This is a genomic window from Pelobium manganitolerans (assembly GCF_003609575.1).
GTDB classification, from domain to species: Bacteria; Bacteroidota; Bacteroidia; order Sphingobacteriales; family Sphingobacteriaceae; genus Pseudopedobacter; species Pseudopedobacter manganitolerans.
Genome location: NZ_MBTA01000025.1, coordinates 115,343 through 172,808 on the forward strand (window position 1 = coordinate 115,343; position 57,466 = coordinate 172,808).

General features: G+C 41.1%; 59 protein-coding genes (2 of these 59 cut by a window edge). 17 read left to right on the forward strand and 42 right to left on the reverse strand.

Translation table 11 applies throughout. The annotated features are described in order from the left end of the window. The 4 genes from BCY91_RS10785 to BCY91_RS10800 form a co-directional block, all read right to left on the reverse strand. Positions 1-142, reverse strand: the 5' end (the start) of a protein-coding gene (locus BCY91_RS10785; protein WP_120181968.1) for a helicase-related protein. The gene continues 5,399 nt to the left of window position 1, outside the view; only the first 142 of its 5,541 coding nucleotides appear in the window; the start codon lies at positions 140-142; the stop codon falls past the left edge of the window. Positions 143-177: 35 nt separating this feature from the next. Further along, complete coding sequence (locus tag BCY91_RS10790) at positions 178-606, reverse strand: DUF1896 family protein (RefSeq protein ID WP_120181969.1); 429 nt, start codon at positions 604-606, stop codon at positions 178-180. Positions 607-619: 13 nt separating this feature from the next. Beyond that, on the reverse strand, positions 620-907 hold the full coding sequence (locus BCY91_RS10795) for a DUF4134 domain-containing protein (RefSeq protein ID WP_245989110.1): 288 nt from the start codon (positions 905-907) through the stop codon (positions 620-622). A 184-nt stretch (positions 908-1,091) separates the two neighbouring features. Next, on the reverse strand, positions 1,092-1,703 hold the full coding sequence (locus tag BCY91_RS10800) for a hypothetical protein (protein ID WP_147387937.1): 612 nt from the start codon (positions 1,701-1,703) through the stop codon (positions 1,092-1,094). Between the two features lie 114 nt (positions 1,704-1,817). Between BCY91_RS10800 and BCY91_RS10805 the strand changes: the two genes are divergently transcribed. After that, positions 1,818-2,339 carry a hypothetical protein gene (locus tag BCY91_RS10805; protein WP_120181972.1) on the forward strand — a complete coding sequence of 174 codons (522 nt, stop codon included), beginning with the start codon at positions 1,818-1,820 and terminating at the stop codon, positions 2,337-2,339. Between the two features lie 4 nt (positions 2,340-2,343). On the opposite strand, the gene BCY91_RS10810 is transcribed toward BCY91_RS10805, so the two are convergent. From BCY91_RS10810 to BCY91_RS10885, 18 genes are all read right to left on the reverse strand, one after another. Beyond that, a complete protein-coding gene (locus tag BCY91_RS10810; RefSeq protein WP_120181973.1) occupies positions 2,344-3,537 on the reverse strand; it encodes a hypothetical protein in 1,194 nt (397 codons plus the stop codon). A gap of 123 nt (positions 3,538-3,660) precedes the next feature. Further along, complete coding sequence (locus BCY91_RS10815) at positions 3,661-5,865, reverse strand: ATP-binding response regulator (protein ID WP_120181974.1); 2,205 nt, start codon at positions 5,863-5,865, stop codon at positions 3,661-3,663. A gap of 7 nt (positions 5,866-5,872) precedes the next feature. After that, positions 5,873-6,448 carry a GNAT family N-acetyltransferase gene (locus tag BCY91_RS10820; protein WP_120181975.1) on the reverse strand — a complete coding sequence of 192 codons (576 nt, stop codon included), beginning with the start codon at positions 6,446-6,448 and terminating at the stop codon, positions 5,873-5,875. A 244-nt stretch (positions 6,449-6,692) separates the two neighbouring features. After that, positions 6,693-7,937 (reverse strand): MFS transporter, encoded by a 1,245-nt coding sequence (locus BCY91_RS10825; RefSeq protein ID WP_120181976.1) that lies wholly within the window; start codon positions 7,935-7,937, stop codon positions 6,693-6,695. Positions 7,938-8,012: 75 nt separating this feature from the next. Beyond that, complete coding sequence (locus tag BCY91_RS10830) at positions 8,013-9,212, reverse strand: efflux RND transporter periplasmic adaptor subunit (protein ID WP_120181977.1); 1,200 nt, start codon at positions 9,210-9,212, stop codon at positions 8,013-8,015. Positions 9,213-9,236: 24 nt separating this feature from the next. Beyond that, positions 9,237-13,637: a CusA/CzcA family heavy metal efflux RND transporter gene (locus BCY91_RS10835; protein WP_120181978.1), complete on the reverse strand. Its 4,401-nt coding sequence runs from the start codon at positions 13,635-13,637 to the stop codon at positions 9,237-9,239. Positions 13,638-13,854: 217 nt separating this feature from the next. Then, complete coding sequence (locus BCY91_RS10840; RefSeq protein ID WP_120181979.1) at positions 13,855-14,250, reverse strand: hypothetical protein; 396 nt, start codon at positions 14,248-14,250, stop codon at positions 13,855-13,857. 136 nt (positions 14,251-14,386) lie between these two features. After that, the gene (locus BCY91_RS10845; protein ID WP_120181980.1) at positions 14,387-16,444 is read right to left on the reverse strand and encodes a heavy metal translocating P-type ATPase; all 2,058 of its coding nucleotides are present in this window, start codon (positions 16,442-16,444) and stop codon (positions 14,387-14,389) included. Between the two features lie 15 nt (positions 16,445-16,459). After that, positions 16,460-16,636: a hypothetical protein gene (locus BCY91_RS17615; protein WP_182995360.1), complete on the reverse strand. Its 177-nt coding sequence runs from the start codon at positions 16,634-16,636 to the stop codon at positions 16,460-16,462. A gap of 46 nt (positions 16,637-16,682) precedes the next feature. Then, the gene (locus tag BCY91_RS10850) at positions 16,683-17,903 is read right to left on the reverse strand and encodes an efflux RND transporter periplasmic adaptor subunit (protein ID WP_120181981.1); all 1,221 of its coding nucleotides are present in this window, start codon (positions 17,901-17,903) and stop codon (positions 16,683-16,685) included. A 13-nt stretch (positions 17,904-17,916) separates the two neighbouring features. Next, positions 17,917-22,299 (reverse strand): CusA/CzcA family heavy metal efflux RND transporter, encoded by a 4,383-nt coding sequence (locus BCY91_RS10855; protein ID WP_120181982.1) that lies wholly within the window; start codon positions 22,297-22,299, stop codon positions 17,917-17,919. A 254-nt stretch (positions 22,300-22,553) separates the two neighbouring features. Further along, complete coding sequence (locus BCY91_RS18080) at positions 22,554-22,874, reverse strand: DUF6660 family protein (RefSeq protein WP_394341550.1); 321 nt, start codon at positions 22,872-22,874, stop codon at positions 22,554-22,556. Positions 22,875-22,914: 40 nt separating this feature from the next. Beyond that, the gene (locus BCY91_RS10860; RefSeq protein WP_120181983.1) at positions 22,915-23,805 is read right to left on the reverse strand and encodes a cation diffusion facilitator family transporter; all 891 of its coding nucleotides are present in this window, start codon (positions 23,803-23,805) and stop codon (positions 22,915-22,917) included. A 3-nt stretch (positions 23,806-23,808) separates the two neighbouring features. Beyond that, positions 23,809-24,306: a DUF2231 domain-containing protein gene (locus tag BCY91_RS10865; RefSeq protein ID WP_220699470.1), complete on the reverse strand. Its 498-nt coding sequence runs from the start codon at positions 24,304-24,306 to the stop codon at positions 23,809-23,811. After that, a complete protein-coding gene (locus BCY91_RS10870; protein WP_182995361.1) occupies positions 24,307-24,657 on the reverse strand; it encodes a hypothetical protein in 351 nt (116 codons plus the stop codon). It abuts the gene before it with no gap. Then, positions 24,654-25,292, reverse strand: coding sequence for a nitroreductase family protein (locus BCY91_RS10875; protein ID WP_120181984.1), 639 nt, complete (start codon positions 25,290-25,292; stop codon positions 24,654-24,656). The genes BCY91_RS10870 and BCY91_RS10875 overlap by 4 nt, the downstream gene beginning before the upstream one ends. 2 nt (positions 25,293-25,294) lie before the next feature. Next, positions 25,295-27,205 (reverse strand): heavy metal translocating P-type ATPase, encoded by a 1,911-nt coding sequence (locus BCY91_RS10880; RefSeq protein ID WP_120181985.1) that lies wholly within the window; start codon positions 27,203-27,205, stop codon positions 25,295-25,297. A 2-nt stretch (positions 27,206-27,207) separates the two neighbouring features. After that, positions 27,208-27,462: a (2Fe-2S) ferredoxin domain-containing protein gene (locus BCY91_RS10885; RefSeq protein WP_220699471.1), complete on the reverse strand. Its 255-nt coding sequence runs from the start codon at positions 27,460-27,462 to the stop codon at positions 27,208-27,210. 81 nt (positions 27,463-27,543) lie between these two features. On the opposite strand from BCY91_RS10885, the gene BCY91_RS10890 reads away from it, so the two are divergent. Then, positions 27,544-28,407, forward strand: a complete 864-nt coding sequence (locus BCY91_RS10890; RefSeq protein WP_120181987.1) for an AraC family transcriptional regulator — start codon at positions 27,544-27,546, stop codon at positions 28,405-28,407. An 84-nt stretch (positions 28,408-28,491) separates the two neighbouring features. On the opposite strand, the gene BCY91_RS10895 is transcribed toward BCY91_RS10890, so the two are convergent. From BCY91_RS10895 to BCY91_RS10960, 14 genes are all read right to left on the reverse strand, one after another. Then, positions 28,492-29,082, reverse strand: a complete 591-nt coding sequence (locus BCY91_RS10895; RefSeq protein ID WP_120181988.1) for a TlpA family protein disulfide reductase — start codon at positions 29,080-29,082, stop codon at positions 28,492-28,494. A gap of 14 nt (positions 29,083-29,096) precedes the next feature. Then, a complete protein-coding gene (locus BCY91_RS10900) occupies positions 29,097-29,792 on the reverse strand; it encodes a ferric reductase-like transmembrane domain-containing protein (RefSeq protein WP_120181989.1) in 696 nt (231 codons plus the stop codon). Positions 29,793-29,799: 7 nt separating this feature from the next. Beyond that, positions 29,800-30,294 (reverse strand): DUF305 domain-containing protein, encoded by a 495-nt coding sequence (locus BCY91_RS10905; protein ID WP_120181990.1) that lies wholly within the window; start codon positions 30,292-30,294, stop codon positions 29,800-29,802. Positions 30,295-30,343: 49 nt separating this feature from the next. Then, complete coding sequence (locus BCY91_RS10910; protein WP_120181991.1) at positions 30,344-30,580, reverse strand: hypothetical protein; 237 nt, start codon at positions 30,578-30,580, stop codon at positions 30,344-30,346. Positions 30,581-30,592: 12 nt separating this feature from the next. Further along, on the reverse strand, positions 30,593-33,148 hold the full coding sequence (locus tag BCY91_RS10915) for a heavy metal translocating P-type ATPase (protein ID WP_120181992.1): 2,556 nt from the start codon (positions 33,146-33,148) through the stop codon (positions 30,593-30,595). 10 nt (positions 33,149-33,158) lie between these two features. After that, positions 33,159-35,933: a multicopper oxidase domain-containing protein gene (locus BCY91_RS10920; RefSeq protein ID WP_120181993.1), complete on the reverse strand. Its 2,775-nt coding sequence runs from the start codon at positions 35,931-35,933 to the stop codon at positions 33,159-33,161. A gap of 2 nt (positions 35,934-35,935) precedes the next feature. After that, entirely contained in the window at positions 35,936-36,400 is a 465-nt protein-coding gene (locus BCY91_RS10925) for a heme-binding domain-containing protein (RefSeq protein WP_120181994.1), read from the reverse strand. Positions 36,401-36,405: 5 nt separating this feature from the next. Further along, positions 36,406-36,972, reverse strand: coding sequence for a DUF3347 domain-containing protein (locus BCY91_RS10930; RefSeq protein WP_120181995.1), 567 nt, complete (start codon positions 36,970-36,972; stop codon positions 36,406-36,408). Between the two features lie 169 nt (positions 36,973-37,141). Continuing rightward, positions 37,142-37,621 (reverse strand): DUF3347 domain-containing protein, encoded by a 480-nt coding sequence (locus tag BCY91_RS10935; RefSeq protein ID WP_120181996.1) that lies wholly within the window; start codon positions 37,619-37,621, stop codon positions 37,142-37,144. 79 nt (positions 37,622-37,700) lie between these two features. Then, a complete protein-coding gene (locus tag BCY91_RS10940) occupies positions 37,701-38,159 on the reverse strand; it encodes an HYC_CC_PP family protein (RefSeq protein ID WP_120181997.1) in 459 nt (152 codons plus the stop codon). A gap of 142 nt (positions 38,160-38,301) precedes the next feature. After that, positions 38,302-38,646 (reverse strand): four-helix bundle copper-binding protein, encoded by a 345-nt coding sequence (locus BCY91_RS10945; protein ID WP_120181998.1) that lies wholly within the window; start codon positions 38,644-38,646, stop codon positions 38,302-38,304. 34 nt (positions 38,647-38,680) lie between these two features. Next, the gene (locus BCY91_RS10950; RefSeq protein WP_120181999.1) at positions 38,681-39,295 is read right to left on the reverse strand and encodes a DUF305 domain-containing protein; all 615 of its coding nucleotides are present in this window, start codon (positions 39,293-39,295) and stop codon (positions 38,681-38,683) included. A gap of 27 nt (positions 39,296-39,322) precedes the next feature. Continuing rightward, positions 39,323-40,672, reverse strand: a complete 1,350-nt coding sequence (locus tag BCY91_RS10955) for a hypothetical protein (RefSeq protein WP_120182000.1) — start codon at positions 40,670-40,672, stop codon at positions 39,323-39,325. Between the two features lie 150 nt (positions 40,673-40,822). Beyond that, positions 40,823-41,254, reverse strand: a complete 432-nt coding sequence (locus BCY91_RS10960) for a hypothetical protein (RefSeq protein WP_147387939.1) — start codon at positions 41,252-41,254, stop codon at positions 40,823-40,825. Between the two features lie 402 nt (positions 41,255-41,656). On the opposite strand from BCY91_RS10960, the gene BCY91_RS10965 reads away from it, so the two are divergent. Further along, complete coding sequence (locus BCY91_RS10965) at positions 41,657-41,872, forward strand: hypothetical protein (protein ID WP_120182002.1); 216 nt, start codon at positions 41,657-41,659, stop codon at positions 41,870-41,872. A gap of 155 nt (positions 41,873-42,027) precedes the next feature. Here the strand turns inward: BCY91_RS10965 and BCY91_RS10970 are convergent, their stop codons facing one another. Continuing rightward, positions 42,028-42,315, reverse strand: a complete 288-nt coding sequence (locus BCY91_RS10970) for a hypothetical protein (protein WP_120182003.1) — start codon at positions 42,313-42,315, stop codon at positions 42,028-42,030. 157 nt (positions 42,316-42,472) lie between these two features. Here BCY91_RS10970 and BCY91_RS10975 point away from each other — a divergent pair, with 157 nt between their 5' ends. The 4 genes from BCY91_RS10975 (at position 42,473) to mobC (ending at position 47,304) form a co-directional block, all read left to right on the forward strand. Then, on the forward strand, positions 42,473-43,375 hold the full coding sequence (locus BCY91_RS10975; protein ID WP_120182004.1) for a toprim domain-containing protein: 903 nt from the start codon (positions 42,473-42,475) through the stop codon (positions 43,373-43,375). 235 nt (positions 43,376-43,610) lie between these two features. Next, complete coding sequence (locus BCY91_RS10980; RefSeq protein WP_116876207.1) at positions 43,611-44,000, forward strand: plasmid mobilization protein; 390 nt, start codon at positions 43,611-43,613, stop codon at positions 43,998-44,000. Continuing rightward, positions 43,988-45,295: a relaxase/mobilization nuclease domain-containing protein gene (locus BCY91_RS10985; RefSeq protein ID WP_116876206.1), complete on the forward strand. Its 1,308-nt coding sequence runs from the start codon at positions 43,988-43,990 to the stop codon at positions 45,293-45,295. The genes BCY91_RS10980 and BCY91_RS10985 overlap by 13 nt, the downstream gene beginning before the upstream one ends. An 11-nt stretch (positions 45,296-45,306) precedes the next feature. After that, a complete protein-coding gene (mobC, locus tag BCY91_RS10990) occupies positions 45,307-47,304 on the forward strand; it encodes a conjugal transfer protein MobC (protein WP_116876205.1) in 1,998 nt (665 codons plus the stop codon). A 61-nt stretch (positions 47,305-47,365) separates the two neighbouring features. Here the strand turns inward: mobC and BCY91_RS18015 are convergent, their stop codons facing one another. From BCY91_RS18015 to BCY91_RS11005, 3 genes are read right to left on the reverse strand one after another with little or no spacing between them, the layout of a single operon-like run. After that, positions 47,366-47,578 (reverse strand): GDCCVxC domain-containing (seleno)protein, encoded by a 213-nt coding sequence (locus BCY91_RS18015; protein WP_072188924.1) that lies wholly within the window; start codon positions 47,576-47,578, stop codon positions 47,366-47,368. Between the two features lies 1 nt (position 47,579). Further along, the gene (merTP, locus tag BCY91_RS11000) at positions 47,580-48,194 is read right to left on the reverse strand and encodes a mercuric transport protein MerTP (protein WP_054282573.1); all 615 of its coding nucleotides are present in this window, start codon (positions 48,192-48,194) and stop codon (positions 47,580-47,582) included. Positions 48,195-48,196: 2 nt separating this feature from the next. Next, positions 48,197-48,565, reverse strand: a complete 369-nt coding sequence (locus BCY91_RS11005) for an ArsR/SmtB family transcription factor (RefSeq protein ID WP_054282574.1) — start codon at positions 48,563-48,565, stop codon at positions 48,197-48,199. Positions 48,566-49,058: 493 nt separating this feature from the next. Between BCY91_RS11005 and BCY91_RS11010 the strand changes: the two genes are divergently transcribed. From BCY91_RS11010 to BCY91_RS11050, 9 genes are all read left to right on the forward strand, one after another. After that, entirely contained in the window at positions 49,059-49,469 is a 411-nt protein-coding gene (locus BCY91_RS11010; RefSeq protein ID WP_449421216.1) for a single-stranded DNA-binding protein, read from the forward strand. A gap of 39 nt (positions 49,470-49,508) precedes the next feature. Further along, a complete protein-coding gene (locus BCY91_RS11015) occupies positions 49,509-50,582 on the forward strand; it encodes a DUF932 domain-containing protein (RefSeq protein WP_120182005.1) in 1,074 nt (357 codons plus the stop codon). Positions 50,583-50,643: 61 nt separating this feature from the next. Further along, positions 50,644-51,021: a hypothetical protein gene (locus BCY91_RS11020; RefSeq protein ID WP_120182006.1), complete on the forward strand. Its 378-nt coding sequence runs from the start codon at positions 50,644-50,646 to the stop codon at positions 51,019-51,021. A gap of 10 nt (positions 51,022-51,031) precedes the next feature. Continuing rightward, entirely contained in the window at positions 51,032-51,265 is a 234-nt protein-coding gene (locus tag BCY91_RS11025; RefSeq protein ID WP_120182007.1) for a hypothetical protein, read from the forward strand. Positions 51,266-51,311: 46 nt separating this feature from the next. Next, positions 51,312-51,935 (forward strand): prtrc system protein e, encoded by a 624-nt coding sequence (locus BCY91_RS11030; protein ID WP_120182008.1) that lies wholly within the window; start codon positions 51,312-51,314, stop codon positions 51,933-51,935. A 30-nt stretch (positions 51,936-51,965) separates the two neighbouring features. Beyond that, entirely contained in the window at positions 51,966-52,184 is a 219-nt protein-coding gene (locus BCY91_RS11035) for a PRTRC system protein C (RefSeq protein ID WP_120182009.1), read from the forward strand. A 17-nt stretch (positions 52,185-52,201) separates the two neighbouring features. Next, complete coding sequence (locus BCY91_RS11040) at positions 52,202-53,359, forward strand: hypothetical protein (protein WP_120182011.1); 1,158 nt, start codon at positions 52,202-52,204, stop codon at positions 53,357-53,359. A gap of 10 nt (positions 53,360-53,369) precedes the next feature. Beyond that, on the forward strand, positions 53,370-54,086 hold the full coding sequence (locus BCY91_RS11045; protein WP_120182013.1) for a PRTRC system protein B: 717 nt from the start codon (positions 53,370-53,372) through the stop codon (positions 54,084-54,086). After that, on the forward strand, positions 54,083-54,889 hold the full coding sequence (locus BCY91_RS11050; RefSeq protein WP_120182015.1) for a PRTRC system ThiF family protein: 807 nt from the start codon (positions 54,083-54,085) through the stop codon (positions 54,887-54,889). The genes BCY91_RS11045 and BCY91_RS11050 overlap by 4 nt, the downstream gene beginning before the upstream one ends. Before the next feature lie 501 nt (positions 54,890-55,390). On the opposite strand, the gene BCY91_RS11055 is transcribed toward BCY91_RS11050, so the two are convergent. After that, a complete protein-coding gene (locus BCY91_RS11055; protein ID WP_220699472.1) occupies positions 55,391-55,636 on the reverse strand; it encodes a hypothetical protein in 246 nt (81 codons plus the stop codon). Further along, on the reverse strand, positions 55,590-57,056 hold the full coding sequence (locus BCY91_RS11060) for a recombinase family protein (protein WP_120182017.1): 1,467 nt from the start codon (positions 57,054-57,056) through the stop codon (positions 55,590-55,592). Before BCY91_RS11060 ends, BCY91_RS11055 begins: the two co-directional genes overlap by 47 nt. Before the next feature lie 306 nt (positions 57,057-57,362). On the opposite strand from BCY91_RS11060, the gene BCY91_RS11065 reads away from it, so the two are divergent. Beyond that, positions 57,363-57,466: the 5' portion of an AAA family ATPase gene (locus BCY91_RS11065; RefSeq protein ID WP_120182019.1), read on the forward strand. The gene runs 1,189 nt beyond the window's last position; only the first 104 of its 1,293 coding nucleotides appear in the window; its start codon is at positions 57,363-57,365; the stop codon falls past the right edge of the window.

Genomic DNA, 57,466 nt, shown 5'->3' on the forward strand with positions numbered 1-57,466 from the left:
CGGCCTTGATGCCGCCAAACCCTGCGTATTTTTTCAGGCTGGCGACATCCTCCGCAGTAAGCGGGTGACCATTCTGATAATCCAACGCTATTCGGATAGCATCAAGATTATCTTGCAGCTTTTGAGAAACATTGTAAGCCATAACCACACATTTTCTTTCTTCACTTTTCTTTTGGCTTAGGCGAGATAGTCATGCAGCTGTCCGATGATGGCATATCTCAAATGCCTGTTTGCTTCATTTTCACTGTTAAAATCAAAATCACTGAAGATGCTCTTGCAAGCTTCAATGAGGTTGACTACTTCATAGGTGAGTGTTCCGTTTTCTTTCATCCGCAGGTAGTCATCATTAAATTCTTCCTCGATAACTGAGCGGATAAACTGGTAGCGGGACGGCTTCAAATCCTCCGTCATAGCTTGCAGGCACAATTCCTCAATAATGTATTGCGGCTTTTCTTCGCTAAGAAACTGGGTTGCCATTGGCATAACCGCGGCTACCTTTTCTTCCAGATAGCGCGTAACTGAATAGTCCTCCTGCAAGCTGAGCATAAGGTCAGGGTTGTTGTGGACGATATACGCCCACAACTTTTCCGTTAGCATACTTTGCATACGTCCTGATTTTTTAAACTCCGAAGAAGGATTGAATAACGGTGGCTACCACTACCAGAAAAATACAACTGCCAAACCAGGCGGCTGCAACCTTTCCGGTGTCCTGATCACCTGCATTCCATTTCTGATACACCTTAACCGCACCAATTAAACCAAGCAATGCGCCTACTGCATACATCAGGTTTGTACCTGCTGCAAAATAGCTTCGCACCTTAGTGTTGGCTTCGTTGATGCCCTGTATGCCATCCTGAGCGAACGCTCCATAATGAATGGCTAATAGTGCCAGAGCGGCACAGATCATAATAACCCTTTTTCGGTTATCCGCTTTTGTTTTCCTGCTGCACATTTCCATAACACACGTTTATTAAAATTTAAAATCAATTCTTAAAAAAGGAGCGGCTTCGCCGTCACACATCCCGCTTATTCCTACCACACTTTGCCCTTACGCACCGGGGAGGACAGGGAAGCACACTCCGTCAGGACTGTCACACTGCTTCCTTCCACAACAGTTCCACTTCATCCTCATTAAGTGTAACAGCACCATATTTTTGACACTCAGATACAATCAGTTCATTAATAGATGAGCGAATGGGTGAGTATCTCACAGAAGGGTATTCTTTCAGCACCATGCTGAGAAATTGCTTAAATTCCTGGGGAATGAGTTTTCTACGGGAGGCATCTGCTATTACCGCTTTCAGGCGTTCGATAAGATGCTCCACTTCTGAAAATTCATCATCTGTGGTTTCCTCAAAACCACTGGTTTCCTGAAGGCTTTCTTCATTGTCCGGATTGTATGCAGCATGATCGTTAGAGACGGCTGCTCTGAACTTCAGTTTTCTTTTCCCGGATAATAGATCCTTGATCTCACCTGAGAAATACTTCATACCTACAAAGAGGTAGTAGATGGCTAATAGTATGGCAACTGCAATAATGTAGTCTGACCATGAAATGTTTTTTAACATACGCTTGCTTTTTTCGTTTACACTTTTCTTCCCGACTTTGAAAGCCGTTGTCTTCTGTTGTTTCTGATAGCAAAAAAACGAAGACGAACAAGGCGTTTCAAGTCCAACATTTCTTGTACTGAAAGTTGTACCCATTGTACCCCTATGATTATCAGCCATTTTAGATCGCTGAGAACCGATTATTTTTTTTAAATTAGTAGTCGGAAATTTGATTGACCGTTATTGTTGAATAGCTAAAAAGCCATTGGTATGAAAACAGTAAGTGTATTCGGACTTGCCATATTATTTCTGACATCTTGTAGTCAGCTTAAACTGGAAAAAGAAGAAGCGGCTTCGGTAATCCGTGCCGAGAAGAATTACCCCAAAGTGTACGAGTATGAAATCAACATGACTGATCCGGCAAGCGCCAGAAAGTTATTGGATGCAGGACTGGAAGCGGAGGGACTGGTAACTATAGATAAAACGCAGAAGCTAAAAGATGCGGGGCAGCCTATCGTCCATTTTACAGAGAAAGCAAAGCCTTACCTCGTTCGCATAAATGAGAAGTACGATAACGTGCAGGTAGTAAAGGTTGCAGATATGGATTTGGCAGAAGTTACAGGCATTCAATTGCAGGAAGACAATAAAGGTGCTACAGTTGAATATACAGTTGCCTATAAGAACATCACGCCTTTTGCGAAGCTGATGAAACGCGATTTATCCGAAAAGAAAACGGAACGTGCCGACCTATCCCATTTTGATACTGGTTGGAAAGTGGATAAGCAACGATAAGACATCAGTATTCGTTTATCCTTTTAATCATCTGCTGAAGCGTTTCTATTACGATCTCCTTATCTCTCATCTCTGCGGAATAGGACTTGCTCCTCATGCTATCATAGGATATGTTTTCCTGATAGGGAGTAGATAGATATGGAACAATATTTTTGAAAACGCTGTTCAGGGAGCGTGCCATAACAACTTTGAGGTCATCTGCTGCTCTTAATATCAATGCCATTTGATCAACGGAAAGTATAGATAAGAGCTTTGTCTTTTCCTTTTGCACAACTTTTTTGGGTGTTTCAACTCCTTTTAACGGAACTATTGAATAATGTATCTGCTTTTCCAAATAAAATACTTCCTGTGTAAACCAATTGGAGACTTGCTTATGCAGATCAGCATCTTTTCGATTAAAAATTATCCCCGGCTTTTTGTGATATTGTTTTAACAGTTTAAGGTAAAAAAGCAGCCTATCCATTTTTTCACCTGGTTGCTCCAGATCGTTAGTGCTGGCAGCTAATCTTTGTGTCAGGCGGTAAATGTAAGGTTTGCTATTAAAATTCATATTGATGAGTAATTCATCAAGTCTGGAATAAACAGCAGCTTCATCTACAGGTTCAAGGCGTTCTAATTCTAAAACGAGGTCTTTTATGTAAAGTATTTCCTGAAAGATATATGTGTGTTTATCGGGAGGCTGAGTTAGAAACTTCTCCAATTCCTGTTTTAATGTTTGAAAAGTCGGATGGTAAGCCTCATAATCGAGCAACCTCTTATCAACCGCCGATAGCCGCTTAACCAATTCTTTTTTAAGAACGGCCAGATAAGTAGCCGGCACTCTTTCCTCTACGCTAAGGTAACTTATAAATCGGTGCTCAATTAATGTGAGTAACTCATCAATACATGCTATTATAGTATCTAACACTTGCCGTACAGGAAGGCTTTCTTTCATGAGCGACAGGTCTTCCAATGCCTGATCTAATAAAGTAATCAAGCTTGAATGATATTTCTTTATCAGGCATCTGATTTTTGCCTCGTCATTCAGATTAAATACGGTGGACTTAATGGCAGTCTGAACCTTATCCTTTTGCGAGATCACCTGATCGGTGATTTCTGCAATATCGCCGGGTACGGCAATATTTACCTTGCTTTTTTCTGGATTTAATGTTACAGTAACCAAAGTATCCAGCCATTCCAATACATAACCGTCACACATACCCTTTACTTTAGTTTTGATGACTATTCATCATTACAAAGGTAGATCGGTATGATGCGCAAACCTATACGGCTTTTCTACTATTTTCGTACGCAATTAATAGTAAATCAACGATTTGTAGCCTCATTTGCTTAGCTTATTTATAAGCTCTATTTTATTTGAAACTTCTGCCTTCTCGAAGATGTTCTGGATATGTTTTGTTACGGTCTTTTCGGAAATGAATAGCTCTTTAGCTATATCCCTGTAAGTTTTCCCTTTAAAAATCAGCCGGGCTACTTCCTTTTCGCGGGATGTGAGTTGAAATAATTTACTGTTTTGCTCAAACTGCGAATAGGAAGATTGGGCCATATTGTCAGCTTCCTGGCCTTTGCCCTTTTTTAAGGCAGCAATGGATGTGTTGAGTATCGCCTTTTGCTGCTTTACAATATTATCAAGTATGGTTTCAATTTTCTGGCTTAATTCCTCAAATGAAAACGGCTTAGAAATGAAGTCAATTGCCCCAAGCCGCAAACCCTTCAAGCGGTCGGTAGGAGTGGATTTAGCAGTTAAAAATATAATGGGTATGTGACTATATTTATCTTGTTCTAATAGAGCTTTTGCGAAAGCATAGCCGTCCATTTTGTCCATCATGACATCAGATAGTATCAGATCTGGCATCACAGGCATTCCAAATAGTTTTTTTAATGCTTCGGAGCCGTTATAAGCAACAAATACATTGTAGCTAATCCGAAGTTTGTTTGAAAGAAAATTAGTCATCGCAACGTTATCCTCTACCAGCAATATTGTTCTTTTTTTCGTATCATAATCACTATCAGTTACTTCATTATAATTGAAGCTATAATTGAGTTTATTTAAGGTATTTGCTTCTTTCACAGGTTTGTCCATTTCTGTGGGCTTATACCTGGGTAGTGTAATGATAACCTTTGTGCCACGCATTTTAGTCGGATTACTTTCAATTAATACGGTGCCACCAATACCTTCAACTACTTTCTTTACTATTGGTAAGCCAAGACCCATGCCTTGCAGACTGGTATTTTTATGTCCGATCTGATAATAGGGCTCAAAAATATTCTTTTGCAAATCTTCCGCAATACCAATGCCTGTGTCCACTACAGAAAAGACTATCTCATCATCGCAACCAGTTAATGAGATAACCACTTCTCCGTCCGGATCTGTAAATTTAATGGCGTTCTCTACAATATTATTTACTATACGGTAAATTGCATTGGGATCGGCTTTGACAAAAATATTCTCATCTATACATGTTGAACATTCGATCTTATGTTTTCCACAATAGTGCTTGAACAAAGGAAGGCTGTCCTGAAGGATGCCGCTGAAATCAGAAACCTGATTATTCTTATAGGCATCAAGTCCTTTCGTAAATCGCTCTATGTCGAACAAGTTGATTACGTCAGCAGTCAGCTTATCTACGCCACCCTTTATAACATCCAATTCTTCTCCAGTACCATATTTACTGATATATTCATCCAGATAATTTTTTATCAACGTCAGAGGTGTTTTAGTCTCATGAACAAGGTTGACAAAATTATTCGTTTTCTGTTCATTGATTTTTTCCAGATCCTTAGTGCGTTTATCAACTTCGTCCTTAAGATCAGCATTCCAACTTCTCAGCCGCTGCTCTGATTCTATCAGTTTTTCATGCTCAGTTCTTACCATCTGTATATGTCTTGTCACCTGTAATCCAAACAATAACAGGAAGCCTATATTCGTGATTGATGCCTCAACTGCCTGACCTAAATCAAAGTAAGTGATTATTGGCAAGCCTATCCATGGTGTCAGGCTAAACAGCAATACGACCATTTCCTGCCGGGCCTCTATGCTTGAAAAATCATGATTGTACTTGTAGCGGATAGCCTTTCCTAAAGAGATAATTACCCATATGGCATACAGGACGGGAATGATAAGCAGATTTTGTGCATCCTTCAAATCTCCGGTAAACCAAAATACGAACACAAAAATGCAATAAGGCAAAATCAGGAACAGATAAACGCCCTTATAAACGTGAAATTTCAGCTTTGTCAAGCCGAAGGCTTTATATACATAATACGGAAAGTAGCAGGGCGTAATGAAACCAGTGGCATATGCAATCACTTCCTGTACAAAAAATGATCCCGGCAGTTTGGGATCGGGAAGCAGACCTCCCGTAATATTATAGGTTATAAGGAGAAAAATAAGGATCAGGTTAAGCGTAGTGGTCTTATCATCTGGCCGGGCTAAACGAAATATTGCCAGATAGAAAAAGATAACTATTTCTATGCTCACAAAAAGAAATGTGACAATGTGCATTTGTGTTCCAAATACCAGCATTGTCTTTCTATTTTACATCTCTCTTGAAGAAGTACAGATGGTATGTCAAATCCTGTTCATTGTATACTTCAAATCCAAATTTTTCATACCAAGGTAAATTCTTGACAGTTGAGGTTTCCAGATAGATAGGGCGAGTATTGCTATTGCTGAAGTCAACAACTTCTTGAAGTAGCTTACTGCCGATTCCCCGGCCTTGCGAATCGGGATCAACGCCGATAAACCATAAGTAAAGCATCGGTATCTTAGGCTGTATGCTGCCTATCAACTTTTCTCTTTTTAAAGTCTTACTTATATTGCCTAAGCCAACAGCTTGAAGGATAAGTTTTATATCCAGCAATGTCGATTTTAAGGTGGACTTCTTTTTGTCTGGATAAACAATGAGCGCACATGCTTTACTATCATCGGATAAGAACACATCCCCAAATAAATAGCAGACTTCAAAGGAATAATCCATTAGGGCTTTAATTCTTTCAATCCTTTTTGCATCTTGTTTTACGATGTAGTTCACACTCTGATTTGATTCAAACGATTTGGTAAGAATGTCAACTATCAGATCCTTGTCGGTGTATTGTGCCTTTTTCATAAAATTTTTGTTTAAATGATTATTTATGTATGGTATTTACTGATATTCCAGAGAGGAAATAGGTCGCTAACAGAAGTGCAATGAAGCCTATGACCAAGAGAGCAATGATAATCACACGCCTCATTGATATTTTTTTAGGTACTAATACTGCCTTTTTCTTGACCTTCATAATTGTGATTTTTCACTTCATTAGATTGCTCCTTTTTTTGCAATGAGGTATATCTGCTTAGACCCCGTTTATTATTCAAGAAGTGTTGATGGATTGTTTAGGTTTGAAAAACACATAGGCTATAATAAGTAGAGCCATTGCCATCATCCCGCCATAAAGAAAATTATCATTGGGAAATTTACTTCCGAAGTATCCTGCAATTGGATAGGCAATAGCCCACCATAAGTGCGAGAACGCGAAATGTGAACCATATACCTTTCCCTGCTCTTGATCTGCTATATTCTCTCCGATAAGTGTTTCGGATGGTATTTCGGCAAGGCTTTGTCCTAAGCCTGCAAACACCCACAGTCCTAAAAGGAATGAAAAATTCAGGTAATTGGCAGCGCTTATAGCCAGGGCAAGAATAAAGGCACCGACTACAAGTGATACCTTTCTTGATTTCGATTTGTCGATAGCTCCTGAAACGAATGCAGCTATGGCTGCCCCAATTCCAAACGCTGACATAACCATACCATAATGCCTGTCCGTTAATTGCAACCCGCTTTTTACATGCCCTACGGTATTCACCAATATTTGCGCTCCTGCAATTGCCGATACAAATTCGATAGACAAGGCAAAGCGGATGAGTTTATTTGAGAATAGCAGTCTTGCGCCTTTAGCAACATCCTGCCAGGTAGAAAGTGGTTTAGTATCGGATGATGTTTCTCTGGAATTTTTAATCAAGTGGCCCGGAAGCGTAAGGATTAGGATACCTGCCAGAATAAATGACACCGCATCCACAAAGAAAATCTCTCTCGCTCCCAGCCATATGGCTAATATTCCGGCTAAGCCAGGCCCCAAAACACCCAATAACTGGTAGGTGGCAGTAGACAAACCTATGGCCTGCCTGTAAAGGCCTTTTTCTACTATTGCTGGAATTACGGTTCGGTAGGTGGGCGTAAAAAAGGCGTTGAAAACATTCAGCAAAAATACCAGCACATAAATCTGCCATTCTGCGGTAACAAAAGGAAGACAGGCAACAATTCCCATTCGCAAAAAATGCGTGATATACAATATTTTCTTCCGGTCTATACGGTCTGCCAACACTCCGGCAAAAGGTGAGAATATAATGAAAGCCACTACGCGAAGGGTAAGTGCGGATGCTAAGATTACGGCTGACCGATCTTTGCCAAACTGGTAGGAAATTAAAGCAAGGCCCACCCATGTAAAAGCATCTCCCAACAGACTAATGGTCTGTGCCAAATAAAGTCTGGCGAATAATTTATTGCGCAGGGCATGAAACGGCTCTGACAATTCGTGTAATAATTTTTTTAGTTCCATTTCATGATGCATTAATTAATCATAGCATAAACCTAAATCAACAAGGCTGACCGTTTCCGATCAGCCTTGGTTTATCTATTCCGATTCTTCCATATTCTTTAAGGCAGATAAAATGGCATAAGCATTTTTTACTACCACGTCAACTTTCTGAATGTCCATACCTTCAGGGAAGGTTACAGCAGTATATCCTTCTTGTTCGGCACCTCTTTTTACCTGCTCCAGTTGAAATATATATCTGTCTGAAGACTTCTCTGTTTGGAAGACCAAATAGTCTTTGCCTTCTAATTGGACTAATGCTTCGGAAGGAATGGCATACTGTTTCTCAGCCCCTGTTTCAATCCAGGCTTTTATGTACATTCCGGGAAGAAGGCCGGAATTAGCGCCATTCGTTAAGTGACAGTGAACAGGCACAACCCGGTCATCTCCGGTCGTTTGCCCGATCAGGAACACCTTTGCAGTTCGGTCATAGTTGTTTTCATTAGCCAGCGAAAATTTAACGGTCTGACCTATCTGAAGCTTTGGCAAATCTTTTTCATAGGCATTCAAGGCAAGGTGAATATCATTTTTATTAATGATTTCAAAAAGTGCGTCAGTTGGTGTCGCGTACTTACCAATAGTTACATTGCTATTCTTAATATATCCGCTAATGGGCGCATACAAATTCGCTGTTCGGGTTATTTTTCCAGCCTGCAATGCTGATTTACTTATACCGGCTAATGCGAGTTGCTGCTCAAGGCCACTAATGCGGGCTTGTATAACTTTATAGTCTGACGCTACCTGCTGAAAAGTTTTGGCGGCATTTACATCTTCTTCTCTCAATTTCTGCTGTCGGTTGTATTCCTGTTCCAGGAATTGTAAGCGGCCCTTGCTCTCCAAATATTCCTGCTGCATGGTAATGAACTCAGGGTTTTCGATGGTAGCCAGAACCTGTCCTTTTTTAACGGCCTGCCCCGGCAGTAACCCGGCAGTCCGGATATAACCTCCCAATGGTGCTGATACGATGGCGGTACTCTTAGGTTCTACATCAATAACTCCATTGAGCTTGATGATACTACTCAGGTTCCGCATTTCAACCTTCCCGGTTTCAATGCCGGCCAACCTGTATTGATCTGTAGTAAATGTAATCTGCTTTGATGTGGTGGTGGTCGTATCTGTTGAAGCAGCGCTTTCCACCGCAGTTGCGCTTTTTTCTTGTGTTTGTTTATTCCCGCAAGCGGCCAGAAGGAGAACTGCTGTTAGTATGACCGGGGCGGATTTATAAAATGCTAAATTCATTACTATTTATTTTTTGTATCGTGATTATTTAATGCCTAACAAACTCTCGATTGCAATTACTGATTGGTTGTACTGGTAAAGATTATCCAGGTAATCTGATTGAATACTTATCGCAAGCGTGAGATTTTGAAAGTGCTGTATGTAGGATAGATCGCCGCTTTTAAAACCTTTCTCAGAATTGTCGATAATCAACTCTGCTTGCGGCAATGCCTGCTTCTGATAATAAGTTATTGTATTTTGAAGCTTATAATATTGCTGAACCAGCTTTTGCAATTCGCCCTGAAGGGTTGTTTTGGTCAGCGCAATCTGTGTTTCCGCAATGTTCTCATTAATCTTAGCTGCATTTATTCTGGAGCGATAGCCGCCAGGGAAAACGGGAATGGCTACCCCAAGCTGGTAGAAGGAGAAACGGTCGCTACCAGTAAATGTCCGGTTGACTCCATTGATATTTTGAGTGCCTTTGTACGTTTGACTGCTGTAGCCGAGGATAATATCAGGTAACATCCGGTTTCGTTCAACTTTTGTTTGCTGCTCGTTAATCTTTAGTTCTTGTTGCAGGTATTTAATCAGGGGATTGTTGGCAACTGCACTGCTGTCATCGGGCAGTGTCAAACTTTTGGGAGTTAATTCCGAATCGGCTACACGAATATTATCCGAAGTGTTTAGTAATGTTTGTAATTGCTTTTTTGCAATTTCCAGATCCGCATCATTCTGTTCGATCTTGTTTTTTATCTGCATAGATTGAGCGGAGGATGTTACACTCTCCAGCTTGGTAGATTCGCCCGTTTGATAGCGCAATTTGCTTGATCTATCCAAATTGCTATATATGCTATCCTGATGAAGTAGCAACCTCCTTTTTTCAGTAACATAGAGGTATTGCAGATAGGCAGCTTTTACATCTGCTACCAAGTCATTTTCCTTAATGACTTTATACCGCTTGCTGCTTTCGATTTTCTGGCTTGCAAGTTTTGACTGGCTGCTGTAAAGCGTAGGAAAATCTAACCGTTGCGTAACATTTAGCAGATTATCTTGGATCGTAGGATTACTTACTACCCCCTGGGTATAAGACAGATCAGTTTTCGGAATAGTAATAGCGCCACGTTTTAAAGATTGCTGCAAATCAACCTGGTATTGAGCGATCTTAATACTATTGTTATTCCTTAATGCTTCATCAATTGCTTCCTGTAGGGTGAGCTTACGATCCTGTGGCAGACTAACATCCTGTGCCCGGACTTGCATAGATGGTATCAAAAGGCTCGCAAATACCAGTAAAGAAGTAATGGTGGTAACCTTTTTCTTCAGTTTAACCTTACCTGTTGTAAAATAGATATACAGAACAGGCAATACGATAAGTGTTAGGAGCGTAGCGGAAATCAGTCCGCCAATAACGACCGTAGCTAAGGGCCGTTGTACCTCGGCTCCGGAAGTAGTGGAAATGGCCATCGGCAGAAAGCCTAATGAGGCTACCGTAGCCGTCATTAATACCGGCCTTAGTCGTACACGAGTTCCTTTTAACACCCGTTGATAGATATCATCAACGCCTTCTTTGGCAAGCCGGTTAAACTCCGCTATCAGTACAATGCCATTTAATACTGCTACACCAAACAATGCGATAAAGCCCACACCGGCTGAAATACTGAAAGGCATCCCTCTTACCAGTAAGGCAAAAACACCTCCGATGGCAGATAATGGGATAGCAGTAAAAATCAGTAGACTTTGTTTAACCGATCCGAATGTAAAGTAGAGTAGCAGCAATATAAGCAACAAGGCAACGGGTACAGCTATTGCCAATCGCTGCGTAGCTTCTTTTAAATTTTGGAACTGCCCGCCGTAAGTAACATAGTAACCGGCTGGTAATTCGACTTTAGACCCGATAATTTCCTGTATGTCACTTACAATGCTTTGAACATCGCGGTTCCTCACGTTAAACCCTATTGTAATCCTCCTTTTAGCATTATCCCTTTGAATTTGAACAGGACCGGGTTTATAAGAGATCGAGGCCACTTCGCTAAGCGGGATCTGCTGACCTGAAGGAGTGCTGACATACAGATTGCTTACGTCGGTAATATCGGTGCGGTAAGCACTGTCCAGCCTCACAACCAAGTCAAATCGCCGTTCGCCTTCATATACTAAACCAGCAGATTGACCTGCAAAGGCAGTTTCAATGGCGTTATTAATATCTTCTACATTCATAGCATATTGGGCAATTTTATCACGGTTGAATTGAATCTGGATTTGCGGCAAACCGGTTACCTGTTCGACGTATAAATCCTCCACACCGTCAACAGATTTTATCTTTCGTCCAACATCACTTGCCAGGTCTGATAATATATTGAGGTCTTCTCCGTAGATTTTGATAACCACGTCCTGTTTTGCACCTGTAAGCAGTTCGTTAAAGCGCATCTGGATAGGCTGCTGAAAGCTGAATGTGGCGTTTGGAATAACAGAAAGCGACTGCTGCATTTTTTGTATCAGTTCCTCCCTTGTTTCTGCACTTGTCCACTCTTTTTTAGGCTTTAGAATAACCATCATGTCTCCGGCTTCTATCGGCATCGGGTCAGTTGGAATTTCACCGGAACCTATTTTATTTACGACCTGGAGAACTTCCGGGTAATTTTTCAGAATAATGGTCTGTGCTTTTTGCGAAACATCTATCATTTGTTGAATGGAGCTTCCTACCGGCACCCTGGTTTCCACTGCAAAATCACCTTCATCAAGTTGAGGGATAAATTCGCCACCCATGCGGGAAAAGGTAATTAACGTAATGACAAAAAGAACGATGGCGATTGTTACCACCAATAACTTTTTATGAATAGCGGTTTCGATAACCGGCCGGTAAACACGCTGGAAAAAGTTCATCATCCGGTCTGAAAAATTAGGTTTATGCGTTGTTTTACGGCTTAGACCCAGCGCAGACATCATCGGCACATAGGTAAGTGACAATAAGAAGGCGCCTAAAATGGCAAAGGACACGGTTTGAGCCATTGGTTTGAACATTTTACCTTCTACACCCACCAGTGCCCAAAGAGGCAGGTAAACGATCAAAATGATAATTTGGCCGAAAGCCGCAGAACTCATCATCTTTCCCGCTGACTCACGGACTTCCGCGTCCATTTGAGAAGAAGATAATTTTGCTACGCCCTGATAATGATTTTTACTTTGGGTAATGCGGTGCATGACCGCTTCCACAATAATGACCGCTCCATCTACTATTAACCCAAAATCAATAGCACCCAAGCTCATCAGGTTACCTGATACGCCGAAGAGGTTCATCATGGCCACGGCGAATAGCATCGAAAGCGGGATCACGGAAGCCACCACCAGACCGCCGCGTAAATTCCCAAGGAATAAAATGAGTACGAAGATGACAATTAAGGCACCTTCTGCTAAGTTTTTAGTTACGGTGGCAATGGCACTGTCTACCAACTTTTTCCTGTCCAGGTAAGGCTCTATCGTAACGCCTTCCGGTAATGTCTTTTTAATTTGCTCAATCTTTTCTTTTACGTTGGTGATAACTTCCGAAGAATTGGCTCCTTTTAACATCATCACAATGCCGGTAACTACTTCACCTTCTCCGTTACGCGTGGCCGCACCATAACGTACTCCATGCCCAAACTGAACTTTTGCTACATCACGGATAAGTACCGGCGTTCCGTTATCATTCGCTTTGATTACAATTTTGTTAAGCTCGTCCAGGTTCTTAATCAACCCTTCGCTGCGGATAAAATAAGCGTTAGGATTCTTATCAATATATGCGCCGCCTGTATTCTGATTGTTTTTTTGGAGTGCAGTAAAAATATCGGTGATGGTAACCCCCATGCTTCTGAGCTTATCGGGGTCAATGGCAATTTCATACTGCTTTACAAATCCTCCGAATCCGCTTACTTCCGCGACCCCCGGGGTGCCCAATAACTGGCGTTTAATGATCCAGTCTTGTATGGTTCGCAACTCAGTAGCATCATACTTATTTTCATATCCCTTTTCAGGATGTACCACATATTGGTAAATTTCGCCGAGGCCTGTCGTAACCGGGGCCATTTCCGGTTTCCCGATGCCTTCAGGAATGTCTTTTGCTGCAAGCGTAAGCCGCTCCTGGACCTGCTGCCTGCCCCAATATAAGTCCACATTTTCTTCAAAAACAACGGTAACTATAGAAAGCCCGAAACGGGAAAAGGAGCGCATGTCCTTAATCCCTGGAATACTCACCATCGTCTGCTCTACAGGAAAGGTTACCAATTGCTCCACTTCCTGCGCCGCCAGAGTCGGCGATACCGTGATGATCATTACCTGATTGTCGGTAATGTCAGGAACTGCATCTATGGGGAGTTTCGTTAAAGAGTACGTACCCCAACCGATTAAGGCGAGGGTAAATAGTCCGATAAGAAGTTTATTCTTTATCGAAAATTGAATGATTTTATCTAACATTAGTAGTTATAGAATTAAAAGCTATAAAAGGTATTGACAGCAGATTTCAGGAGCCGTGTACATATCATTATTTAGCCACACAACTAATAATGATATACAGTTACCTTAAGAAATATTGATCAGAGACAACTTTGTACGCCTGAAAAGCGCATAGATCAATTAAAGATGTCAAATAAAAATTTGACACCTAAACAGGCATTAAAAGTTGTAAGAAGAATTAACAGGAAGGGGGACCCCGAAGAAAGGAGGAGCTTGGCTTATAACCCGGTGGTATATTAGCATTGTCCCAAAAACGCTGTTTTTTATAGTTGGCGTACCAAACAAGCGGGTAATCAATAGTGCTTGTAAAAAAAGTGAAATCACTCAGTATCTTGAATTCAAAACCAGCCTTATTCTCAGTAGCGCCTAAATAAACTAAATTTCTCTCAGCTGAACTGTGCTGAAAATAAGAAAAGGCGTTCTCTATATTGCCTAACGCATTATTTGTGGGAGACGGTAATGAAGCAGACTGCGCAGGCGTATGGTCATCATCCACATGAATGTGAGGGACAATATCATGCCCCATCATCACCGTGAGTGATAAAAGAAATGCGATATGCCTGATTATTTTCATTCGATTATAAACACAGAATCTGCCAAATTAGGTGCTAAAATAGCTATTAAATTTTGAAAAACGCCATAGTTTTGAATAAGTTATACAATAATTCTTTGAAATTCGTTTCCGTTTTTGGTATGATATGAAAAAAAAGTCAATTCATACCCGTTTGCTTTTGTTTGTATGCCAACAACCGCAGCCCGTTAAAGACCACTATTAAAGTAGAACCTTCATGCCCAATTACAGCAGGGCCAATTCCTGTTATTCCCAAGACTGTAAGCGGAATAAGGATAGCAACCATGCCCAGGCTAATCCACAGATTTTGCTTGATAATCTTCCGTGATTTTCTGCTTAAGCCAATGGCAAAAGGCAAGTTATTTAATTTATCGGCCATTAGTGCAATATCGGCTGTTTCTAATGCAACATCAGATCCGGCAGCACCCATAGCAATACCTACTGTACTTTTAGCCATAGCGGGAGCATCATTTACGCCATCGCCCACCATCGCGACCTCGCCTTTATTAACGGTGAGATCTTCGATAGATTTTACCTTCTGATCAGGCAGTAAGCCGCCCCAGGCATCGGTTATCCCAATTTGCTTAGCTACAGCTTCTGCTACTTCCTGATTATCTCCCGTCAGCATAATCATCCGCTTAACGCCCAATAACTGTAGTTCTTTTAACGTGTCGGCTGCTTCTTTCCTCGGAACATCCATTAAGGCAATCAGACCGATCACCTGATCGTCCCGCTGGACAATCATCGTTGTATTGCCTTCTTTTTCCAGCTTGTTGACCTGCTCGATAATAGGCTGGGAAATGCTTTTAAACAATTTCTGATTTCCAATGATGATTTTAGCACCGTTCACTTCCGCTTTAACGCCATGCCCGGTAACTGCTTCCAAATTTTGAGCTGAAGGAATATCTTTTTTTAATTTATCTATCCCGCCTTTTACAATAGCGGAAGCCAGTGGATGGTCGCTTAACTTTTCAACGGCTACAGCCAGCTCTAAAACTTCATCTTCCGAAACATTATTAAGGCCCACTACATGGGTCAATTTAGGTTTACCTTCAGTTAGCGTACCCGTCTTATCAAACGCAATTGCAGTTAGTCCACCCAATTCCTCTAAGGGGCCGCCACCTTTTATTAATACGCCGCCTTTAGCTGCTCTGGCAATTCCGCTTAAAACGGCACTGGGTGTAGAGATGGCCAGCGCACACGGACTTGCAGCAACCAATACCGCCATTGCCCGATAAAAACTCTGACTAAAGGGCTCATCTACCACCACAAAAGCAAACAACAAGATCACAACCAGCGCCAATACAGCAGGAACGTAATATTTTTGAAGATTATTTGTAAATAATTGCGTTGGTGATTTTTGCGCTTCTGTATCGTTCACCAGCTTAACCAACCTGGATAGCGTAGAATCTACAGCCAATTTGGTAACCTTCACTTCCAGCACCTGGCTTCCGTTAATAGTTCCCGCAAACACTTTATGCGCTGGTTTTAAGCTGCTGTCATCACTATAATCCTTACCCGGATCGTCCACCGGCGATTTGTCTACCGGAACACTTTCCCCTGTGATCGGAGCCTGGTTTACACTGCTCTCACCTTTGATAACGGCACCGTCTGCAGAAATTTTGCTATTAGGTTTTACGATGATTATATCGTTTAATTTCAGTTCTTCAATAGGCACTTCCTGCTCACCACCATCCTTTTTCAGAATGGCTGTTTTAGGAGCCAGTTCTGCCAGTGCTGCAATGGATTTCCTGGCTTTATTCATTGCGTAATGTTCTAAAGCATGTCCCAGGCTGAACAAAAAGAGCAATAATGCGCCTTCTGCCCATTGGCCCAGGGTGGCCGCACCAACAGCCGCTACCAGCATCAAGAAGTCAATTTCAAAATGACCTTTGATGATACTTTCAAAGGCTTCTTTGGTGGTATAAAATCCTCCAAAAAAATAAGCAATGCAATAGCAGGTCAGACTTATCCAGGCTGGCAAACCTGCAATAAAAGACAAACCAAAGCCAGTGGCGAGAAAAGCACCACAAATGAGACTGAAAATCAGTTCAGTATTCTTTCCAAAGATACCATGTTCATCATGAGATTGTTCGGCATCTTTTTTATTAGTGCTGCCCCCAAGGTGAGGGTCCTTAGCTGTTTCGTTAACGCTAATTTTCCGGTCCGTCACCGGTTTATTTATATTCTTTTTCATAATTGCTTTCGTGTTTTAGCCTTCTAAGTCAAGAAACCATTCCTCAGCCTGCCTTATTCCTTCTTTTAAAGCATCCTGCCGGGTATAATTTTTTTTGATCAGTAGTCCGGAAGCTATTTCTATAGCTTTTTCCCTCACTTTCGGCTTTAAATCTTTTAAATCCGTTTCAAATTCATTGAAAATCTCTTTCATGTTTGGATCAAAACAGCCGGACATTTGCCCGGCTGTATAGTTTAAGTTACTCCTCTTCGCTGTTTTTCAGTTTCGACAATAAGTCGTAAGCTCCTTTTGTAACAACCTTCCCAGAGGCATCTAAATTTTCAGGTAGCTGAACTTCTACATAACCTGCGTCGGAAATACCTGTGGTTACTGGTGTCATTTTGAAATGATAAGTCCGTTCGGCCTGTTCATCTCCATTATTTTTAGTTGACACCGTCTCGTTTTTACTTTCGGTACCTATGAAAATATATTTATTACCTTCAAAGTCTACAACTGCTTGTTCTGGTAAAGCAAGCACTTCATTGCTTCCTGTTTCTATAAAAGCTTTAACATAAGTGCCGGGTATAAAATGTACACTACTGCCATTTGCAACACTATGTACTGTTATGGTCTTGTCAGGATTAATTTCTTTGCCTACCAACTGCACAACGGCCGTTCGTTTCGTAGTGTCATTGGTAAGGGTAAAAAACACTTTCTGGCCGGGGTGAACTTTTACTGCGTCCTTTTCAAACACATTCAACTCTACATGCAAATTTGAGCCGTTTACTATCTCAAACATCACGTCGTTTGGATTTACGAATTTCCCGGTGTTTACATTTACCTTGGTGACATATCCGCTTATAGGGGAATAAATATTGATCTGGCTGCGTATGGTTTGGGCAGTCAGGGTCTGTGAATTAATATTAATCAACCGCAAGCGTTCCTTCAATGCATTAACCTGCGTCAGCGCACTTTGATAATTTGCTTTTGCTTGTTGCAATACCTTTTGGGAATTTACATTTTGCTGCGCAAGTGTTTGCTGCCGCTTATATTCTGCGTCAGTAAGTTCTAGACGGCTTTTGCTTTCAAGATAATCCTGCTGCATGGCCACATATTCCTGATTTTGCAAAACAGCTATTACCTGCCCCTTCTTTACCATGCTGCCCTGTAGTAATGGCGTGGATTTGACAATGCCACCCATTTGGGTGGTTATGCTTACCAGATTTTGCGGGGGAACATCTATGTAACCGTTCACTTTTAGTATTCCACTCAACGGTTTTTTCTCCGGCGAACCTAACGTCAATCCTATCGCTTTTTGTTGTGATTGTGTTAGCTCCACAGAATTTTCCTCTTCCGGGGCCGTTGCCTGCTGCGCTGTTCCGTTTTCTTCTGTCGTTTTCTCGTTCCCACAAGAGGCCAGTAAAACGGCAGCCAGGAATAGATAAGCAATGAGGCCTTTTATTTTTATATATTTTTCCATTTTATGAACTTGTTTATTGACCAATAAGATATTGTAAGGTGTAAACTGATTGATTGTATTGATTGAGTGTTTCCAGATAATTAAATCGGATATCAGAATAGGTGCGTAAAGCTTGTAAGAACTCAACATAGGCGATCTCACCATTTTGAAATGCAATCTGAGCCTGTTTTAAGATCAGGTCAACATTAGGAAGCGCACTTTCTTCATAATAGTCAAGGCTTTTCTCATCTTTCAACATATCCTGGTAAGCCTGATTAAATTGTCCTTTTAAATTGGTTTGGAACAAGCTAAATTGGCTTTCTGCTACCTGTTTCTCAATTTTAGCCGCTTTAATGCGGGAAGAGTATGGTTTGAAAAACAACGGAATAGAAATGCCTGCCTGAACACCCTGAAACCGCTTGTTGCTGCCAAAATATTCAGCCTGCCCGTTTACTGTATAAGAACCAATAATTGACTGATTAAAATATCCTAAATTAAAATCTGGTGCTGCTTTAGCCCTTTCTACACCAATTGCTTTGTCAGCGATATCAATCTGCTGTTTTTGGTAAGCCAACTGGGGATTATATACAATGGCGCTATCTAATATGCGGGTATTCCAGATAACCTTTTTAAAGTCCGCTTTAATGATTTCCGGTTTCTCCATAACATTTAAGAGCCGTTGTAATTCAGATGTATATATCGCAATGTTAGACTGGTTCTTTGTCATTTGATTACGGATTTCATTGTATTGCGTTTCTGCTGTGGTTTGCTCAAGTAAATTTGTCTCCCCGGTCTGATAACGCAAAGAAGCTGCCCTCCGGAAATTCCGGTAAACCGTATCCTGATTTTGATACAACTCCTGTAGTGCCAGGAAATAAGCCAATTGTGTATAGGTACTCCTTACCTGGTAGGTCAATTCATTTTGCGTAACGGCAAGATTAATCTCAGCACCTTTGGTTTGTGCCTGGTTTAAATTCCGCTGGTTTTTGAACAATCCAGGATAAGGAATATTCTGTTGAACGCTGATGTTGTTATCTTTCTCCAATGTGTTCATCTGTCCATACTGTAAATCAATATTGGTTTTTCCTAAATCTATCGCGGTTCCTCTTAAAGCCTGTTGCCGGTTAATGAGCAACTGCGATGATTTTACAGCCTGATTATTTTGTATCGCAATAGCTATGGCCTGCTGCATGGTTAGCGGTTGACCGACGTTGATTTCCTGTGCCCTGGCTGTCGGAGACCATAAAAGCAAGCCAATAATACCGGGAGCTATTACTGCGGCGGAAATTCCCTTTTTCTTTCTTTTGAAAGACTCGAAATAGGTGTACAACACAGGTAAAACAATTAGAGTAAGTATAGTGGAGGTGATCAGTCCACCAATTACAACAGTAGCCAGTGGTTTCTGTACTTCGGCGCCTGCGGCAGAAGAAATTGCCATCGGAAAAAATCCGAGCGAAGCCACGGCGGCGGTCATCAATACCGGCCTCAGACGGATCGCTGTCCCTTTAATAACTATGTCACGTAAACTATACTTGTTCTCCTTATTCAACCGATTAAACTCGGTGATGAGTACAATTCCATTTAACACAGCCACACCAAACAAAGCGATAAAGCCAACACCAGCCGATATACTAAAAGGCATACCTCTGAGCAGCAAGGCAAATACACCGCCTATTGCCGCCATTGGGATGGCCGTAAAAATGAGGAGAGATTGTTTTACCGAACCAAAAGAAAAATACAGCAACAATAAAATGAGCAATAAAGCAACGGGAACAGCGATAGATAACCTTTGCTTGGCAGCCTGCAGGTTTTCAAATTGTCCACCGTAGGTAATATAATAGCCCGGCGGAAGCTTTACTTTTTGATTGATCTTTTGCTGAATTTCCTCAACTACGCTGGCAATATCACGTCCCCTTACATTCAATCCTACAATAATTCTACGCTTGGTATCCTCACGCTGTATTTGGTTTGGCCCGACCTGGAATTGGACATCAGCCAATTGGTCTAATGGAACCTGGTTGCCGTTAGGTGCCGTGATGTAGATGTTTTTTACATCTTTGATATCTTGCCGGTTTTCCTGAGAAAGCCTGACCACCAAATCATACCGTCTTTCACCTTCATAGACAAGCCCCGCACTCTGTCCGGCAAATGCGGTACTGATAGCTTGGTTAACGGTTCCGACGCTTAATCCATACCGGGCGATTGCATCGCGGTCAATATTCACAACAATTTGCGGCAACCCTGTTGCCTGCTCCAAATACAAATCTTTAGCGCCGTCAACTGTGTTCACTATTCTTCCAACCTTCTGAGAAAGGTCTGTCAAAACCTGTAGATCATCTCCAAAAATCTTAATTCCTATATCCTGCCTGACACCGGAAATCAATTCATTTGAGCGAAGCTGAATCGGTTGAGAAACGCCAAAGGTAACACCAGGCACATTTTCCAACGCTTTAGTCATTTTTTCAGCCAGCTCTTCGCGGCTATCAGCACTTACCCAATCGCCCTTGTCTTTTAAAATCACAGTCAGATCCGTAGCCTCCATAGGCATTGGGTCTGTAGGTATTTCAGCGGCTCCAACCTTGCCAATGACTTCCTTTACCTCTGGAAATTCATTCACCAATATTTTAGAAGCCTGGTTTACCTTATCAATTGTTTGAGATAAAGAACTTCCTGTAAGTAAGCGGGTTTCTATGGCAAAATCTCCTTCTTCCAACGTCGGTATAAATTCACCTCCCATTCTCATAAACAGAAAAACACTAATTATGAGTAATACCACTGCAGAACTTACCACCAATAAGCGTCTGCGTAAAGCTGCATGGATCATAGGCGAATACGCTCGCTGAAAGAAATCCATCATTCTGTCTGAAAAGTTCTTTTTGTGCGATACCTTCTTACTTAAAAGCAAGGAAGACACCATTGGTACGTAGGTTAGGGAAAGAATGAAAGCGCCTAAAATCGCAAACGATACCGTCTGAGCCATCGGCCGGAACATCTTTCCTTCAATGCCGACCAAGGCAAGAATAGGCAGGTACACGATAAGAATAATGATTTGGCCGAATGCAGCTGCACTCATCATGCGAACAGCTGATTTAGTTACCTTCTCATCCATTTCTTTCTGAGTATAGGCCTTTACTAATCCATGGGCGGCAAGTGTGTGCATGGTTGCTTCTACGATGATTACGGCACCATCCACAATTAATCCGAAGTCAATTGCGCCGAGGCTCATCAGGTTTCCCGATACGCCGAAAACATTCATCAGGGAAATTGCGAAAAGCATAGAAAGGGGAATAACAGATGCTACAACTAAGCCCGCCCTAAAATTTCCCAGGAAAAGAACAAGTACAAAAATAACAATCAGCGCTCCTTCTATCAGATTTTTTGCAACAGTGCCTATGGCTCGATCAACCAAAGCACTTCTATCGAGATAGGGTTCAACAGTAACTCCTTCGGGCAGCGTTTGGTTGATGCGATCTATTTTTTGCTGAACCAGCTTGACGACCTCATTAGCATTAGCGCCTTTCAGCATCATCACAATGCCGCCTACTGCTTCCCCCTGACTTTCTTTTGTAGCTCTCGTTAAAGCTCCATACCGGATAGAATTACCTATCTGTACAGTTGCGATATCTTTGATTAATATGGGAATGCCATTGCTTGTATTTTCTACCACTATTTTGCTGATGTCTTCCAAGCTTCCCACCAGGCCTTCGCTGCGGATAAAGTAAGCGTTGGGCTTTTTGTCAATATATGCCCCCCCGGTATTTTGGTTGTTTTGTTCCAAAGCATCAAACACGTTGCTAATACTGATATTAAAGCTTCTGAGTTTATCGGGGTCTAAAGCTATTTCATACTGTTTTAGCAAACCGCCGAAACTGTTTACTTCCGCTATGCCGGGCGTTCCAAGAAGCTGCCTGCGGACAATCCAATCCTGGATGCTCCTTAATTCCAGCGCATTGTACTTCTTCTCGTAACCTGGTTTTGCGTGGATAACATATTGATAAATTTCGCCTAAGCCTGTAGAAATGGGAGCGATTTCTGGATTGCCCAGTCCGGGAGGAATATTATTCCTTGCTTCTGAAAGCTTTTCATTTACCTGCTGCCGGGCCCAGTAAATGTCCACATCATCATGGAAAACAATAGTTACAACAGACAGACCAAACCGGGAGATGGAACGTACTTGTTCGATCTCGGGAATAGTAGCCATAGTTTGTTCAACCGGGAAGGAAATTAAGCGCTCCACCTCTTGGGTTGCGAGAGAAGGGCTTAATGTAATTACCTGTACCTGGTTATTGGTAATGTCGGGTACAGCATCAATCGGAAGCTTTTTAAGAGAATATACTCCCCATGCGATCAGCGCAAGGGTAAATAGCCCGATTACTAATTTATTTTGGATTGAAAATTCAATAATCTTTTTAAGCATATCTTATTTAAAATGAGATATCGAATGAAGGATCAAACCGGCGATGGCCATAATTAGAAAGACTATAATGATTGCCATAGCAACAGCCTTTGTAATTCGCATCCAACGAGGCTTTTTATAGCTTTTTGAACTATAATGCCGAGCGTAATGTCGACCGGATGACCTGGACTTTTTAGCCATAATCATCAGATAAAAAATGAAATAATAATTGAGTTATACACGCCGGAAGGAGGCATGTACACAAAAAAGAAAACTTAAGAGATTAATTGAGGAGGTTGCCAGATGGGCAGACTGACATCAATAAAATTGCCGGGTGTATGTGGCCTGTATGTGTTTGAATAGTCAGGCACATGAAGTTTTATTGCGATTTGTGCTTGTGTTACCGATGGAATAGCACAGCAGGCACAAGAGCAGAAGGGGGTGCACTCATCAAAGGCCTTATGTGTATCCTCATTATCGGCAGATTGTTGTACAGATTCATACCGGCTACTTTTGTTTAGGGCAAAAGCATCAGAACAAGGCAAAAAATGCATTGCCAAGATAACGATAGTCAATATGGAAGCTGTAAACTTCATGAATCTTGCAAAGATATGAATTTTAGTTACTGGTTGAAAATTATTTTGCCGGTTCTATATGAATCATGATATCAATAAACTGGGGAAGACTATTTTGGATATGATTTTTGGCCTTGTGAGCAATAGTATGTCCCTCTTCCACAGATAAATTTTTGTCTACCCATAGATGAAGATCGGCATGGTTCATTACACCCATTTTTCGGGTATGACATTTTTCAACGAGGATGACATCCGGAACTTCGGCAGCCAATTGTTTGACTTTTTGATTAAGTTCCGGTTCAAGATCTTCATCAAGCAGTTCACCGATAGCGGGCCTAAATATTTTATAAGCATTGATCACAATAATTAAAGAGGCAAATAATGCGGCGTAATCATCTGCCACTTCATATCCTTTGCCACCGATTAAACCAATGGTAATCCCTATAAAAGCGGCTGCAGAAGTAATGGCATCGCTGCGATGATGAAAGGCATCGGCTTTTACAGCACCACTATTTAGTTCAAGGCCCGTTTTAAGAACAAACCGATACAGCAATTCTTTTGTAGCAATAACAACCACGAGAATAATCAATGTATATGCAGCAGGTGTTTTATGCGGAGTTAGAATATTATGGACGCTTTCTTTAGCAATAATAAAGGCTGCCAGGGTTAAAGCAAGGGCTATTCCAATTGCTGTTAGGGCCTCTGCTTTGCCATGACCGTAAGGATGTTCCTTATCTGCGGGTTTTGCAGACCATTTTAATCCGAGCCAAAGCATACTTGATGTAAAAATATCCGCAGTAGATTCTATGGCATCAGCTATCAAAGCATAGGAATGTCCCAATATCCCTCCCAATGCCTTGATTATAGCCAGAACGCCGCTAACTATAATACCTATTAATGTCGTTTTTAATCCGCTGCCTGAGGGTAATGATTTGTTGTCGCTGCCTTCCATAAATTATTTGTAGTCACTGCAATCTGAAGCAGGTTTGTGAACCCCAGCTCCCTGCTGATAAACTAACGAGGCTCCTAAGTGTCCATCGTATCCCAGGGAAACTGACCCTATTAACATCAAAGAAATGATAAGTACTGATAAAAATCTATTTATTCTATTTTGCCAAATCTTTTGAATGATATCTAAAAACGCGGCAAGAGAAAACAGGGCGCCAGAAATATATGCCCATTTCAAATGATCTTTCAGTACGGTAGGATCACATATTCTTCTTACTTCTACACTGTAAGCAAGGTTGCCGGTATAAAATGCTATCCAAAAGAATACAATGCCACACCATAAAAGCAATGACATTGTAAATCTTAAATTACCAGCAAAACCAGATTTTTTACATATAAGATATGCGAGTCCAACGAGGGTGCCTAAAATCAATAAGGCGATGGGAAAATGAACAAATAAAGGATGCCAGAGTTCAGTTCTACCAACAATTGGAATTTCATTCATTTATTCCATGATTTTAACAGCGATTGGCTCTAATCTTTTGCCTTTCTTTTCAACGGTAACTTCAAGATTTTGTCCTTCCTTTAATGCGTCAAATGTTGTTGTTTGACCATTTTTTGTAAGCGTTGTCTGATCTGTAAAATAAAGCTCCAGCGTTTTTCCATCAGTGGTTTTAACGTAAATTTCCTTTTCATCGGGATCTACTTTGTCAGCGGTCCCTGTGTATGTTCCTGAAGGAACAACATCTGTATTTTCTATTTCGGTGCTGCTGTTATTGCTGCCGCTATTGTTACAAGCCTGAAAAGCGATAAAAGATGCTGTTGCAAATACTGCCGTTAAAATTACTTTCTTCATGATTTTACGTTTTTGTTATCAAATAATTCATTTATTGTTCCACAATTATTAGTCCAGTTAACTTTTTCCTGAATAGGCCTTCTTTTAGACGGGACGAGCAATGGCTTTGCCACGTAGCCAATATAGAAGAAGCCTAACAATTTGTCCTTCGCATTCAAATGAAAATAGGATTTAGCTTCTTCAAAATAAGTAATTCCTGCTGTTGTCCAATAAGAACCCAAGCCGTAGGCTGTAACGGTTAAAAACATATTTTGAACAGCGCATGCTGTGGCTTCTATCTCTTCTATTTCCGGCAGTTTGTCAGCCTCATTTCTCTTCATGCCGATAGCGATGACGTGAGAAGACATCAGCGGGTAATCTATTAATTTCTTATGCCTTCCTTCATTGAAACTCTCACCTGAATATCGCTTATATATTTCGGCTTGCAGTTCTCCAAAATATTTCAACCCCTCACCAGTAAACACGGAAAACCTCCAAGGTTCTGTTTGCTTATGATTTGGAGCATGATTTGCATTTTCCAATATCTGCCAGATAACTTCATCAGGCACAACTTTACCTTTTTCATATTGATAGGGATATATGCTACGCCTATGCAGTATGATAGAATTTAGCTGTTCTACATTGTATATTTCCATATTTACTTCAATAGTCTTAAACCGCTTAATATTACCAGTACCGTACTGCCTTCATGTCCAACCACACCCTCGGGCAAATTGATTATACCGCCTATAAAGTTTAGTGTCACCAAAGTTAAAGCAACCGCAATGGCAAAGGCTATGTTTTGCTTTATTACCCTGCTTGTCCGACGGCCCAGGGAAATCGCAAACGGAATATTTTCTATGTTATCTGCCATCAGGATAATATCCGCTGTTTCCATGGCTACATCTGTTCCGGCGCTTCCCATCGCAATACCTACGGACGCAGTAGCTAAAGCGGGAGCGTCATTTACACCATCGCCAATCATTGCAACTTTGCCGTATTTGCGTTCCAGTTTTTTTATCGCTTCTACTTTTTGTTCCGGTAAAAGTTCTGCATAAACTTCATCTATACCAGCCTGTTTACCAATTGCGTTACCCGTTGTTTCTGTGTCGCCAGTCAACAGGGCTACCTTTATACCTTTTGCCTTTAATTCGTCTATAACCTTTTTTGATTGGGGGCGTATTGTATCTTCAATTGAAAGCAGGCCAATAGCTCGCTCGTCTGTAGATACAAATACTATAGTCTTTCCTTGCGCTTCAAGCCGGTCTGCAATTTGCAAGTGTTCATCGGATATTGCTATATCTTCCAGCATATCCAATTTCCCTATTTTATACATAGTTCCGTTCAGTGTACCATGAACCCCTAATCCATGCACCGCCTGCAATTCTTTAGGCTTTGATAAAGAAATGTTTTTTTCGTTAGCCATTTGCACTATTGCCTTGGCAAGCGGATGTTCCGACAGCGTTTCGATTGAAGCAGTTACCCGCAACAGTTCTATCTCGCTAAAATTTGTAAAAGGGATTATATCTACTACTTTAGGTTTTCCGCTGGTAAGCGTTCCTGTTTTATCAAACGCTACAACCTTAACACCACCCACATTTTCGAGGTGAATACCTCCCTTAAATAATACTCCTTTTCTTGCGGCGTTCGATATACCTGATAAAATAGCGGGCATAATGGAAGATACTAAAGCACAAGGGGAAGCTACAACGAGAAAAATCATTGCCCTGTAAATGGTTTCGTCCCATGTCCAGTTGATTAAAAACGGAGGTAACACCATCAATAATATAGCAACAACTACTACAACCTTAGCATAAATTCCTTCAAAACGTTCTACAAAAAGCTGACTTGGAGGTTTTTCGTTTTTCGCTTCCTGTACCAAATGAATGATCTTGGCAAGCATGGTCTCTTCCGTTGGTTTGGTTACCTCGATTTCAAGCGCACCCTGCCCATTGATTGTACCCGAAAAAACCTCATCTCCTTTACTTTTATCCACAGGGATTGCCTCGCCAGTAATGGAAGCCTGGTTTACCGCCGAATAGCCTTCGATTATTATACCATCGGCCGCAATGCGATCACCCGGTCTAACTAAGATTACATTTCCCTTTTTCAGGTCTTCAACTTTGATTTTACGCTCTTCTCCATTTTCGAGCAGCACTGCTTCTTCCGGCCGGAGCTTCATGATGGATTGAATATCCTTGTTCGTCTTCTCCATTGTATAGCCTTCCAAGGTTCCACTCAGTGAAAAAATGAAAATCAGAATTGCGCCGTCCATCCAGTATCCAATGGATGCTGCTCCAATCGCTGCAACAACCATTAATAAGTCCACATCCAGGTCTTTCTCTTTAATGAGCGTTTCTAATCCTTCGCGGGCTTTTTGGTAACCGCCAACTATATATGCTAAAATATATAAAGCTATTTCAAGACCAGCCATTTCATTCTTTCCGGCCATCCATGCCAAAACAATAAAAACGAGACATAGGCTTGTTACAATGGCCGCTCCATGTTTTTCCCACGAACCAAATGATAAGCCACCGTTCTCCGATTTTGATATTGTTAATTCTGCCATATTTATCTATTGAGAATATATTTTTTAAAAACGTTTCCTAAATCCTTATCTGAAAACCATTTATCATCAGGATGCAGATGCAGGACTGGAGCATTTTTACATCTATCGCTACAGTCCATTGCATCAGTTTTAATTTTATCCTGCAACCTGTACTTCTTAAGGTATTTTTCCAACAGTTTGCTCTTCTTCTTTCTACAGTTCAGTCCAACACACTGATAGATAATAATCTCGTCTCCTGTTTCCTCCCGATTTTCCATAAACATATATGTCTGCAAATTTAACTAAATCAGCAACGGCAAAACAGGTAAAAAACCGACATTTTTCGGTAGCTTTGTACTATGAAATCAGTACAGCTTTTTAAGGATGTAGAGGTGACTATTAAGGAGGTTGCTACTAATAAATCCGGCCTTCACAAACATCATTTTTTTGAATTGATTTACGTTCTTGATGGCTCGGGCGTTCATAATATCAACAATAACCATTTTGATTTTTCAAAGGGGGATGTGTTTTTGCTGACACCGGAAGATGCCCATACTTTTCAGATTGTTACTCCAACCAAATTTTGTATCGTTGACTTTACAAAAAGTTTTTTCGCGAAAAGTGTCCACAGACAGGAGGAGAAAATGGATGTTAGCGACTTTTTCAAAAGGCTGGAATACATTTTCCACAATCATCATAATGTTAAGGGAAATATTATAGCCAACACCGACCGGAACCTCTTTAAGGTTTTGATTTATCAGTTGATCAAAGAAAAAGAGAAGAACCAGATCTTCGGAGAAATCATTCTTCAGAATATCGTTTTTTTACTTCTTCATCTTATTGCCAGAAACATTCAGGAAAGTATGACCACCTTTTCAAAAAAGCAAAACCCGAAGAGTAAAATTCATGAAATAACGGCTTATATCCAGGAACATATTTATGATAAGGAACTAATTAAAATAGAAAATCTGGCTACCTGGTTTAATAAATCTCCAGACTATCTGAACCGGTATTTTAAAAGCGAGACAGGTAACACGATTAAGGACTATATCACTCGATATAAACTCAACCTGATACAAACACGGCTTAAATTTAGTGATCTTACCATATCTGAAATTGCTGATGAAATGAACTTTACAGATGAAAGCCATTTAAATAAGATATTTAAAAGCGTATTCGGACAGACTGCTAAACAATTTAAAAGAGAACATACAATGAGTTGAATTCAACAGTGTTCAATTTATTGATTTGAAGCCGAAACAATTTGATTTTCAAGTGCAAGCTTTTTGAATGGGCCTATCTTCATTTTATTTAGATAAGTCAACTATAAATTTTTCAATTTCAGGCGAACTATAATCTGCCATTCCTTCGTGATTAAATACAATTTCTCCTCTTTTATTGATAATAACTGTAGTAGGTAGATTTCCCTGAAACAATTGATGTGGCATAGGGCCGGAAGGAATATAAACTGGAAGATTGTACTTGTTCTTTTTCATGAAACTATCTGAACGTTTTAAATTGCTGTCTACATCTGCAAGAATGAAAATCACATTCTCATTTTTCTTTAATTTATTATATAAGGAGTTTATAGAAGGCATTTCTGCAATGCATGGAGGACACCAAGTAGCCCAAAAATTCAGAAAAACTACTTTGCCTTTTAAATGTGCCAAGTCTAAAATTTTTCCGTCTGAAGACGTGAAGAGAATTGAGTTGACTGTGGGTACTAAGCTTCTTTCTGGTTTAGTATTACTTACTTTTGGCTGATATAAACCGGTTTTGATAAGTCCACCCAAGACAAAGCCTTTGGCTTGTGGATTTAACGTGATAACAACCAGAAAAGCAATTGCGATAATAAACCCTACATTGGACTTGAATATTTTGATGACTTTATCTTTCATGATCGCAGGCCTTTTTAGCGTTCTTGATTTATTTCCATGTTACCAATAGATTTAATAGCGCTTCTCTTTTTATATCTGAAATACCCGATTAGTTGAATAATCAAAACAGGTAGTAGAAGGATTGTTAGTAAGACAGGGTAAGGAATTTCTCGTTTTTCAATAACCTGATAGGAAATAGCATGAATGATTACCAATAAATAGAAGAAATAGTTATATCTCTGCCAGTATTTCCATCGCGTAGCTTTTAATTTCCTAAGCGAAAAATCATTTGAAAGTGCCAATAAAAGCACTAAAATAAGCGCCCCTGCCAATCCCGTATAATTAGCAAAGCCAAATAAATCTGAGCGAAGCGTTAATTCGTTAGTGGTCTTATCTTCCTTAAAGAAGTAAAGCAGCATATTGCCCATGTGTACCTGCCAACCAATGGCAACATGGGCCAGGCCAATAATTCCACTCCATATCCCAATATCCCGGCGCAGATCTGTAGAAACCGGATTACGACGTTTGAGCAGGAGATTAACCGGACCGGTGATTAAGGTTAATCCCAGCAGCAAAAGGGACACATACGCTGTACTCATGCTCCATTTAAAGGTAGTATCAGGTGATTTTAAAGTGAAATAGACAGTTGCAAGCAGAACAATACTGACCAGTGTTAAAGTTACATGATGTACTAATCTTCGTTTAAAGCGGGACTGAACTTTTGATTTCATAATTTGGTTACTTTTCCATTTCTTTTAATTTGGCTTTCATCTGGGCAATCTCTTCCTCCTGTGATTTAATTATCTGTTCTGAAAGTTTCTTTACTTCGGGATCTTTAATGTCCGCATTCTTACTGGTCATAATTGCTGAAGAATGATGAGGTATCATTCCTTTCATATATTGAACATCTCCTACAAATGTCTGCTGCCTTAAAAAGGTTAAAACTGCGATAAACACAACAACGGCTGATACTAAAATCATCCTGTTCAATCTTTTATTCGGATACATTTTACCCATCATCGGCAACATAACTAATGCCATTGCCGAAACCATGAGAATAGACATATAAGTCCTGGTAACGCTCAAATAGATATGGTCTGTCTCGTCAACATTTAAGAACATAATACCATACATAAGGATGAAGGAAATGGCCAGCATCAGAAGGAATTTTGGATATGGGTTACCACCGTGTTCCATTGTTCCATGTTGATTATTTTGATTTTCGCTTTTCATGTTAAAAGTTTTAAATTGAATTTGTTTATTACTTAGAGTAGATCATAGTTCACCAGCCCTGTTCTTTATAAAATCTTTCAATTGCATCACCAATTAGATTGACGTTTAACTGGTCAAGTTCACCATCGACTATACTCCATGAGTTATCACCGTTGTTTAATATGGTTACTGTTCCCCCATCCAATTCCACTCCGAAAGTTTCATCTTTATGATGCACCTTTAAGTGTGTCTTCTGATCGGTACCTTTTAAGGTGACCGAGATTCTAAAATTACTATCGTCTTTCATTTGATATAGGATTTAACTTTTTATTTCATTCAATTTTGCACTTCTCAGCCGTAAGGAATTCAGGATAACGGATACTGAGCTGAAACTCATGGCCAGGGCCGCAATCATCGGCGAAAGCAGCAGACCGAAAAATGGATATAGAATTCCTGCTGCAATAGGAATCCCCAATACATTGTATCCAAGCGCAAAAAACAGGTTTTCTTTAATGTTTCGCATCACTTTGTGACTCAACAGCCGGGCTTTGGCAATTCCGTTTAAATCACCTTTTACCAGAGTAATTGCTGCACTTTCTATGGCTACATCGGTGCCGGTGCCCATGGCAATGCCAATATCCGCCTGAGACAATGCAGGGGCATCATTAATACCATCGCCTGCCATTGCCACCTTTTTCCCTTCAGACTGTAAACGCTTTATTTCTTCCAGTTTATTCTCAGGCAGCATCTGGGCTTTATACCCGTCAAGGTTTAATGTTTTACTTACCGCTCTTGCCGTATCTTCATTATCGCCTGTAAACATCATCACTTTCAAACCCTCTTCCTGTAATTTGCGGATGGCATCTTTGCTCGATTCTTTAATCTTGTCCGAAATGACTACAAAACCGACGGCTGCGTTTTCTACGGCCAGATAAGATACTGTTTTACCCTGTTTTTGCTCCGCTTTGACCTGTTCATGCAACTCAGACGAAACGTCCGCTTCCACTTGTTCCATCAGTTTCCTGTTGCCCAAAGCGAGTTTTTTGCCTTCCAGCATCCCTATAACCCCTTTCCCAGTAACCGCCTCAAAATTTGAAACTGGCTGGACGCTTAGTTTCTTTTCTTCTCCGTAGCGAAGCGTTGCCTGCGCCAATGGGTGTTCACTGCTGCTATTAAGTGATATTATTTTTTGAAGAATAGCATTTTCGCTTAGTTCGGGTTTTACGCTGATGACCTTTTCAACAGATGGTTTTCCTTCCGTAACAGTTCCAGTCTTATCAATGACCACCACATCAATGGCATTCATTTTTTCCAGAGATTCCGCGTTTTTTATGAGCACCCCAGATTTAGCGCCTTTTCCAACACCCACCATAACCGACATTGGCGTGGCAAGGCCCAAAGCGCATGGGCAGGCAATGATCAATACCGCTATCGCATTTACGAATGCATATACATAAGCGGGTTCCGGCCCATAGATTGCCCATACAATAAAGGTGATGATGGCTATCAACACCACTATCGGCACAAAATAGCCGGAAATTTTATCGGCCAGTTTTTGAATAGGTGCTTTTGAACGGCTTGCAGAATTGACCATTTCAATGATCTGGGACAGTAAAGTTTCCGAGCCTACTTTTTCAGCAAGCATCGTAAAAGTCTTATTCCCGTTTATGGTGCCTGAACTTACTTTGTCTCCCGGTCTCTTATCAACAGGGATAGGTTCGCCGGAGATCATAGATTCATCAATTGTTACTTCTCCAACTTTAATGCTTCCATCAACCGGTACTTTTTCACCCGGCTTCACACGTAGCAAATCTCCCTTTTGAATATCATCAATATTTACGAGCATTTCCTTTTCTCCCACGATTTTTGTGGCGTTATTAGGTGCCAGTTTCAGCAATTCTTTAATGGCGCTGTTGGTTTTTCCATGCGCCCTCGCTTCCAGTACCTGACCTAATAATACCAGTGTAAGAATAACCGTAGCGGCTTCAAAATAGACGTAAACTGTTCCCATGTGGGTTTTAAACTGGTCAGGGAAAATACCGGGAAACAATAGGGCAAGAACGCTAAAAAGCCAGGCTACTCCGGCACCAATGCCAATGAGTGTAAACATATTTAACTTCCAGGTGATAAGTGACCGCCATGCCCGCTCAAAGAACATCCAGGTGGCATAGAACACGACCGGGATGGACAGGGCGAACTGTACCCAGTTCCAGTATTTGAGGTGCATCACTTCAAACAAGGGATTGTTTGGGATCATCTCTGACATGGAGATGATGAAAATAGGGACTGTAAAAATGGTTGCTACTTTAAATTTCCGCAGCAGACTGGTGTAGGTTTTATCCTCTTCCTCAGCGTCGGCCTCCATAGGCACCAGATCCATGCCGCATATCGGGCAGGAACCGGGTTCATCCCGGATAATCTCGGGATGCATAGGGCAGGTGTATTTTGCAGCTTTCTTTACCGAAGGCTGCTGTACGAGGTCCATACCGCAAACAGGGCAGTTCCCAGGCTTATCGTAGGTTTTATCGCCCTCACAATGCATGGGGCAATAATACTTGCCACCGCTATTTCCGGAGGCAGGCTTTGAAGCAGGTGTCCCATGTATATGCGAAATGGCACTGCCATGATTGTGTTCTGCATGTTGATGGTTCTTATCGTTAAGTTGGTGCACAGACATGTTAATAGTATAGTCTCCAACAGCAGATAACGCCTGCTGCAATTTCTCTGTTGGGATGTGTTTGTCCATTTTAATCCTTGCCTGTGGTGGTTCCAATGTAACCTCTGCGGAAACACCGTCAATGCCGTTCAATGCACTTTCAACCTTTGTACGGCAGCCATTACAGCTCATGCCGGTTACTTTATAGGTATGTTCCATATTCTTTTATTTAGTAAGTTACTGTAAGCCCGGCTCCCAATCCCATATCACTATCGTAGTGGGTAGACAATGAAAAATATTTAGTTACGATATACCTGAAGCCTGCCATGTATTCTTTGTCGGTATTGGCCATAAAGTTCATTCTTAACCGGCTTGTGAGCGGTATATCTTCACGCATGAGCTGGAAGCGAACATTGCCTTTATTGTCTAATGAAGCGTCTGCTACGATCAGCATGGGTAATGTATACTGCAACCCTATGTGAAAAACCTGCCGGAAGTTTTTGGTGTTGCTCTGCCCGAATAGGTTCCTTCCTGGGGCAAGTGACTGGCCGAACAGGTTTTTTTCATTTGGATCAACTGTCCTTTTCCGGAAATCCCATCCTATGTACGGAAACCACCACTGCATTCTGCCAAGATACCTTCCAAAGTGACTTTCGCTTTCGTATCCCATATCCTTATTTAACCCAATCCGCCATTCGGTAGAAAGCTTGTAGCGGGTGTTTGCCAGCATAATTTCGCCATCGCTGCCATTACTTTCCAGACCAATTCTTGCCATTGGGTGAAACTGCCTGTCATCTGAATTTAAACCCCGCTTGGCTACTTTGGGATCTGTGATATCCGTTTTGTCAACCAGCGTATCCTGGTAGCTAAAAACCCTGCCCATGCCACTCATCATGTGATACAAAATATGGCAATGGAAGAACCAGTCGCCTCCGGGCTCTGAGGCTGCAAATTCGATGGTATCCCGCTCCATAGGCATAATATCGAGTACGTTTTTCATTGGGGCATATGCCCCCTGATCGTTCAATATCCTGAAATCATGCCCATGTAAGTGCATCGGGTGACGCATCATACTGTTGTTGAACATAATTATCCGCACATTTTCTCCCTTTTTGATCAGGATTTTGTCGCTTTCGGAAACGGTTTTATTATCCAGTGACCATACATATCTGTTCATGTTGCCGGTAAGCTCGAATTTCAATTCTTTCCAGGGGCCTTTTGGTAACGTTGTTTTCTTTGGATCACGGAGCATATTGTAATTGAGCGTTACGATATCGGAGCTGGAGTTGTCCATCCCAGCCATGTCATGCATACCACCGTTCATCTGCATTTGATCTGCTTTTGCAGTATCAGCCGGATTTTCCGGGCCGGTGATTTCAGGATACATTACCGTGTTCATATCCATGACCTGGTTCTGCATTTTCATACCCTCCATTTCGATCATATTGCCCTGCATGTCCATCATGTCGTTCATCATTTTCATTCCGGCAAAATATTTCAGCTTTGGAAGTTTCTTGGCTGGTACTTTTTCTCCGTCCCCTAACCAGAGGGAAGCGGACTTAGTCCGGTCTTCAGGCGTAACCAGGAACTCGTAGCTTTTATTTTCAGGAATGGTTACCACGACATCATACGTTTCTGACACGGCTATAATCAACCGATCCACTTCCACAGGTTCTACATCATTACCATCACTTGCTACGACCGTTATCTTCCCTCCCGAATAGGTGAGCCAGAAATAATCAGATGCGCCTCCGTTAGCTATGCGCAACCGTACTTTGTCGCCTGCTTTAAATTTGGGATAGGTGCTTTGGTTTTTTCCGTTAATCAGAAAAGCATCATAATATACATCACTAACATCCATCGCATTCATACGTTTCCATTCATTGCCAACCTTTGTTTTAAAATGTCCTGTTTTAATAGCTTCAGCATAGCTTTGGGTTGCACCTTTCTTAATGGCAAACCAATCGGTAGCATTTTTCAAACTGCGATGCACTTCTTCAGGTTTCATATCTGTCCATTCACTCAGTATAACAGGAATAGTAGGGATGTCCCATTCTTCCCGTTTATTCATGATGAACGACCCGTACATGCCAATCTGCTCCTGCAATTTGCTATGGCTGTGGTACCAATGGGTACCATGTTGAACAATAGGAAATTTGTATAGGTAGGTTTCTCCAGGCTTAATTGGCATTTGCGTCAGAAAAGGAACGCCATCCATCCGATTGGGCAAAAACAATCCATGCCAGTGCAGCGATGTTTCTTCATCCAACTCATTATGAACATAAATTTCGGCTGTATCGCCTTGTGTAAACGTAAGCGTAGGCATTGGTATCTGGCCGTTTACCGCTATTGCCCGTTTTGGCTTTTTGCCATAGGTAACTATCGTGTCGCGGATGTACAGATCATAGCGGACTGTTCTTGGTGGCTCAGGGCTTGCAATAGTTTTTATAGGCCCTAAGTTTGCTTTTGCTTTTTTTATGTTTTCCAGCGTGACATTATTATCGCCCATTTGCATACCAGTCATGCCCTCCATTTCCTCCATTTTTTCACTCTCACGGTTCTCTTTCATTGGCATATCCATTTCATTATGGTCAGCCGGAACCTCAGCGGACTTTTCCTTTATCAGTTTCATTCCGCATTTAGGGCAGTTGCCCGGTTTGGTAGCGTGGATTTCAGGATGCATAGGACAGGTATAGGTTACTGGTTGAGAAGGCTTGGCTGCTTCCTTTTTCGGAGCCATTTTCATATCATCTGTCTTTTTCGGCGCATTTTTTTCAGCAGGAACTTTCTTTTTTGGCTGAACGCCTTTCTGCTTTTGCACCACCAGCTTCATTCCGCATTTAGGGCAGTTTCCGGGCTTCGATGATTTCACCTCCGGGTGCATCGGACAGGTATATGTGTCACTCTGTTTGTTTTTTGGCACTGATTGATCATGCCCCTCGTGTTGTGCAAAAGCTATTTGCCCAAAGCATAACAGCAACACAACTATTATTATTCTATTCATTGTTATTTCTTTTTAGAAAGACTATCTCTGGTTGCTTTAATCCAGTTTTTAATAAGCATTTTATTTTTTTTTGAAAGTTTTGCGTCCGTGTGGATGAATGCGTAAGAAGGCAAAGGCATCGTTCCGTCCTCTATGCTGTTTGCAATAGACTTTAATTTACTATCCTGCCTCCGTTTTGAATATTCCCCAAACCGGTCAAAGTTCAGTTCTGATTTCCCTCTTCTAATGTGTGATGCCAGCCACCATCCCGCAGGCTGTATTTCTGCATACCAAGGGTAATCAGTGTTATTGCTATGGCAATCATAGCAGGAAGCCCTCAAAACAGCATTTACATTCTCAGGTACTGCATAGACCTTACCTATCTGATCAGGGGAAGCCTGCCCGTTTTCGTCACGAACAGGCCTTATAAACTGAATTAGAATAAAAACCAGCAATACCACCAACAGAATGATTTTTATCCGGCTCATTGCAATCAGTTTAATTCTTCTTTAACAGTCCCACAAGTGGACATGGCTTGCCCTAAATAAGGGTTTTGTATCTCTTTCGTTCCGCTCAGCCAGTTGGCACCTTTGTTATTGTTGTACATCGGGCAGTGCGTATAATAAAGCTTTTGACCTGCACCTGCGCTTTTTACCAGCTCATATATCTCCTCGCTCAGCGTTTCAAAATGTTCTCTTTGGTGTTCGATATTTCCTGCATTAGCACCGATATGCTCCGCATGTTCTTTTGCATCCTCTTCGATATCATTATATACTTTGGCTTGCTCAGGTGTTAAGGATGTTTTGTCAAAATTATTGAACGCTTTCACCATTTTATTACCAGCCGCAGCCGCATCCTTATCATTGTCCTTTGCCAGGGCATCCTTTAGCTGGAGATAATCATTTACCAATTCTTCAGTGGGACTGCCCGGGGCCGCAGGTGCTTTCTGATTGTTGGCTGCTGAAGAAGGCTCTTTTGTGGATTCGTTATTAGTTGTCCCATTGTTGCATGCTGCAAAAAACAAAGTAGACAGAGCTATACTAAAAACTAATGTTTTCATTTTATTTCTGAATTATTTAAAGTATGAATAAAAAATAGATTAAGCGCATGCCCTACCGACAGCACTTTTTTACAAAAAGCGATTTTAAAATCTTTTTGAAGATTGCAAGTAGTTTTTTCATGTTGCTAATCAACACGTCAGCGAATTGCTGGTTGTTAGAAGCCAGACCTTATTTCAACGTTTCAACCACTTTTCCGCAGGTGAGCATAGCGCTTCCGAAATACGGATTTTTTATGGCCGTAGTGCTGCTCAGCCAGCTCGCCTTCTTCATGGGGCAATAAGCTTTGTAAATCGGAGCGTCACTAAGCTTTATTGCTTTAGCTAATGCGAACATATGATCCGAAAAATCAGCAAAATACTCGCGTTGCTTTTTGAGGTCTTTTGATTTTGAAATATCTGAAGCATCTTTTACTAAAGCAGCACGGCTTGCTTCAGGAAGGGATGAAGCATCCATAGCATTAGCTGTGGCTACAAATTCAGCAGCTTTTGCAGACGCATTTCCGGAATTACCGCTTATCAGAGCATCTTTGACTGCGTAATATTGGGTAAGCAATTCAGAAGGCTGCGTTTTACTCGCATTGTTTTGGGCGAGGCTATTTTGGCCCAATGCAGTTACTATCAAAGCAACTACGAAAAATATCTTTTTCATTTTAATTGATTTTAATGTTTAATGCAATAAGTATAGGCATGATGATACAATCACCATGCAACAGGCAAAAAACATTAAATCAAATCTGGAAACTCTGAATAGCTACCCTTATATCGGGTATGGGAGGATGATGACTTCGGACGAAAAATTTGTTGTCAGGAGTATGTAGATCCGAAGGAACAATATTAAACTGATAAAAGGTGGAAATAAACGCGGCAACGAATACCGGATAAATACCAAAATCAAATGACTTAGGCGTTAACTTATCAACTTTTACCAGTTTAGCTACCTCGTCTTTGCAACAGTTATTTTTTTCGTCGTCAGATGAATGATGCGCATCTGTCGCTTCTTTATGCTCATGATGCGGTTTAGCATGTTGATGGGAATCCGAATGAGCGGGAGTAGCTTCTTGCTTGTGATGGGAGCCATTAAAGCCCATATCTACACCCACAGAGCAGGCAAATCCTACTACTGTATTCAAAGAGAATACAATTAACAGGAAAACTGCTTTGATCTGTATGAGGTGGCTCTTTTTCATCAACAACACAAATATAGCTATTCTTTTATAAAATGATCCCAATCAATAGCAAAGATAAGATAGCCCCTTTTCATGGATATTACACAATTACGGAAAATAGTTACAAAATTCCTGCCTGACGAAATCAGGCAGGAATTTTAAGTTATGCGGCAGTCGCCATTTTTTCACAGGCGGCCGCACATTTCCGGCAGGCTTCAGCACATTCTTTGCAATGTTCCATACCCATTTGAGCATGCTTTTCACACTCTTCGGCACACGCATTACAAACATCTGCACAAACACGGCAAAGGTGATGGCTGTATTCACTGCCCAAGCTCATAACTTCTGCTGCAGAGCGACATATTGCCGCACATTCCAGATCAAGTTGAATACATTTCGATAGCATTTTTACGTCTTCTTCTTTAAGACATTCGGTAGCGCAGTGGCTACAGGTTACTGCACATGCTACACAGGCATCGATGCAATCTTTAAATTGTTGATGTGACATAACGTTACTTTTTTTGATAAATAAATTGTTGTTATTATTTTCCGTCTGATAAAATCCATTGCTGCAATTCTTTGATCTCCTGATCCTGTGCTTCAATGATATTTCTTGCCATTGTTTTCATAGCATCTTCATGGCCATAGATTAATTCCAGTCTTGCATTTTCGATGGCGCTTTGATGGTGCTGTATCATGAGCATGGCAAAATCATGATCTATGTCTCCATTGATGATCTGGAGGTCAGTAACTTTTCCCGACCTTTCCATATTGGCCATTTGCTGCATACTGAACTCAGGGACATTTCCGTGTGGGGAATGAGAATTTAAAAAAGTGGTCAGCTGTGCGATTTCTGCTGTTTGAGCGTCAATAATCATCTGCGCCATTTCTTTCATTTGTGCATCATCGCCACTTTTCAGTTCGGCATTGGACATGTCTATAGCTCCCTGGTGGTGCATGCGCATCATCATCGCAAAATCATTGTCCGGGTCGTTTGTTTTTTGCATGCCCATCATGGTATCCATCATGCTGTGCATAATGGACATCATCTGGTTTTCATCATGTTTTTGGATTTTGATGGTATCATCATCTTTACTGCAAGACGCAATTGAAATGGTAAGAAGAGAAATCGCTAAAAGTTTAATTACATTTTTCATAACTGTAGTATTTTTTATTGTTAATGTTTACATGTTCATTTTCATCAGTGAAGGATATATTCTTAGGAAAACCTGTCCGGAGATAGGATTTTTGCCATACAAATTATCTAAGCGGTTATCCGCATGGTAACCGGTTAACTGGCCGCCTCCGGCTACACGGAATTTGCCAATGTAAAACAGATCATAGTTAAGTCCAAGTGTTAATGCGTTTACCGGAAATAGAGCATGATCACCATACGTTACCGGATCTAAATCCAATTCTTCAACAGATTTTTGTGTCCATTCATAACGTGTGTACAGCGCAAGTCGTTGCAAACGCAGGGTAGCTTCAAGAAGCGCCGCATTTTCTCCATCAGCCCCCTTACTTTTATTTAATCCCCAAAGGGCTGTTGTGTTTAGCGATTTTTCTTCGCCAAATGGCAGGCTGTAAATAGCGGATGCTGTGGTACGGGTTATGTCTTCCTCTGCGTGCAGGGCTTCCGGACTTTTGATCCAGCCTTGTGATACCTGAAAGGACCAGTTTTGCGATGGATTAAAAGATAACCGGCCACTATAGGAATCAAACCGGGGCTTATCAAAGTTGTAACGGTTCTCATCAGGCTCCCTGCCGGTAAATGACGATGCTTCAATTTTAAATTTATCGTATCGGTAACCGATGGTTGCTACGCCGAAAGTGATATGTGTTCCGTCATTCCAGTGATGGCTTATTGGAGCATCCGGGTTAGACAAGGCCGAAGGACGGTGCATAAAAGCTACTGATCCTAAAGCAGGCTCACCGGGATAACCGACATAGATGGACAAATCTGATTTTTTGGAAAAAGCATAGGTATAACCGACTGAAAGCTCAGAGATCAGGTCATGCGGATGCTGATGATCTACCAAAGGCCTTCCTTCCCAGCTTTCCCCTGATTGGAACAATAGCGGGTATCCGCTTCCGCCTTCGGTTACCCGGTCTAAAGAAAGCATCGCACTGAAATGGAATAACCCTTTCTGTCCGACTTTTCGTTGCCCCATTGCCATAAACCAGTTGGGTGCGCCAAAAGCTTCATCACCGCGTGAACCTGTATTGCCTAAATCCTGCTTGGTGTACCGGGGAGCAATGTTACCATGAAACATGTACATCCACTTTTTAGAATGTATCATGATACCATACATTGGCGAAGCATCCGGCAACCAAGCTGTTCCCGAACCGTTCCGGCTCATAGGAAGGTTTAAAGAGTAAGAATGACTCATTGGCGGCATATCCATCATAGATGAATCCTGCATCATATTTTCATGTTGTGTGCTATCCTTCATTCCCGGCATATGATGCTGTGCCTTTGCTGCAAGCGTACTGCATAACAGCAGTGATGCTATGATAGCGTATTGTAATTTCATGCAAGTATTTTTTAGAATAAAACCAGTCCCACTTTCATGGCAACAAACATGTGCCAATGTCTTTTATACTTACCAGAAACGTGAGTATTTAAGTCTGCCCTTGGGGCAATAACGATTCTTCTGTATGGAGTTACAGAGTAAAGGTGGGTATCATATAAGGAGGGATCGAAACTTTATAGAAATGTCTTTACCTGAAATTGTTGGTGGACCGTGAATTTCAGGCCAGGAACTATTTATAGCTACAACCCGATAATATAATTCAGTTGGATTGCCAAAATAATAGGTCAGCTCCGGTGCAGATGGAACCTTTATTTCGAAGTTAACTTTAATGTTCTCGTTTACTACATAATTTCCATGTTGATTACAGCAAGAGCAATCTTCATCATCACCGCAGCCTTTCTGCTTTTCATTATGGGATTTTTTTCCTTCATCCTTAATCGAGGCTTCGGCACGATGGCTAATCGAGTGTGTCTTATCAATAAGAAACTCGGCTGAACAATGAATAATACATACAAACATGCCTGTTGCGATCAACAGGTACAGCACGGCTAAACTTAATATGGCTGTGGCTCTTAACAACATAGTAATGTATTATTAAGATGACAGTTATAGCTGTAATTTGTTCATATATTTTATTCACCAATAACTATGCCCGGCTCAGATACCACGGACGGGGCTTGTGATTTTGCTGATATTCTGCCCATAATGAGTATGTATTACTAAAATAAATGATATTATGGTAAGGATTTCTACTGGAAATAGTAATTTTGCTCAAAATATTCTTGAAGCGTTTTAGCTTTAAGTCCCGCACTGAAACTTAGGAACTTTCAAAAGGCAATGGGACATAAGTGAGAACGCTCATGCTACGGCGTGGGCGCACTTATCGTTGCCGGGTTTCCTAAGACCTCAGTGCGGTGAGTTGTTGCCTGCGCTCTTTTTTTGGTCAGGTGGCAAGTCAAAAGGAAACCTATTAAAAGTAATAGCATGGCCACAGCTAATCATTATCCCGATTTCGGCTACACTGCCGGGCAATTAGCCAAATTTCTTGCCGCAAGCGACTTTTTCACCATTATGCTCAAAAATGGTGATATCATTCATTTTACTCCTAAAGATGTGACTGCTTTTCGCAGGTGGTTAGAACAGAACAAAATACCAAATATCCGGTCTGAGGAAGGGTGGGTGGTCACCAAAAAAGATTAAAAAATGTCACTATTTTTTTGATGACAAGTGGCTAACCGGCTTAAAAAGAACAGTTATGAAGTAACGGATTTAAAATTGTGAAACGATAAATAAGCCACTTGAAGTATCAGCGTTTACACTCATTCTCTCCAAGTGGCTTTCCGACCTTATCCTGCCTATTTTGTGCTTAAGGCTTTCAGTTTCTCGCTTAGTTCGGTTAAGCCTGCCTTTGTAAGATAATCATCAGCAATTACATGTAATTCCTGCAACGCTTCCTGTGGAATACTTTCCAGCAAAGCAGACGATTTATCATCATCTTTCGCCGTCAGTCCACGTTTGAGGACACTGTGCAATAACAATACATTTTTGCGAGAGATCCTCATGTCAATCTTCACTGTTTCACTCATGCCAGGGATACTGAGAATAGTATCATACACTTTGGCTACATCACTTGTTGTTAGCATAATCACACGATTTTAAATTAAACAATACTCACTTCACAAAAGTACCTAACAGGCCCTTCTGCATCCTCATCAAAATATGATGAGGATAGGTGAATCCCATATCGCCTGTTTAACTTCGCTTAGAAGAACTGAATGTGTATTTGATAAAAGTGTGGTTATGGATTTCAGTAAGAAAAGGCTTTCCGTTAGCGAAGCCAAAGAAATAGACATGGTTCATTTCCTTGCAGGCTTAGGTTTTGAACCAGCAAAGATCAGGAACAACGACTATTGGTATCACTCTCCGTTACGAGATGAAAAAACGCCGTCCTTTAAGGTCAACCGAAGACTGAACTGTTGGTACGACCACGGACTTGGCAAAGGTGGCAACCTGGTTGATTTTGCTATCCTCTTTCACGGATGTACCGTGGCCGAATTACTCCAAAATTTAAATGGCAATTTTTCCCTTCACAAGCCGGTTTCCCAGCAAACATTCCCGAAGCAAGAACAGGAAAAGCAGATAAAGATTTTAGGGGATTTTGTTCTGTCTTCCAACGTCCTTTTAAGATACTTGCAACAACGGCGAATACCAATTGATATCGCCGACCGCTACTGCCGGGAAGTCCGTTACGAACTTAACGGAAAAGTGTATTATGGTATCGGCTTCAAAAATGACCTGGGAGGCTTTGAAATACGCAATCCTTACTTCAAAGCCAGTAGCTCGCCAAAAGGCATCACCACCATTGATAACAGTGCCGGTGAGGTCATCGTTTTTGAAGGCTTTACCGACTTCCTTTCCTTCAAGGCTACCCACCAACAAGACCCCGAAGACCGCTTTGATTTTGTAGTGCTGAACTCTGTATCCTTCTTTGAAACTGCACGCCCTTTTCTGGAAAAACATAATACCATCAGGCTTTATCTGGACAGAGATGCTACCGGACAAAATTGCAGTCGGTATGCACTTTCCCTGAGCAGTAACTACAAGGACGAAAGCAGTCTGTATCAAAACCACAAAGACTTCAACGACTGGATAGTGAATTTCGGTAAGCCGCAAAGGAAACATCAAAAACAGAAGTTGAAATAAGTGATAACAGAACTATAAGAGCCGCTTTAGCTTCTTAAAGTGCTTTAGCCTCTTACATGCTTTAGAGCCTTATCAATGTCTGAAGAGGTTCTAAAAGCTGAAAGATTGCAACTTTCCCGCAATCGGCCAGATGAACGGTTGTTAAACAACCGGATCTGGCTGCCCATCACTCGGAACTCGTGGGCAGGGCGTCTGAAAGGTGAAAATGAGTTTGAAAACGTGAAAATGATCAGTGATGAAAGAACAAAATTCAAACAGGACACGCATTATCGGGCTGCGTCTGACACCCGATGAGTATGCTAAAATTGAAAAGAAGTGGAAGGCTTCTACCTGTCGAAAGCTAAGCGATTATGTACGTCGAAGCCTGTTCGATAAACCCGTTGTAACAACCTACCGTAACAGCTCACAGGATGACTTAATGGCAGAGCTTACCCGGCTTCGCAGCGAGCTAAATGCAGTAGGAAACAACTTCAATCAAGCTGTTAAAAAGCTCCATACACTCAGCCAGATCGCTGAATTTAAAAGCTGGTTGATAGCGTATGAAGTGGAGAAAAATATCCTTAGCAGTAAGGTAGATGAGGTCAGGATAAACGTAAAAAAAATACTGGAAATATGGTTGCAGTGATAAAGCCTGGCCACTCTATGCACCGTATTTTCAACTACAATGAGAACAAAGTTAAAGAAGGTGTAGCAGAGTGCATCGGAGCAGAAAATTTTCCGCTGAATGCTGATGAAATGAGCCTGAAGATTAAGTTAGGCTATCTGCTGAAAAGGACAGAACTGAGAGGGAATGTTAAACGAAACAGCGTACATATTTCCCTCAATTTTGACCCTTCGGAAACACATTTGAGCAAGGAAAAGTTGATGGGAATTGCCAACGTTTATATGCAGAAATTAGGCTTTGGTGAGCAGCCCTATCTTGTTTATCAGCACCATGACGCAGGTCACCCGCATATTCATATAGTTACTACTAATATCCAGTCTAACGGCAATCGCATTGACCTGCATCACCTCGGCATTCGCAAGTCAGAGCCTGCAAGAAAAGAGATTGAAAAAATGTTTGGTCTTGTAGTCGCCGATGCCCATGCAAGAAGGCAGGCATTCAGGTTAAAACCTATTGATGCAAAGAAGGTACAATACGGGCGTACAGAAACAAAAAGAGCCATCACCAATGTACTCGATTCGGTACTGTTTAAATATCACTACACCAGTCTGCCGGAGCTGAATGCAGTATTGAAACAGTACAATGTACTGGCGGATCGAGGCAGTGAACATTCAAGAATTTTTCAGGGTGGCGGATTGGTTTACCGCATACTGGATGAGGATGGAAAGCCTGTAGGCGTACCCATTAAGGCCAGCGACTTTTATAATAAGCCTACTCTGAAATTTCTGGAAGAAAAATTTAACCCGAATGATGCCAAACGACAACCATTTAAAAGCCGCGTAAAAAATGAAATAGACAGGTTGTTTATTGGTAAAACGCCAACATTGGACGAACTGGTAAATCAACTCGAAAGAAAGGGCATACACGTTGCCTTGCGTCAAAATGATGCCGGGTTGATATATGGCATAACCTACGTGGATCATCAGACCAAAAGTATCTTCAACGGAAGTGCATTGGGTAAGCAATACAGTGCCAAAGCCATACAGGAACGATGCGGCTTGAAAGAAGTGATGAAGTCAGAGTTATTACCACAGACAGCTCAAAAAGCAGGCAAAGCTACACAGCCTGCGCAAGTGACCGACCGCGACGTTAAAACGCTTCCCCAGGATCATACGCCAGATCCAATTAGCATCCCTGTTGGCAATGCACTGGATGCCTTGATACAACCCGACCAAGTAGCTGATTATATACCCGGTCAGCTAAAGAAAAAAGGCAAGAAAAGAAAAAGAAACAAGAACGTTTCCAATAACCAATAAAACATAAAACAATGGCTGTACAGACAGGTGAGAACGAACAGGCGCTGAGGAAAATTCTGGACATGACCAGGTTGATCAGTATCGTTATTTTAGTGATACACTTCTATTATTATTGCTATGCTGCCTTTCAGGAATGGGAGTTGAGCAGCACTTTCAGCGACCGCATTTTAGGTAATATTTACCGAACAGGTATCTTCAGCAACTTTGTTAAAAGCAAGCTGATTGCTTTAGGCTTTCTGGCGATTTCGTTGCTCGGAGCCAAAGGCCGAAAGGATGAGAAACTGAATTATAAAACAGCTTTCGCCTACCTCATAACGGGGCTGTTGCTCTATTTTGCCAGCTACCTTTCCTTGATGCTTCAGTTGCCTGCACAGGAGAAGACAATTGTTTATATAAGCATTACCGCAATAGGTTTTTTACTGATACTTTCTGGAGGCACATTGCTTTCCCGGATCATTAAAAGCAAGTTCAATAACAAGGATATTTTTAACAAGGAAAACGAGACGTTCCCGCAGGAAGAACGCTTACTGGAAAATGAATTTTCCATCAACCTGCCGGCACGCTACCGCCTTAAAAACAAGGTTCGCAATAGCTGGATAAATATCATTAATCCTTTCAGGGCGATAATGGTATTAGGTACTCCCGGAGCAGGTAAATCCTATTTCGTAATCAGGCACGTCATTACCCAACATATCCGTAAGGGGTTTACCATGTTTGTGTACGACTTTAAGTTCGACGATCTTTCAAGGATTGCCTACAATTCCTGGTTGAAAAACAAGCATAGGTACGCCAAGCCTCCGCGATTTTTTGTGATCAATTTTGACGACTTAACAAGAAGCCATCGGTGCAATCCTTTGGAGCCATCAGCCATGACCGATATTACTGATGCTGCGGAATCAGCCCGCACCATTTTAATGGGACTAAATAGAGAGTGGATAAAGCGTCAGGGCGATTTTTTCGTGGAATCGCCAATTAACTTCCTAACGGCTGTGATATGGTATCTGAAGAAATATAAGGACGGAGAATTTTGCACGTTGCCACACGTCATAGAACTGATGCAGGCAGATTATGACAGCCTTTTTACGCTGTTCAGGACAGAAGCGGCTAAAGAATGCGAGGTATTGATCAATCCGTTTTTAAATGCCTACTTAAATGATGTGATGGAACAACTGGAAGGCCAGATAGCATCTGCTAAAGTGGCTATGGCAAGGCTTTCATCACCACAGTTGTATTATGTTTTATCCGGCAATGACTTCAATCTCGATGTAAATAATCCTGACGACCCAAAAGTCGTTTGCATGGGCAATAATCCGCAAAAGATACAGATCTATGGAGCGGTGCTTTCTCTTTATGTAACCCGTCTTGTAAAACAGGTAAACAAAAAAGGAAAATTGAAAAGCAGTTTGGTTTTTGACGAGTTTCCAACGATTTATTTGAACAACATGGACAGCCTTATAGCCACTGCAAGGAGCAATAAGGTTTCTACCTGCTTAGGCATCCAGGATTTCAGCCAGCTTCGCAAGGATTATGGCCGGGAGCAGGCAGATGTAATTATGAATATTACCGGCAATATCGTAGCGGGGCAGGTTACAGGCGATACCGCAAAACAGCTCTCCGAACGCTTCGGGAAAATCATGCAGGACAGGGAAAGTTATTCCATCAACAGCGGGGATACTTCTATCAGTCGCTCAAAGCAACTGGAGGCCGCTATACCTCCATCAAAAATATCGGCGTTAAGTTCTGGCGAGTTCGTGGGCATGGTAGCTGACGACCCTGATAATAAAATAGACCTGAAAGCCTTCCATTGTGAAATTATCAATGACCACGATGCACTAAAAAGAGAGGAGGAAAGCTATAAGGAGATAGAGATGATCCGCAAGCTGGATAATGGCATGGTACAGCGCAATTATTTACAGATAAAGCAGGATATAAAAGATATTATTCAATCGGAAATGGAACGATTATTAAATAACCCAAGCCTGAGTCATTTGGTGGTCAATAAAGAATAAAAAGGTTGAAACACAATTTCCGTCTGTACCAATTTTGCATTCAATTCAATGTTATAGGCTATCAGCAGCAGGAAGTCCCCAATTGTTTAGGAGGGCATTTAATGGTTCCATAACTGCAATAAACGCAACAGTCACCTTGTTTGGGTTTTAGTCTTGTTTTGCAGTTTTCACATTCATAAAAAAACTGGCAAGCATCAGTTGGCATTGTTTCTTCTTTTTGGTGCCCGCAGTTGGGGCAGGTGATTACTGATTGAAGTATTATTGTTGTGCCCATTTTATTTGTTGTCAATGATGGTTGATGAAGTTACTTTATAGCCGATGCTGTTTATACTGTTTGCAATAGTGTCAGCAGATGTTTTACTATTGTCAAACTTTACGATTGCATTTCCATTTTTGTAAGATGTATTAGCTTCAATAACTCCGTTTACTTTGGAAAGTTCTCCGTTTATGTGAGCTGTACAACCTTCACAGTCCATTCCGCTAATGTTGAGTTGAACCGTTGCAATATTGGCTTTATCAACTATGATTACTTTTGTTTCTTGTGGCTTGGAATAAAATATTTTAGCATAGTAAGGAAACGCAATTAGAAGTCCCGCTATAATTGTGACGATGGCTAAAAATGATTTTGATTGCCAAAATGATTTTTTGTTATCTGCTTCGCAATCGCAATCAACCTGTTTTTGTGGTTTCAATTTTTTATACCAGGCAAATGCGAAAATTGCAATTGTTAAACAAATTAAGTAAGGTCTGTATGGATCCATCCACGAAAAAGATGAGGCAAGTCCGCTTGCACCACCCAAGAAAGCCAAAACAGGAGTAATGCAGCAAAGCGAAGCTGCAACTGCCGTCAACAGTCCTGCAATCCAGCTTTTATTTTTTTTTGTTGTCATTGTCATACTGTCGCCAAATTTTGGTGATTGATAATTTTAAAAAACGGTCTTAAAATTTTCAAATGTTCACTGCGTAATGAATAGAAAATAGTTTGTCCTTCCTTTCTGGCTTCAATAATATTCCTATCTTTTAGTTTGCGTAAGTGTTGAGAAACAGCCGGGATGCTCATTCCTAAAATATCGCTAAGGTCGCAGGGGCAGAGTTCATTTTCTTCTTCAAGCAAAAATAGGATTTTCAATCGTGCTTCGTTGCCTGCCAAAGCAAGAACCTGTCCCAACTGTAAAAAGGCTTTTGAATTAGCCTTTAATTTTTCACGGCAACTTTTAATTTGTCCGATGTCTGCTTGCAACCTGATGCAGGTATCACCCATTGTCAAACTTTTTGTTTTAGCAAATGTAAGAATTATTTACTTATTTAAGCAAATACTTAAATATAATATAGATACTCCATAAGACATACTCACAAAACACCCATTAAAATTCATTTTTCTTTAAAAGTGCATGTCCCTTTGGGTCGGGTCATTCCAGGGTACGCTTCGCTTCCGTCCCTCTTTCATCGGGACCGGCTCGTACCTCACCGCCTTACATCCCCCTCATGCTTTATTATACAAGTGAATAACAAGTCCTGATTGGTTGAGATAGCAACCAACCTGCTTTGGCATTTTCCAACGAAACGGGTAAAAAGGCAGCTAAGATAGTTACGCCTTCGTTGCTACGAGCGCATAATGCTGCGCTGCGCTTGCACCCTTCGGGACTTATAGCTCTCCGCGCCTCCGTCTCCACTCTGTCGCTGCTTTCTTTTTTCCCGTTTTTTCTTTTGGAAAAATGCTTTTAGGGCAGGCGGGTGAAAAAAAAGTAAACAAAATGGTTTCACAATTAAAATTAAAAATCATGAACATCATTGGCAGATTAACGAGGGACGCACAAATCAGCACCTTGCTGAGCGACAAACAGGTAGTGAATTTTTCCGTAGCAGTGAATGACAGCTACCGTAACAAACAGGGCGAACGAGTGGAACACACCGAGTATTTCAACTGCGCCTACTGGATTTCAACAAATGTAGCAAAGGTACTCACCAAAGGAACATTGGTAGAACTCAATGGCAGGGTGAGTGCAAGAGCATGGATTGGTGGAGATGGTGAGGCACACGCAGCACTCAATTTCCATACATCAAAAATCAAATTGTATGGAGGCGGTAAACGGTCCGTAGCAGGTGGTAACAGAAACGACTCCGCAGTACCTGCTAACAATGGCACAGACGATTTGCCTTTCTAATCACTCATTTTCATTTATCAACTTTTAAAAATTACAATCATGGCACATAATCTTAATTATAACGAACGTACAGGCAAATACAGCTTCTTTAGCGTACAGCAGAAAGCATGGCACAATTTGGGACAGATAGTAGAGCAATATCCCACCAGTGCAGAAGCTATCAAATACGCAGGGCTTGATTTCGAGGTTATCAAATCTCCTTTATATACTCGTGGCACAGGCATAAGCATAAGCAATGACGGTGAAATAAAAGAAGGTGGCAACATCTTACTGCCCGACAATTTCGCAACTATGCGTACCGATACCAATACGGTTTTTGGCGTAGTAGGAAAAGATTACCAAATAGTACAGAATGCAGATGCCTTTGCCTTTTTCGATGCTATCGTAGGTGGTGGTGATGGTATCCTGTATGAAACAGCAGGTGCATTAGGAAACGGAGAACGCATATTTATTACGGCTAAACTCCCTGACTATATCCGAGTAGGTAACGGTGATGATGTTACCGAAAAATACATCTTCCTGACCACCTCACACGATGGTACAGGAAGTATTACCGCAGCATTTACGCCTGTACGTATCGTTTGCCAAAACACTCTCAATGCAGCATTGGGGAATATGTCCAACGTGGTACGCATTCGCCATACATCAGGTGCAAAACAGCGTTTGGAAAATGCTCATAAGGTAATGGAACTGGCTAATCAGCTTAGTACCCAACTGGAAGGAATATTTAACCAATGGACAAAGGTGCGTATCTGTGATGCAGAAGTAAAGAAACTTATTCAACTGGCACTTTGCCCCAATAAGGAAACATTGGATGCAATTAAAAAAGGTGCGGAAGATGAACTATCAACTGTGTTCAAAAATACTGTTGAAGATGCTTTTGCCTACGCAATGATGTCAGATACACAACAGTTGAATACTACCAAAGGAACCGTGTTCGGGGCATATAATGCGGTAACAGGCTATTATCAAAATGTACGCAACTACAAGGATGATGAAAGTAAACTGCAATCCATCGTAATGGGTGGCACAGCACAGACTAAAGCACAACGGGCATTTGAACTATGCAATCAGTTTTCAAAGGATGGTGCAGATGTGCTTATGCTGAATTAACAACCAAAGGATAGGCAGCAATGTCTGCCTGTCCTTATTACTCACTTTAAACTCAGGTATTATGAAACCTTTAGAGAATTTGATAAACGTAGAGAAAGCGAGGTTACTGCACGAATTGTTTCCGCAGGAAATTCCCGCCCTGTTAGAATATGTCAACGGTATGTGCCTTACCATACTGGAGGATGAGCAGTTAACACGTAACCAATGGGAAAACGGTTTGCTAACCATAGAAGCATGGCTATCCTTTGTCGAAGAAGTCAAGAATAAGATAGACAAGTACGGAAAGCGACTGCACAAGCAGAGCAGACTATTTGCCGACCAGTTATTTGATGGTTATGTCGCTATATACATGGTGCATTGCATGACATTATACACAACTATACGGAAGCATCCTAATCATAAGTTTTCGTTAGCTATTGACTTACTTTTTAACCCATAAATGTAATGTTATGGAAGCATTAATGAAATTATTGCAGGCTATGCCTTTCCCAACTATCTTCTTTGTCGGATTGGCAATAAGGCTATTTGTCGGTATGCGACAATTCAACCGTAGGGGCTTAGGTGGGTTACAGCATTTTGATAACTATTTCGTGGGATTGATTACACTTTCCCTTGAATGGATATTGAAGTGGACAGCTTTTGCCCTGATACTGTGGGAACTGTGGGGATGGCTCTTTAAATGAAATGATACAGGACTGTATAGAATTATTTAATCAAAATTATTGAACAATGGAAACAACAAATTTTTTCAGCAATGTGGCCGCATTGAACATAACAGGCGACTTGCAACTGACTATACGCAAGGGAGCGGAAAATAATTGGATAGTATCGGTTATGCTCAATAATGAACAATGTGGTGATGATGCAAGGAAATTGATACCGCCACTTAATCTGCGAGGTACTACCGATGAACTGGATAGCGGTTTTTTTGAGCGAATTACAACGCCTATGCAGATTGCTTCAGGGTTAATGGTAGATATGGAAGGTTTTATGAAACAGGTGGAAGAAGCAAAGAAACAATCTGCGATGGAAAAAGATAAGGCAGATAGGGAACGCAAGGAAAAAGAAGCGAAGGAAAAGAAGTATAAAGAAACAATGCAAAAAGTTGATGAACTGGAAAAGGAAGGGAAATACAGGGACGCATGGATGAAAGTGCCTGACCCGACTGAATATCCCGAACAGGCTGAAATTATCCGCAAAAGGAAGTCAGCTTTATCGGCACAGTTTGCACCTGATTTATTCGGTGGTACTTCAACGGAAGTTGCGAATGAAGAACCACAAAGGGAAGATATAGATACGGAGGAGGAAACAGACCCCGAAGAAGTACCTGAACTATCCGAAGATGACAATTAGCTCAATTATTAATCTGTAAAACAAAAGGTCATGTTAATAGCAAAGCAATTAGACAGGGTTTTCCTGCTTACAGAAAACGGAACGGATTTAAGACTAACAGACCCCGAACCGTCATGGAGTGTTGAAGCGGTAATGAACTTCTATGCCAATACTTATCCTATACTCACTACCGCCAAAATATCGGCACCCCGCATTGAAGAAGATACCGTACAGTATCGTTTTGAAAGTGCAATGGGAACCAAGGGTTAATCTTAAAACATAAAGCAATGGAATATGCAGCACAATATTATATCGGGCATCATTCAAATGCCACAAAAGCAAAGACAAAGAAAGCTGTACAAACAGTTAAGCGAGTTCACAGCGTTGATGCAATGCACAAAGGATGCAAACGAAATAGGCAAAGACAAACGGAAGTCCGTTCCGGTGCAAATGTTGCCAATGCTTTTCTGAAAACGACTTTTCTGCCTAAACTGGAGATGATGAAATCTGTACAATCTCCTATAGAAGTGGAGAAAATAGAAACAGACTTTTATCATTCCCTTTGTGAAGTAACCAGGCATTATGATGGTTTCGAGCCTACGGATACGAGAACGTTCGGCTATCCTTACAATTTAGCCCTATCCGTTTGGGAAGTAGAAAGCCATTTAAAGCGAAACGTTAGGAACTGGAACAACTTGCGACTGGTGCAGGATAGTAAGGGAAAGACCTTTTTTATTACCAAGGAACAATATAGTACAGGGGCGACCCTGTACTATATCCCTGTCGTTCCCCTGTACAAGATGCTAAGGAATAAGGAAGCAAAAAATGCTGCCCGGTTACTGCTTTCCGTTTTCGCCTACCTGTACCATGTAGCGGATATACCTTATTACAGGCAGGAAGACGCTTACATCTATTGGCAGTATGAAATGATTACCGATTGGATAGAGCAGGATGATGAAGCCGAGTTAGATAGCCGTAAGGAAGAATTAAAGGTAGCGAAATGGTGCGGTGATAAAGTAGAGCAGAAAATCTTTAACCGCAAAAGCCTTGATGTGTTTGCGGAACGGCTAAAGTCATTCAGACCTAAGAACGATTTTGAACAGGAATGCCTGAAAGTAGCAAAAGGATTTTATACTCTTTATACTGACTATCCTGCAACAACTGTTTTCCAACATGCCATGTGCGCTGATGATGATGATGCAGAACAAGAAGACGAGGTAATTGCCATGAACAAGTATATCTCCTTTATAGCAGATGCTAACGGATGGCTTTATGAAACGATTGCTGAATGTGTCAATAATGAGTTTAATGAATGTGGCACAACTGAAGAACCTACGGTAGTGAAAACATTTAGCGGAGCTAATATTACTGATTGCAATCTTGATTTTGAGAACAGGTTATTTCCCCTGATAGGTGAGTTGTGTTACCTGTTGAATAATCATTAAATGAATTACTATGAAAGATGTAATGGAAAATATAGGCACACTTTATCATCCCAAAACAGCTTTGGTTTTTTACGAAGCTAAAGGAACGAATGCAGAGGTCTATGTAGAGTATTTCGATATGGATAGGAATGGCAATCCAATTAATGCACATCCTTTGACTGTTAAGGAAGCACAGTATTTATCAAAGGCATTGGACACCACAAAGGAAAGGAACAAGGCTTTTTTAAAACCTAAAAGCATTATTGCAGGAAATATTCTTTATACAGACCCATCTGAAAATGGCTTTGCGATGTGGTTTACAAAGGCAACAAGAAAAAATCTTTTCTTTATTGATGGGTTGGATATTCCCAATGGCGTAGCGAGTGTGCCCGCCCTGCTTTGGATAGCCAATAAGCAGAAGCTATATATCTACGCTCTGAAAAGTGACAGGAAGCCGACTGAAAGCACACCGCTTTATCATGCTCCCTTTTTTAATGTGTATGCGGACGGAAATGTATGTATGGGTTCGGTAGATGTAAATATTAGAAAGTCTGCTTCATTGGAAGAATTTACAGCCGCATGGGAAACCTATTTCTTTAACAGCTATTTCAGTCACCTGATGCAAAACCATAATCCCATACAAGGCAACTGTGTTAGCCTATGGAAGAAGCTACGCAAAACAGGTGAACCATTCCCAAAAGACGTATTGAAGAAAACTGACAGGACAATCAAAAATATACTAAGATGAAAACGGATAAAATAAAGGTACACTTTACAGACAATGACCTGGTCGCTCCCACTAACCCAATTGAAGTAAATCTTATTGGAGCTGGTGGAACAGGTTCAAAGGTGCTGACCGCATTGGTAGAAATGAATTATAGCCTGAATGAATTAGGCCATGCAGGATTATCTGTCAGGCTTTGGGATGATGATATAGTAACCGATGCCAATTTAGGCAGACAGCGGTTTGCCGAGTGCGAGGTAGGGCTATATAAATCGGTCGCCCTGATAAACCGTGCTAACAGATGGATGGGTACGAACTGGAAAGCCGAAACCATGAAATTTGGCAAAGACAGTTTAGGCAGGTTACCAGAACATACACAGGCAGCTATTTACATTTCCTGCGTGGACAGCGTGAAGGCAAGGTATGAGATTGCAGAAATCCTTAAAGAACTGGATAGTTACAGGGCATACCGCAACCGAGCCAAATATTGGATGGATTATGGAAACAGCCAATCTACAGGACAAGTGTTGCTATCCACTATCGGCAACATCAAGCAACCAAAGTCTGAAAAATATGAGACAGTCGCTAACCTACCCTTTATAACAGATGAATATGGTGAATTGCTTAAACAGTCCGAAGAAACGGACAATACCCCAAGCTGTTCACTGGCTGAAGCGTTGGAAAAGCAAGACCTGTACATTAATTCTTCCCTTGCGCAAATGGGTTGCTCTCTGCTATGGAGCCTTTTTCGTCAGGGAATGACCAAAAATAAAGGCTTCTTTCACAACCTTTACAACTTCACTACCCAACCGATAAAGGTTGCTTAAAGCCCTCCCAGGGCGGCGCATCGGCATTCCTTTCCCCGTTGGCGGAACGCCGCTGCGCTGAGAAGCGGTGCAGCCACTTGCCCAAATCGGAATCCCGGCCCACAATATTCCAATAATCCGCTTTGTACAACAGGCTGCGACATTATTACCACATTCCACAGAATAACTTAACACCTCCAAGTATCTGGAAGATAGCTGCTTCAAGTGTAACGAGCGTCCACCATGTAAGAAAGTTGTAGATATATTTCACTTAATCATAAAGTGATTTATATCTTTACGCCGTAATCTCGGTCAAGAGCTTTAAATCCGCTAAAAAGTGGTTCGAGTTTTGTACCACAGGGTCACTTAAGGAGACACCAAGTAATGGTTGTCTCCTTTTTTTATGCTAATAAAGATCTGTAACCCACACTGTTATAGTCAGGTAATTTATAGTTCGATTTTTATGTATGGAATCTTTAAGCTGACGTTTAGAATTCTTTAGAAAACTTGCCTAAAGAATCACTACAGCGTTTTTTTGTAAAGTTCGATTTCTCCTTGGGGTTTCAGCACTTTTTCTTCCTCGTCTTTTTTATAATTTTTTGCCATAAGATAAAGGAAGTCTACTATAACAGTTGCTTCGTTATCATCCACTTCAATGCCATTTTTTGCTAATATCGTAATTGCTTGCTTGAGGGAAACCTTTTTATATACAAAACTCATACTATTTTTTTGCTTGTCGTTTTGTTGATAATATTTTTGATAGCCCATTGTGCAGTTCTAAAGACATATCTCCTGTTTTGAAATTTACCTTCCGAGGAGGGATAAGATTGACTAGGTGTTTTCTATCTGTTGTGTCCAGGCTTGAGAACCTTTGAAAAATATTTACAAAAGACCTGCTGTACAACTGGCTTTGTTGGTCAATACTCCTCAATTTGCCATCGATATCGTTCAATTCCTTTTTCAGGCATTTGGTATCGGAATGGCATTCCCTTTTTAACGCGCTATAATCATCGGTTTTTAGTACATCTGCCACAAATAACTTTCGCGCCTGCGAAAGAATCGATTCCTGTTCAGATAATTTTGCTATAACCCGATTTCGATTCTGTAAATACACCGCTTTTTGTGTACCTGTGTTCCAGTCTTCTAAAATACTTTTGAATAAATCCATCGCTCCGCTTGAAAGCATCAATTGTTGGAGCTTACGTTCATAACACTCATTCAGAAAGAATGCATTGATTCGTGTTTTGCATTTTCCTTCGCAATGGTAGTATGGATATCTTTTTGTTGATCCTCGTGAAAAACTTCCGCATAACTTTCGGTCACAGAGAGGGCACACTAATATTCCTCTTAGAAAAAACGTTGCCTTCAGGTCGTCTCTTTTGGAAGTAACCTTTCTCTTTGTGTTGATTATGTTCTGAACTTCGTGAAATAGTGTTTCGGAGACTATTGGTTCATGTATTCCCTTTACCGTATAAGGTTCCCCTGACTCAGATTTGATCGGGACAAGTCCACAATAGGCAGGATTGCGTATAAGTCGAAAAAAGTAGGAACGGGAACATTTCAACCCTCTATCGTCTGCCCTCTTTCGAACTTCCTCAATCGTATGGATATTCTTTGCAAGTTGGAGAAAAGCCCATCTTATAATGCCAGCTTCAGGTTGCTTAAGAGCTATAATTTTTTTGCCATCAACTGTTGTTAGATTGATGAAGCCCAATGGGGCTTTGCTCGGATATCTACCCATCTGTTTCGCCCGACGCATGCCATTTGCCGTGTTCAAAGCTCTTCTGCTGTTTTCCGCTTCCGGTACCGAGAGGTAAACAGCAAGCATGACCGTACTTTCCGGAACTGAAAAATCTATGGGCTGGTCTATTGCCATTGCCGTCGTTCTGTACTTTCGAAGCATGCCTATCATCTCATAGGCATATTCAACATTTCGGCTAAATCTGTCCCATTTGATGAACAATATATTCTTGTCTTCCTTTGGTATACTTTTAATAACTAAAAATAGTTTTTTCCATTCGGGTCGGTTAAAATTCTTGGCGGAGAAGTCTTCACGGTAAATTCCCTTGACTTCTATATTATTGTACCTGCAATATTTTAATAACCGGTCCTCCTGTTCAGGCAAGGAGTATCCTTTCCTTTTCTGTTCATCTGTACTGACACGTACATATAAATAAGCTGTTTTCATTTGAGTAATGTATTTGTTTGAGTTTCAAGGTGAGCATTTCGTACATATTTTCAAGCATTTTCAATTATTTGTATCACAACTCTGAGCTAACCTATCTTCCTGATTAAGGCGGTAAGTCCTTTACAATTCGTTCATCCGTATGGATATTGGTGGTTAAAGAATAGCTGTTGGTTTGATCCCCCGAGACGAATACTGAATGATTCTGCACAAGCTATTTATTTGATAAAAATGAGAAAAAATCTCAAATTTTTATGTTCTTAAATATTTTTTTGTATTTTTGAGAAAATTTCACATAAAAACAGAAGTATGTTACTCGAATTTTCAGTTGGCAATTATCTTTCCTTCAAAACAAAAACGACCCTTAGTCTGGCCGCAACCTCGATTAAGGAGCATGTTGACACAAATATTTT

What these genes read in the sequence shown, in the direction of transcription:
- BCY91_RS10835 (WP_120181978.1), bottom strand. Translation starts at nt 13,637, where the DNA reads ATGTTAGATAAAATCATTCAATTTTCGATAAAGAATAAACTTCTTATC.
- BCY91_RS11005 (WP_054282574.1), bottom strand. Translation starts at nt 48,565, where the DNA reads ATGGGTGATACCTGCATCAGGTTGCAAGCAGACATCGGACAAATTAAA.
- BCY91_RS10900 (WP_120181989.1), bottom strand. Translation starts at nt 29,792, where the DNA reads ATGAAATCAAAAGTTCAGTCCCGCTTTAAACGAAGATTAGTACATCAT.
- BCY91_RS18015 (WP_072188924.1), bottom strand. Translation starts at nt 47,578, where the DNA reads ATGGGCACAACAATAATACTTCAATCAGTAATCACCTGCCCCAACTGC.
- BCY91_RS10870 (WP_182995361.1), bottom strand. Translation starts at nt 24,657, where the DNA reads ATGAAGAAAGTAATTTTAACGGCAGTATTTGCAACAGCATCTTTTATC.
- BCY91_RS10795 (WP_245989110.1), bottom strand. Translation starts at nt 907, where the DNA reads ATGATCTGTGCCGCTCTGGCACTATTAGCCATTCATTATGGAGCGTTC.
- BCY91_RS10955 (WP_120182000.1), bottom strand. Translation starts at nt 40,672, where the DNA reads ATGAAATTACAATACGCTATCATAGCATCACTGCTGTTATGCAGTACG.
- BCY91_RS11045 (WP_120182013.1), top strand. Translation starts at nt 53,370, where the DNA reads ATGAAAGATGTAATGGAAAATATAGGCACACTTTATCATCCCAAAACA.
- BCY91_RS10830 (WP_120181977.1), bottom strand. Translation starts at nt 9,212, where the DNA reads ATGAATTTAGCATTTTATAAATCCGCCCCGGTCATACTAACAGCAGTT.
- BCY91_RS17615 (WP_182995360.1), bottom strand. Translation starts at nt 16,636, where the DNA reads ATGAAAGAGATTTTCAATGAATTTGAAACGGATTTAAAAGATTTAAAG.
- BCY91_RS10820 (WP_120181975.1), bottom strand. Translation starts at nt 6,448, where the DNA reads ATGAAAAAGGCACAATACACCGACAAGGATCTGATAGTTGACATTCTT.
- BCY91_RS10930 (WP_120181995.1), bottom strand. Translation starts at nt 36,972, where the DNA reads ATGAAAACATTAGTTTTTAGTATAGCTCTGTCTACTTTGTTTTTTGCA.
- BCY91_RS10890 (WP_120181987.1), top strand. Translation starts at nt 27,544, where the DNA reads ATGAAATCAGTACAGCTTTTTAAGGATGTAGAGGTGACTATTAAGGAG.
- BCY91_RS11050 (WP_120182015.1), top strand. Translation starts at nt 54,083, where the DNA reads ATGAAAACGGATAAAATAAAGGTACACTTTACAGACAATGACCTGGTC.
- BCY91_RS10825 (WP_120181976.1), bottom strand. Translation starts at nt 7,937, where the DNA reads ATGGAACTAAAAAAATTATTACACGAATTGTCAGAGCCGTTTCATGCC.
- BCY91_RS10945 (WP_120181998.1), bottom strand. Translation starts at nt 38,646, where the DNA reads ATGTCACATCAACAATTTAAAGATTGCATCGATGCCTGTGTAGCATGT.
- BCY91_RS10940 (WP_120181997.1), bottom strand. Translation starts at nt 38,159, where the DNA reads ATGAAAAAGAGCCACCTCATACAGATCAAAGCAGTTTTCCTGTTAATT.
- BCY91_RS10810 (WP_120181973.1), bottom strand. Translation starts at nt 3,537, where the DNA reads ATGTGTGACGGTTATGTATTGGAATGGCTGGATACTTTGGTTACTGTA.
- BCY91_RS10815 (WP_120181974.1), bottom strand. Translation starts at nt 5,865, where the DNA reads ATGCTGGTATTTGGAACACAAATGCACATTGTCACATTTCTTTTTGTG.
- BCY91_RS11035 (WP_120182009.1), top strand. Translation starts at nt 51,966, where the DNA reads ATGTTAATAGCAAAGCAATTAGACAGGGTTTTCCTGCTTACAGAAAAC.
- BCY91_RS18080 (WP_394341550.1), bottom strand. Translation starts at nt 22,874, where the DNA reads ATGAAGTTTACAGCTTCCATATTGACTATCGTTATCTTGGCAATGCAT.
- BCY91_RS11015 (WP_120182005.1), top strand. Translation starts at nt 49,509, where the DNA reads ATGGCACATAATCTTAATTATAACGAACGTACAGGCAAATACAGCTTC.
- BCY91_RS10965 (WP_120182002.1), top strand. Translation starts at nt 41,657, where the DNA reads ATGGCCACAGCTAATCATTATCCCGATTTCGGCTACACTGCCGGGCAA.
- BCY91_RS10845 (WP_120181980.1), bottom strand. Translation starts at nt 16,444, where the DNA reads ATGAAAAAGAATATAAATAAACCGGTGACGGACCGGAAAATTAGCGTT.
- BCY91_RS10800 (WP_147387937.1), bottom strand. Translation starts at nt 1,703, where the DNA reads ATGGGTACAACTTTCAGTACAAGAAATGTTGGACTTGAAACGCCTTGT.
- BCY91_RS10885 (WP_220699471.1), bottom strand. Translation starts at nt 27,462, where the DNA reads ATGGAAAATCGGGAGGAAACAGGAGACGAGATTATTATCTATCAGTGT.
- BCY91_RS10865 (WP_220699470.1), bottom strand. Translation starts at nt 24,306, where the DNA reads ATGAATGAAATTCCAATTGTTGGTAGAACTGAACTCTGGCATCCTTTA.
- BCY91_RS10935 (WP_120181996.1), bottom strand. Translation starts at nt 37,621, where the DNA reads ATGAAAAAGATATTTTTCGTAGTTGCTTTGATAGTAACTGCATTGGGC.
- BCY91_RS11030 (WP_120182008.1), top strand. Translation starts at nt 51,312, where the DNA reads ATGGAAACAACAAATTTTTTCAGCAATGTGGCCGCATTGAACATAACA.
- BCY91_RS10805 (WP_120181972.1), top strand. Translation starts at nt 1,818, where the DNA reads ATGAAAACAGTAAGTGTATTCGGACTTGCCATATTATTTCTGACATCT.
- BCY91_RS10985 (WP_116876206.1), top strand. Translation starts at nt 43,988, where the DNA reads ATGGTTGCAGTGATAAAGCCTGGCCACTCTATGCACCGTATTTTCAAC.
- BCY91_RS11055 (WP_220699472.1), bottom strand. Translation starts at nt 55,636, where the DNA reads ATGGGCTATCAAAAATATTATCAACAAAACGACAAGCAAAAAAATAGT.
- BCY91_RS10925 (WP_120181994.1), bottom strand. Translation starts at nt 36,400, where the DNA reads ATGAGCCGGATAAAAATCATTCTGTTGGTGGTATTGCTGGTTTTTATT.
- BCY91_RS10850 (WP_120181981.1), bottom strand. Translation starts at nt 17,903, where the DNA reads ATGGAAAAATATATAAAAATAAAAGGCCTCATTGCTTATCTATTCCTG.
- BCY91_RS11040 (WP_120182011.1), top strand. Translation starts at nt 52,202, where the DNA reads ATGGAATATGCAGCACAATATTATATCGGGCATCATTCAAATGCCACA.
- merTP (WP_054282573.1), bottom strand. Translation starts at nt 48,194, where the DNA reads ATGACAACAAAAAAAAATAAAAGCTGGATTGCAGGACTGTTGACGGCA.
- BCY91_RS10950 (WP_120181999.1), bottom strand. Translation starts at nt 39,295, where the DNA reads ATGAAAAATGTAATTAAACTTTTAGCGATTTCTCTTCTTACCATTTCA.
- BCY91_RS10915 (WP_120181992.1), bottom strand. Translation starts at nt 33,148, where the DNA reads ATGGAACATACCTATAAAGTAACCGGCATGAGCTGTAATGGCTGCCGT.
- BCY91_RS11010 (WP_449421216.1), top strand. Translation starts at nt 49,059, where the DNA reads ATGGTTTCACAATTAAAATTAAAAATCATGAACATCATTGGCAGATTA.
- BCY91_RS10910 (WP_120181991.1), bottom strand. Translation starts at nt 30,580, where the DNA reads ATGAAAGACGATAGTAATTTTAGAATCTCGGTCACCTTAAAAGGTACC.
- BCY91_RS10860 (WP_120181983.1), bottom strand. Translation starts at nt 23,805, where the DNA reads ATGGAAGGCAGCGACAACAAATCATTACCCTCAGGCAGCGGATTAAAA.
- BCY91_RS10895 (WP_120181988.1), bottom strand. Translation starts at nt 29,082, where the DNA reads ATGAAAGATAAAGTCATCAAAATATTCAAGTCCAATGTAGGGTTTATT.
- BCY91_RS10905 (WP_120181990.1), bottom strand. Translation starts at nt 30,294, where the DNA reads ATGAAAAGCGAAAATCAAAATAATCAACATGGAACAATGGAACACGGT.
- mobC (WP_116876205.1), top strand. Translation starts at nt 45,307, where the DNA reads ATGGCTGTACAGACAGGTGAGAACGAACAGGCGCTGAGGAAAATTCTG.
- BCY91_RS11025 (WP_120182007.1), top strand. Translation starts at nt 51,032, where the DNA reads ATGGAAGCATTAATGAAATTATTGCAGGCTATGCCTTTCCCAACTATC.
- BCY91_RS10840 (WP_120181979.1), bottom strand. Translation starts at nt 14,250, where the DNA reads ATGAAAATAATCAGGCATATCGCATTTCTTTTATCACTCACGGTGATG.
- BCY91_RS10980 (WP_116876207.1), top strand. Translation starts at nt 43,611, where the DNA reads ATGAAAGAACAAAATTCAAACAGGACACGCATTATCGGGCTGCGTCTG.
- BCY91_RS10875 (WP_120181984.1), bottom strand. Translation starts at nt 25,292, where the DNA reads ATGGAAATATACAATGTAGAACAGCTAAATTCTATCATACTGCATAGG.
- BCY91_RS11020 (WP_120182006.1), top strand. Translation starts at nt 50,644, where the DNA reads ATGAAACCTTTAGAGAATTTGATAAACGTAGAGAAAGCGAGGTTACTG.
- BCY91_RS10880 (WP_120181985.1), bottom strand. Translation starts at nt 27,205, where the DNA reads ATGGCAGAATTAACAATATCAAAATCGGAGAACGGTGGCTTATCATTT.
- BCY91_RS10790 (WP_120181969.1), bottom strand. Translation starts at nt 606, where the DNA reads ATGCAAAGTATGCTAACGGAAAAGTTGTGGGCGTATATCGTCCACAAC.
- BCY91_RS11060 (WP_120182017.1), bottom strand. Translation starts at nt 57,056, where the DNA reads ATGAAAACAGCTTATTTATATGTACGTGTCAGTACAGATGAACAGAAA.
- BCY91_RS10975 (WP_120182004.1), top strand. Translation starts at nt 42,473, where the DNA reads ATGGATTTCAGTAAGAAAAGGCTTTCCGTTAGCGAAGCCAAAGAAATA.
- BCY91_RS10970 (WP_120182003.1), bottom strand. Translation starts at nt 42,315, where the DNA reads ATGCTAACAACAAGTGATGTAGCCAAAGTGTATGATACTATTCTCAGT.
- BCY91_RS10920 (WP_120181993.1), bottom strand. Translation starts at nt 35,933, where the DNA reads ATGAATAGAATAATAATAGTTGTGTTGCTGTTATGCTTTGGGCAAATA.
- BCY91_RS10855 (WP_120181982.1), bottom strand. Translation starts at nt 22,299, where the DNA reads ATGCTTAAAAAGATTATTGAATTTTCAATCCAAAATAAATTAGTAATC.
- BCY91_RS10960 (WP_147387939.1), bottom strand. Translation starts at nt 41,254, where the DNA reads ATGTTGTTAAGAGCCACAGCCATATTAAGTTTAGCCGTGCTGTACCTG.